Consider the following 54990-nt stretch of genomic DNA (forward strand, 5'->3'; position numbering starts at 1 on the left):
GCCTGCGGACCCCGGGCCCGTTCGCCGGGGATTCTCCGGGTGTTTCCCGGTTCCGGGGAGCACGATTACGACCCAGGGCGCGCGGAAGGTAGGCTAGGCCGTCCGTCAGTCGTATGGACTCCGTCTCTCACGGGCGCGAGTCTCAGTGAGCGAGGGTTGTTCCGTGGGCTCTGTCATCAAGAAGCGTCGCAAGCGTATGGCCAAGAAGAAGCACCGCAAGCTTCTGAAGCGGACCCGCGTGCAGCGTCGCAACAAGAAGTAAGCGCCCCGGCCGCGCCCTGCGCGCCCGGCGCTTCCACCGCCCGTCCAGACCCTTGTGGCCTGGGCGGGCGGTGTCATTTCACGGCCCGACACGGCGGCGCGGTACGGTGCACGCAAGTCGCTCAGGGCGAGGAATGGGGTGCAGCACCGTGGGCATGGTCGTGCTCGTCACCGGCGTGGCACGCCATCTCGGCGCCCGCTTCGCCGCCGAGATCCGCCGCCGGCCCGGGGTGGACCTGGTGGTCGGCGTGGACGTGCAGCCGCCCCGGCACGCCGTCGCGGAACCGGACGGGCCCGCCGCCCCGTACCGCTTCCACCAGCTCGACCTGCGCCGGCCGGCGGTGGCCCGGGTGATCGCGGAGCACCGGGTCGACACCGTCGTCCACCTCAGCGTCAGCGCCACCGGTCTGGGCTCGACCAACCGCTCCTCGGTCAAGGAGTCCAACGTCATCGGCACCATGCAGCTGCTCGGTGCCTGCCAGAAGGCGTCCGGCGTGCGCCGCCTGGTGGTGAAGTCCACCACCGGCGTGTACGGCTCCACCCCGCGCGACCCGGCGGTGTTCACCGAGCGGACGCAGCCCAAGAACCTGCCCGGCGGCGGCTTCGCCAAGGACGCGGCGGAGGTCGAGGGCTACGTCCGCGGCTTCGCCCGGCGCCGCCCGGACGTCGCGGTGACCGTGCTGCGGTTCGCCAACATCGTCGGCCCCGGCGCGGACACCCCGCTCAGCGAGTACTTCGCCCTGCCGGTGCTGCCCATCGTCCTCGGCTACGACCCCCGGCTGCAGTTCGTCCACGAGGACGACGCGGTCGAGGTGCTCTGCCGGGCGGCCGTCGCCGCCGAGCCCGGCACCGTCAACACCGGGACCTTCAACGTGGCGGGGGAGGGCGTGCTGCTGCTCTCCCAGTGCGCCCGCAGGCTCGGCCGGCCGACCCTGCCGCTGCTGCTGCCCGCGATCAGCTGGGTGGCGGCGGTGGCCCGGCAGACCAGGATGGTCGACTTCTCGCCCGAGCAGCTGCGGCTGCTGACCCACGGCCGGGTGGTGGACACCACCCGGTTGCGCGAGACCTTCGGCTACCGGCCCGGCTTCACCACCCCGGAGGCCTTCGCCGACTTCGCCGCCGCGCAGTCCGCCGGCCTGCTGCCGCCCGAACGGCTCACCGCCGTCACCGACCGGCTGGCCGCCCTGCTCGGGTCGGAGCGCCGCCCGGCCGTTCCTCCCCACCGACCCAGGAGCTGAACCCGCGATGAGTGCCGCAGCCGAGAACGCGAGGGACGGGGCCAAGGTCATCCCGATCGAGTCCGCGCCCAGCTGGAGCGACCCCGGCCACCCGGGCCTGGCCGACCAGCTCGCCGACGCCGTCGGCGGGGCGCTGGCCGGGCGGCTCGGCCCGGCCGCCACCCGCCTGTTCGGCAAGGGCTGGGAGGGCCGGGCCGCCGACCGCCTGGCGTTCCTGCGCCGCCGGATCACCGGCGACTACGAGGTGGACGAGTTCGGCTTCGACCGGGAGCTCACCGAGGAGGTGCTGCTCTCGCTGCTGCGCCCGCTCGCCGAGAAGTACTTCCGGGTCGAGGTGCGCGGGATCGAGAACATCCCGGCCGAGGGCGGCGCGCTGATCGTCGCCAACCACTCCGGGACGATCCCGCTGGACGCGCTGATGACCCAGGTGGCCATCCACGACCACCACCCGCACCACCGGCACCTGCGGATGCTCGCCGCGGACCTGGTCTTCGTCCTGCCCGGCGTCAACGAGCTGGCCCGCAAGGCCGGTCACACGCTGGCCTGCAACGAGGACGCCCAGGCGCTGCTGGAGCGCGGCGAGGTGGTCGGAGTCTGGCCGGAGGGCTTCAAGGGCATCGGCAAGCCGTTCTCCGAGCGGTACAAGCTGCAGCGGTTCGGGCGCGGCGGGTTCGTCGCCTCGGCGCTGCGGGCGGGGGTACCGATCGTGCCGTGCGCGATCGTCGGGGCGGAGGAGACCTACCCGATGATCGGCAACCTCAAGACGCTGGCCCGGCTGCTGGGCCTGCCGTACGTGCCGGTCACGCCGACCTTCCCGTGGCTGGGGCCGCTCGGCGCGGTGCCGCTGCCGACCAAGTGGACGATCGAGTTCGGTGAACCGATCGCCACCGACGGGCACCCGGCGGAGGCGGCGGACGACCCGATGCTGGTCTTCGACCTGGCCGACGAGGTACGGGAGACCATCCAGCACACGCTCTACAAGCTGCTGGTGCAGCGGCGGTCGGTCTTCTTCTGAGCCACGGCCGGCCACGGCTTCCGAACCACGGCTTCCGAACCACAGGGCGCCCCGCCGGCCTTCCGGAACGGTGCCCGGGTGAGGGCCCGGCGAACCCGCCGGGCCCTCACCCGTGTCCGTACGGCCGGGTCAGCCGCCGAGGATCCGCAGCCCGGGCAGCAGGCCGGGGACCAGCGGCGGCACCTCGACGCCCTGCGGCGTGGCACCGGCACCGGCGCTGGGCGGGCCGGACGGCCGCGGGGCCTGGTCGGGCACCGGGTCGGCGCTCGGCGAGGGCTTGACGCCGGTGAGCCCGCTGGTGAGGTTGTCGACCAGCCCGCCGACGGCGTCCGCGGCGCTGCTCGGCACGCCGCTCGGCACCGCGCCGCCGTTGCCGATGCCGGGCAGGCCCGACCCGGTGGACGGGGCCCGCTCGGTGCTGCCGGGCCTGCCGCCACCGTTGGCGGCGGCCGCGCCGCCCTGGGCCGGCCCGGCACCGGGTGCGGCGTTGCCGCCGCCCGCCGGGGTGTCGGCGGAGGTGGTGCCGGAGGCCGCGCCGCTCGCGCCGCCCGCTCCGGTGCCCGCCGGGCCGCTGCCGCTCTTGGCGGGCGGCTGGGTCAGACGCAGGGGCGCGACGTCCTCGCTTATGTCGTCGAAGAGCTGGTCCACCAGGTGTGCCTGCGGGGTCAGCTGCACCGGCAGCCTGCTCTGCAGCTCCGCCCAGCGGCCGTCCTCGCCCTGGGCGAACCCGGCCAGGGCGCGCATCGGGTCCAGCGAGCCGTTGCTGCGGTAGACCGAACGCAGCAGCTCGCGGCCCTTGAGGGCGTCGGCGTGCATGTCGTCCAGCGCGCGCCGGACCTGCTCGACCGTGCCCGGGCTGAGCGCGCCCGCCGGGTCGGTGTGGCCGACCAGGCTCTTGGCCTCGCCGAGCCGGGTGGCGGCGTGGTCGAGCAGCAGCTCGCCGCGCTCGCTGTCGGAGCCCGCGAAGTTCAGCCGGAGCCCTTCGAGGCCGCGCTTCATGCCGTACAGCGTGTCGCCGGGGAGGGCGTTGGTACTGGCGGTGGCGGCGCCCGCGAGGCTGCCGACGGCGAGCCCGGCGACCAGTCCGCCGATCGCGAACCGGCGGCTCCAGCGGCCGCGCGGAGCGGTCCGGAGCGACCGGTGCCTGCGCTGCCGGGGCACGGTGGCGCCCGGGCCGCCCGCGAAGGCCTGCTCGAACGCGGCCATCAGCTGGGCGCGTTGGACCGTCCTGACCTGCCGGTCCAGCTCCGGTCCGGGTAGCGCGCCGAGTGCGTCGGTCATGCCGACCAGCTCGGCCATCGCGGCCGTCGTGGCCGTCATGGCCGAACCGGCACCGGTGGAAGCGGTGTTGGCCGATCCGGTACCGGCGGCGCCGCGTTGCTCTGCCCGGTGGGCCTCCAGCGCCTCGGCGAAGGCCTTCGCCCGCCGGTGCTCCAGCACGTTTGCCGTCACGAGCCACACCTCCCTTCGTCGTTGTCGACACTCCGGCCTGCCGGGCGGTTGTCCCGGCGGGCCAAAGCCACTCCATCGGGTGAGAGGTCGCAATTCGACTTGACCGTACGCCTGGTGGAGGCTTGCACGCTGGCCAACGAGCGGTGCGGGCGGTCGGTTACGCGCCGCCGATCACCGGCCGGGGCGTTCACCCGCACGTGTCGGAGCGGCGTCGGCGGTGACGGTGGCGGTCCGGCGGGTATCTCCCCGGTCACCGGCCCGCTCACCGCGCGTCGGGCGGCAGCAGGCGGGCGAGCGTCCGCACCGCGCGGTACTGGAGGGTCTTGATGGCGCCCTCGTTCTTGCCCATGATCCGGGCCGTCTCCGCCACCGAGAGCCCTTGCAGGAACCGGAGCGTGACGCACTCCTGCTGCTGCGGGTTGAGCCGGTGCACCGCGTCCAGCAGGGCCGCGTTGGAGAGCGACTCCAGTACCGAGTCCTCCGGGCTGCGTTCGCACTCGTTGGAGTCGAGCATCTCCCCGGTGGTGACCTCCAGCCGGAACCGGCTGGACTTGAAGTGGTCGGCCACCAGGTTGCGGGCGATGGTCACCAGCCAGGCGCCGAAGTCCCGGCCCTGCCAGGTGAAGGTGCCGATCCGGCGCAGCGCGCGCAGGAAGGTCTCGCTGGTGAGGTCCTCGGCGGTGGCCCGGCTGCCGACCCGGTAGTAGATGTAGCGGTAGACGGTGTCCGCGTAGTGGTCGTAGAGGCGGCCGAAGGCATCGCTCTCGCCGGCCTGGGCCCGTTCGACCAGCTCCATGATCGGGTTGTGCTCGGTCTCGTAGCCGGGGCTCGGGGCGGTCCTGGCCCGGCTGCGGCCGCCGGTGCCGGTGGCGCCGGTCCGTCCGCGTGAGCCGGCGCCGGCGGAACCGGCGGCGGTGGTGCGCAGCGCGAGGCCGCCGGGGTGCGGCCGGCCGGGGTCGAACGAGGCTCCGGCGGTCACGAGTTGGGCCGGGGCGGGGAGCCGGCTGCGGAGCAGGCTGCGCAGCAGCTCCAGGCCGGTGGAGATCTGCCGGGCGGAGGCCGGGCGGCCGCGGAGGCCGGTGCGGGAGCGCAGGGGCGCGGGCGACGGGCGGGAGGGTGCAGGCGCGTCGTTCCGGACGGGTGGGTACACGGGACTCCCAGAGGCAGAACTGTGGACGGATCACCTCCGCCTGCGCGGAGAGCACGCCCGCGCCGCCCGGCAAAAGGGGCGCGTGGGTGACGTGCATCCAGGAGAGAATAACGCTTTGTGCAATGACAGCTACACCGTGTGGTCGAAGTGGTCGTTTGAGATCCGCGCAGTGTGCATATCTGACTGATGTCGACCGAACGTGTCATCGTTCATCCGGCTCAACGTGACCGAACAGATGCGCTGGGTGACAAGTTTGGGGGCCGGGAAGGCGGTTTCCCTGCCTCGGGCCTCGGCAACCCTCGACTTTCCCCGTCTGATGAACGATCGAAAGTGATCGGTGGCGATCAGATGTGCGCAGGAGATCCGGGCGGAGCGGTGGCACGGGGGAGTTCGCCCGTACGAGGGGCCTGGTCAGGGGGCTGGTTGACGTCCGGTCACCCGCCCGGGGACGCCTCGTCCCGGCCGCGCTGCCGGAAGGTTCGGCAGCGGCGCCGGAAGGTCCGGCCGCGGCGCCGGCGGTTCAGACGCGGTGCCGGCGGTGCAGTGCGACCCCGGCGGCGGCCGCGCCCGCGATCACGCCGAGCGCGGCCGCCGCCGGCAGGCCGATCCGGGCGGCCTTGCGCCCGGTCCGGAAGTCCCGCACCCGCCAGCCCTGCGCCCGGGCGTGCCGGCGCAGCGCGCCGTCCGGGTTCACCACGTACGGGTGGCCGACCAGCGAGAGCATCGGGATGTCGTTGGCCGAGTCGCTGTACGCGGCGCAGCGGCCGAGGTCGAGCCGCTCCCGGCGGGCCAGTGCGCGGACGGCGGCCGCCTTGGCGGGCCCGTGCAGCAGATCCCCGACCAGACGTCCGGTGTAGAGGCCGTCCCTGGCCTCGGCGACGGTGCCGAGCGCGCCCGTCATGCCGAGCCGGCGGGCGATGACCCGGGCCACCTCCAGCGGGGCGGCGGTGACCAGCCAGACCCGTTGGCCGGCGTCCAGGTGCATCTGGACCAGGGCGCGGGTGCCCGGCCAGATCTTGTCGGCGATGACCTCCTCGAAGACCTCCTCGCAGATGGCTTCGAGGTCGGCCGTCCGCTTTCCGGCCACCAGGCCGAGTGCGGTGTGCTGGGCGTCGGCCATGTGGTCCGGGTCCTCGGTGCCGTGCAGGCGGAACCAGGCCTGCTGCCAGGCGAACCGGGCGATGTCGCGCCGGGTGAGGAAGCCGCGCCGGTAGAGGCCGACGCCGAGGTAGAAGATCGCCGCGCCGCGCAGGATGGTGTTGTCGCAGTCGAAGAAGGCGGCGGCGCGCGGGTCGTCCCGCTCGGGGGTGTGGTTCTCGGCGGGCGCCTTGGGGGCCCTGGCCGGCCTGTCGGCCGCGGGCGCGGTCCCGGCGGACTCGGTGGACTCGGTGGTCCCGATGTCCTTGACGGCCCCGATGGGCTCGGCGGTCCCGGTGGCACCGGCGGACTCGGCGGCCGGGGCTCCGGCGGTCGGCCCCGGGCCCGGTTCGGCGCGCAGCGCGGCCTCCGCCGCCTCGGCCGCGGCCTCGCCCGCCAGGGCGGTCCGCGCGCTGGTGGGACGCCTTGTCTGGAGGAGCCTTCGGAGCACGGCCATGGCATCGAGCATAGCCAGCCGGGTCGGGAGCGGCCGTGACGGCGGCGTGCCCGCGCGGTGAACGGCGGGCGGCCCCGGCCCGGCCGGACGTCCGGCCCGGCCGGGTGTAAGGCGGGCGCACAATGGCCTGGTGAGCCCACTGCTGCGACGTGACAAGACCCCGAGCCCGAAGCCGGCCGACCGTACCGTGACCCTGGTCGGCAAGCCGGGCTGCCATCTCTGCGACGACGCCCGGGAGGTGATCGTCCGGGTGACGGGCGAGCTGGGCGCGACGTTCGAGGAGAAGGACATCACGCAGGACGAGGAGCTGTACCGCCGCTACTGGGAGCAGATCCCGGTGACCCTGATCGACGGCCGCCAGCACGACTTCTGGCGGGTCGACGAGCGCCGGCTGCGCGCCGCGCTGGGCGCCTGAGCCCCGGGGGTCCCGCCCCGCGCCGCCCCCGCCGACCGGCGGGGGCGGTTCGCCGAATCGTTGTGAAGAAACCCGCGACCGGCCGGGGAACGGCCCCGTTCGTCGGCTTACGATCGAACGCGTCCGCGGCCATGGGGGGCTGAGCACACCAGGAGTGCCGTCATGCTTCCCGGCCCGACCCCAGGGATGCCCGTCCGCCCGGAGGCGGCCGGGGCGGCCGGCGGGTTCGCGGTGGTGGACGTGGAGGCGACCGGCCGCAGCCCGTGGCGGCACCGGGTGGTCGAGGTCGCGGTGGTGCTGCTGGACGCGGCGCTGCGCCCGGAGACCGAGTTCTGCACCCTGCTCGATCCGCTCGGCCCGGTCGGCCCGACCCATGTGCACCGGATAGCCCAGGCCGACGTCGAGGGCGCCCCCCGGTTCCGGGAGATCGCGCCGAGGCTGCTGGAGCTGCTGGCCGGCCGGGTGCTGGTCGGCCATCACGTCACCTGCGACCACGCCTTCCTGGGTCGCGAGTTCGCCCGGATCGGGGTGCCGCTGCCGCCCGTCCCGCTGCTCTGCACCATGCGGCTGGCCCGCGCCCACCTGCCCCAGGCCCGCGGTTTCGGCCTGGCCGCCTGCGCCGAGGCGGCGGGCCTCGGCGGGTTCGCGGCGCACACCGCGCTGGGCGACGCCCGGGCCACCGCCGAACTGCTGCGGCACTGCGCGGGCGTTCCGTCCTGCCCGCCCGAGGAGTGGGCCGCGCCGCTGGGCGAGGCGGCCCGGGTGCCGTGGCCGAGGCTGGGCCGGGCGCGTTCGCGGCAGTCCGGGGCCCCCGTCCCGCTGGTCCGCAGGGAGGCTCCGTACGGCCTGCGGACACCGGGCGCACGGCCCCCGGCGGTGGTGCCGACAGAGAGCGGTGCTATGGGGTCGACGGCGTGATGCGCATCACTGTGCGGGGACAAAACGGACACCATCTTTGTGCACACGTTCACAAACGCATAGCCTGGCTGCCAAAGCCCAGCTTCACCCACAGGAGCACCGTGGCAATCGGCCGATCACCACAGAGCAGTTCGCAGACGCCCGACCAGGGCGCCGCGCGCCGACCCTCGCGTGCCCGGGGCATCCCGGAGGCGACCGTCGCGCGCCTGCCCCTCTATCTGCGGGCGCTCACCGCGCTCTCCGAGCGCTCCGTGCCGACCGTCTCCTCCGAGGAGCTGGCGGCCGCCGCGGGCGTCAACTCCGCGAAGCTGCGCAAGGACTTCTCCTACCTCGGCTCGTACGGGACCCGTGGGGTCGGCTACGACGTCGAGTACCTCGTCTACCAGATCTCCCGCGAGCTGGGCCTGACGCAGGACTGGCCGGTCGTCATCGTCGGCATCGGGAACCTCGGCCACGCGCTCGCCAACTACGGCGGCTTCGCCTCCCGCGGCTTCCGGGTGGCGGCCCTGCTGGACGCCGACCCGGCCGTGGTCGGCAGCAGCGCGGCCGGTCTGCCGGTGCGCCACATGGACGAGCTGGAGGAGATCGTGGAGAGCCAGCACGTCTCCATCGGTGTCATCACCACCCCGCCCGGCGCCGCCCAGCAGGTCTGCGACCGCCTGGTCGAGGCCGGCGTCACCAGCATCCTGAACTTCGCCCCGACCGTGCTGACCGTGCCGGACGGCGTGGACGTGCGCAAGGTGGACCTCTCCATCGAGCTGCAGATCCTGGCCTTCCACGAGCAGCGCAAGGCCGGCGAGGAGCCGGACCGCGCCGAGTCCGTGCTCGACCGCGCCCCCGGACCGGTCCGGGCGGCCGCCGCCAAGCTGCGCCGCGCCGCGGGCGGCAGCGGCAAGGGCCGGGTGGCCGTCGAGCCGGCCAAGGACGGGACCGAGCCGGCCAAGGGCAAGCCCGGCGAGGGCGATCTCTCCGCGGTGATGCCGGCGTGAGCACCGAGAACCATGGCACCAGGGGGCGGGCATGAGTCTTCTTGTCGTAGGACTGAGCCATCGCACCGCCCCGGTCGGCGTGCTGGAGCGCGCCGCCCTGACCGGTGACGTCCCGACCCGGCTGCTGCACGACGCGGCGGCCACCGCGACCGTCGCCGAGGCCGCGCTGCTGAACACCTGCAACCGGATCGAGCTCTACGCCGACGTGGACAAGTTCCACGCCGGTGTCGCCGAGCTGTCGCTGCTGCTCGCCCACCACAGCGGGGTGGACCTGGAGGAGCTGACCTCCCACCTCTACGTCCACTACGAGGACCGCGCCGTCCACCACCTCTTCGCGGTGGCCTGCGGCCTGGACTCGATGGTGGTCGGCGAGGGCCAGATCCTCGGCCAGCTGCGCGACGCCCTGGCCAAGGCCCAGGACGAGCACACCGCCGGGCGCGGCCTGAACGAGCTGTTCCAGCAGGCCCTGCGGGTCGGCAAGCGGGCGCACAGCGAGACCGGCATCGACAAGGCCGGCCAGTCGCTGGTGACCTTCGGCCTGGAGCAGGTCGCGGCCGGCGCGGGCGAGATCGCGGGCAAGCGGGCCCTGGTGGTCGGCGCCGGCTCGATGAGCTCGCTGGCCGCCGCCACCCTGGTCCGCTCCGGCGTCACCGATCTGCTGATCGCCAACCGGACGCCCGAGCGCGCCGAGCGGCTGGTCGAGATCCTCGGCGCCGACGTGGCCCGCACCATCGAGCTGGCCAAGGTGCCCGAGGCGCTGGCCGACGTCGACCTGGTGATCTCCTGCACCGGCGCGGCCGGCGTGGTGATCAGCGCCGAGGACGTCGCCACCGCCGTCGCCGCCCGGGGCGGCGACGCCCCGCTGGCCTTCCTCGACCTCGCCATGCCCCGCGACGTCCACCACGGCGTGCACGAGCTGCCCGGCGCCCTGCTGGTCGACCTGGAGAGCCTCTCGCACGCCCACGCCGCCACCCCCGGCGCCGGGGACGTGGACGCCGTCTCCGGCATCGTGGCCGACGAGGTCACCGCCTTCGGCGCGGCTCAGCGGGCCGCCCGGATCGCGCCGACCGTGGTCGCGCTGCGGGCGATGGCCTCCGAGGTGGTCGCCGCCGAGCTGGGCCGCCTGGACTCCCGGCTGCCCGGTCTCGACGAGCGCTCCCGCGCCGAGATCACCCAGACCGTTCGCCGCGTCGTCGACAAGCTGCTGCACGCCCCGACCGTTCGGGTGAAGCAGCTTGCCGCCGAGCCGGGCGGCGCCTCCTACGCGGACGCGCTGCGCGAGCTGTTCGACCTCGACCCGGCGGCCGTGCACGCCGTGTCGGGCACGCCCGTCGGCGGTCTGCCCCAGCCTTCCGGCGGGGGCACCAGATGAACCGTCAGCCATCCCACGAGTACCACCGGGACGATCACCTCATGAATGGTCAACCGCTCACCGACCAGGCCCGGCCCGCGACCGCAGCGCTGCGGCTCGGCACCCGGCGCAGCGCGCTCGCCATGGCCCAGTCGGGCATGGTCGCCCGCGAGGTGACCCGGGTCACCGGGCGCCCCGTCGAGCTGGTGGAGATCACCACCTACGGCGACACCTCCCGGGAGGCGCTGGCGCAGATCGGCGGCACCGGCGTGTTCGTCTCCGCGCTGCGCGACGCGCTGCTGGAGGGCCGGATCGACTTCGCCGTGCACTCGCTGAAGGACCTGCCCACCGCCGAGCCCACGGGCCTGGTGCTGGCCGCCGTCCCCGAGCGCGAGGACGTCCGTGACGCCCTGGTGTCGCACGAGGGCCTGGCCCTGGACGAACTGGTGGAGAAGCTGGCCGGCGCCGGGCGCACCGCCCGGATCGGCACCGGCTCGCCGCGCCGGATGGCGCAGCTGAACGCCTGGGCGCGAGCCCGTGGCGCCGCGCTGGAGACGGTCGCGATCCGCGGCAACGTCGACACCCGGATCGGCTTCGTCACCTCCGGCGAGCTGGACGCCGTGGTGCTGGCCACGGCCGGCCTCAACCGGCTCGGCCGCAGCGCCGAGATCAGCGGTCACCTCGACCCCGAGCTGATGATCCCGGCCCCCGGCCAGGGCGCGCTCGCCGTCGAGTGCACCACCGCCAACACCGGGCTGACCGCCGCGCTGGCCGCCCTCGACCACACCCCCACCCGGGTCGCGGTGGCCGCCGAGCGCGCCCTGCTGGCCACCCTGGAGGCCGGTTGCTCCGCGCCGGTCGCCGCGCTGGCCACCTGGGGTCACCGATCCGAACTGCGGCTGGAGGGCGTGGTCGGCACCGTCGACGGCACCTCCCTGCTGAAGATGTCCGCCCACGGTCCGATCGTCCTCGACGAGACCGCCGAGCAGCAGGCGGCGGCCCTCGGCCGCGCCCTCGCCGCCCGGCTGCTCGACGCGGGCGCGGCCGCCCTGATGGGGGAGCGAGCCCGATGAGCCCCACCACCGCCACCGACACCCCGTTCCCGGCCGACAGCCCCTTTGCGGGCGGGTCGTCCGCCGCCGGCCGGTGCACCTTCCTGGGCGCGGGCCCCGGGGACCCGGGCCTGCTGACGCTGCGCGCGGTCGAGGTGCTCGCCTCGGCCGACGTCCTGGTCGCCGATCCGCTGACCGCCGCCGCCGTGCGCAGTCACTGTCCGGCCGGTGTGCAGGTGCACACCCCGGGCGCGGAGGGGGCCGGGTTCGACCTGGCCAAGCTGGTCGCCGAGGCCGTCCGCTCCGGCCGGCACGTGGTCCGCACCGTCGACGGCGACCCCGGCCTGGACGGCTGCGCGGCCGAGGAGATGCTCAGCTGCGCGGGCGACGGGATCCCGTTCGAGGTGATCCCGGGCGTCGCCCAGTCGGTCGGCGTGCCGGCCTACGCCGGCGTCCCGCTGCGCGGCGGCAGCGGCACCGACGTCCGGTTCGTGGACGGTCCCGCGCTGCTCGCCGGCAGCCCGGTGGACCTGGGCGCGCCGGAGACCACCCTGGTGGTGCGCACCACCCTGGGGCAGCTGCCGGCCACCGCCAACGCGCTGGTCTCCAACGGCCGCAAGCCGGAGTCCGCGCTCAGCGCGACGCTCTCCGGCACCACCACCCGCCAGCGCACCTTCACCGCGACCCTGGCCACCATCGCGGCCGACCTGAAGGCGGCCCGGGTGCTGCCCTCGCCGGTCTCCGCCCCGGTGGACCCGGCGACCTCGGTGATAGCCGTGGTGGGCGAGCAGGTCGCGCACCGCTCCTCGCACTCCTGGTTCGAGACCAAGCCGCTGTTCGGCTGGAACGTGCTGGTGCCGCGCACCAAGGAGCAGGCCACCGGCCTCTCCGAGCAGCTGCGCTCGTACGGTGCGGTACCGCAGGAGGTGCCGACCATCGCGGTCGAGCCGCCGCGTACCCCGCAGCAGATGGAGCGGGCGATCAAGGGCCTGGTCACCGGCCGCTACGAGTGGATCGCCTTCACCTCGGTGAACGCGGTCCGGGCCGTCCGGGAGAAGTTCGAGGAGTACGGCCTGGACGCCCGGGCGTTCGCCGGGATCAAGGTCGCGGCGGTCGGCGAGACCACCGCGCAGGCCCTGGTGGACTTCGGTGTGAAGCCGGACCTGGTGCCGAGCGGTGAGCAGTCCGCGGCCGGGCTGCTGGAGGACTGGCCGCCGTACGACCCGGTGTTCGACCCGATCGACCGGGTGCTGCTGCCGCGCGCCGACATCGCCACCGAGACCCTGGTGGCCGGCCTGGTCGAGCTGGGCTGGGAGGTCGACGACGTGACGGCGTACCGGACGGTCCGCGCCTCGCCGCCGCCGGCCGAGACCCGTGAGGCGATCAAGGGCGGCGGCTTCGACGCGGTGCTCTTCACCTCGTCCTCGACCGTGCGCAACCTGGTCGGCATCGCCGGCAAGCCGCACAACGTGACGGTCATCGCCTGTATCGGCCCGGCCACCGCCAAGACCGCCGAGGAGCACGGCCTGCGGGTCGACGTGATGGCCCCGGCGCCGTCGGCGGCCGCCCTGGCCCAGGCGCTGGCAGACTTCGGGGCCAGGCGCCGCGACACCGCGACCGCCGCCGGTGAGCCGGTCTACCGGCCCAGCGAGCGCCGCCCCGGTTCGCGCCGCAAGGCCCGCTGAGGCCCTGCTGTTCGACATACTCGTCCCGGGGGCGGCCGACCCGCCGCCCCCGGCGCTGCACAACCGTTCGGAGAGAGAAGCCGTGTCCGCTGAATTCCCGTACGTCCGCCCCCGCCGGCTGCGTTCGACCCCGGCGATGCGCCGGCTGGTCGCCGAGACCCGGCTGCACCCGGCGGAGCTGATCCTGCCGCTGTTCGTCCGTGAGGGCGTCAGCGAGCCGGTCCCGGTGTCGTCGATGCCGGGCGTGGTCCAGCACACCCGCGACACCCTGCGCAAGGCCGCCGTCGAAGCGGCCGAGGCGGGCCTGGGCGGCCTCATGCTGTTCGGCGTGCCCGAGGTGCAGGACGCGGTCGGCAGCGAGGGCACCAACCCGGACGGCATCCTGCAGCAGGCGATCCGGGACGTGGTCGCCGAGGTCGGCGACGCCCTGGTGGTCATGTCCGACCTCTGCCTGGACGAGTACACCGACCACGGCCACTGCGGGGTGCTGGCCGCCGACGGCAGCGTGGACAACGACGCGACGCTGGAGCGCTACGCCGAGATGGCCCGGGTGCAGGCGGACGCGGGCGTCCACCTGGTCGGTCCGTCCGGGATGATGGACGGTCAGATCGCGGTGGTCCGCGAGGCGCTGGACGGCGCGGGGCACCAGGACGTGGGCATCCTCGCCTACACCGCCAAGTACGCCTCGGCGTTCTACGGCCCGTTCCGGGAGGCGGTCGGTTCCTCGCTGAAGGGCGACCGCAAGACCTACCAGCAGGACCCGGCGAACGCCCGGGAGTCGCTGCGGGAGCTGGCGCAGGACGTCGCGGAGGGCGCCGACCTGGTGATGGTCAAGCCCGCGATGGCCTACCTGGACGTCCTGCGGCAGGTCGCCGACGCCTCGCCGGTGCCGGTGGCGGCGTACCAGGTCTCCGGCGAGTACGCGATGGTCGAGGCCGCCGCGGCGAACGGCTGGATCGACCGGGAGCGGATGATCATGGAGACGCTGACCTCGATCCGCCGCGCCGGGGCCGAGCAGATCCTCACCTACTGGGCGGTCGAGGCCGCCGCGCTGCTCAAGTAGCCCACCGCCGTACGAGCCAGTACGACGAAGGCCGGGCCCCTCACCGGGCCCGGCCTTCGTCGTACACCCGTACGTCAGCCGACGTGGGCGAAGCCCTCCACGCCGCCGAGCGCGTCGGTGGAGGTGGCGGCGCCCCAGCCCTGGGCGCCGGTGTGGATGTGGGTGGTGTGCGCGAGGCCCCACCACTCACCGGCGGCGAACACGGGGTGCGCCGAGGCGACGAACTCGCCGCCGCCCGCGAGGCCGACGTGCGCGAACGCCGGGGTGGCGACACCCGCGAGCGCCAGCGCGCCGAAGGCGGTCAGCGCGGCCTTGCCCAGCTTGCTCTTCATGGATCTGCCCTCTCTGTCGGAACGCTCTCCCGGAGCGCCCTGTCACTGACACGTGATCACCCGCTCCCGTCGGCCCGGCGCCCCACGCGCCGGGCCGACGGCCTGTCACCCGCCCGGCCCGCACGCGGGAGCGGCGGCCCGTCCGGGTGACCGGTCCGTACAGCCCGGAGGGCCCGGGGAGACCTCCCCGGGCCCTCCGGCCGCGCCATGCCCCGAATCAGCCGATCAGGTGCGAGACGCCCGAGTCGCCCGAGGACTGGGTGTTCTGGCCGACGTTGCAGATCTGCTTCGGGGTGCTGTTCAGGATCGGCACCTCGACCGGCACCGCGACGCCGATGACGGCGACCGCGATGTTGTGGACCTCCGGCAGGCAGACGTTCGGGTTGTCCAGGGTGTGGAAGTTCGGGCTGTTGTTGCCGGCGGTGCCGGTGTGGTTGGTGCCGCCGTTGCCCTGGACCGAGACGGCCGAGCCGTCCGCGTCCGCGATGGCGGAAGCCGAGCCGGCGGACATCGCGATGGCGGCGGCGGCCAGGCCGGCGGCGGCGAGGGACTTCTTGATCATTTCCGGTTTCCTCTCGAGGGTGAATCGGGGAGCGATTCGAAGGGTGGTTCAGGGGTGGTGCGGGTGGGCGGCAGGTCAGCCGATCAGGTGGGAGATGCCACCGTCACCCTTGCTCTGGGTGCCCTGACCCTGGGTGCAGTACTGCTTGCCGCCGCTGTTGGCGATCGGGACCTCGACCGGGACGGCCACCCCGAGAACGCCGACCGCGATGTTGTGGATCTCGGGGAGGCAGACGTTCGCGTTGTCCAGGAAGTGGAAGTTCGGGCTGTTGTCGCCGACGGTGCCGGTGAAGTTGGTGCCACCGTTGCCCTGGAAGGACCCGGCGGCGCCGTCCGCGTCGCCGATGGCCGAGGCCGGCGCCGCGGTCACGGCCAGCGCGGCCGCGGCGAGCCCGGCGGCGGCGAAGGACTTCTGGATCATGGGGAGATCCCTCTCTGAAATGCTTTTTGGATTCCGTGCGTACAACGCGTACAACGCTCAGGCCCGGTCTGCGGTCACTGACATTCAGATCAAAGAACGACGGCACGGAAGGTTACGGGGATTTTGGAAAAGAGTCCGGGAGGCGCGACGGGCGAGGGTTTCCGGTCTGATTATTAAGCCGAACAGGCTAATCGCCGCAATCCGTACTCCGGTTGTCTCGTTGAGACAGATTGCTTTCGGCTGCGCCCGCGCAGCCGTGCCACAGAGATCTCCAGTACGGACAGGCAGAACGGTGAAAAGCATGAAGTTCTCCAAGCGGGCCGGCGCGATGCTGCTGGCGGTCGGTGCGGGCGTGCTCGCCTCGCAGGGGGCGGCGTCCGCCGCTGCGGTCAACCCCGACCAGGTCGGAGCCCTGGAGGACCAGCTGGCCACCCAGCAGGTCCCGCTCGACCTGCCGCTCACCCCGCTGGGCAGCCGGATCTCCGGCGGTATCCCGGCCTCCCTGGTGATGCCGCCGGTGCCCGGGCACACCACCGGCGACGCGCTGGTCCCGGAGCGGATCCTGCCCGCGCTCGGCACCGGCAAGGTCGGCCCCACCGCCAAGGCCGATCTGCCGCTGCCGCTGGTCGACCGGGGCGCCGCGCTCGGCGAGCTGCTGCTGGAGGCCCCGGCCGCGCCGCTGCACGCCGACACCCCCGGCGTCGGGCTGGGCCGGCCGCTCGCCCTCGTCCAGGACGGCACCGGCCAGCTCGCCGACGGCCGGCTCAAGGTGGGCGAGATCGACCCGCGACTGATCACCGGCACGGTGCAGGCCGTCCCCGGCGCCAAGGCCAGCCTCGGCAACGAGGACGAGCGGATCTCGGTCACCGACTCGGTGGGGAACCTGGCCGAGACCACCACCGCCACCACCACCGGCGTGGTGCAGCAGTCCGGCGTCACCGGCCTCACCCAGCTCTGAGGCCTCACCCGGCCCCGGGCCGACGAGAGCCCGGTGCCCCCTCCGGACGGACGGGGCACCGGGCTCTCGGCTGTGTGCGGGCGGCCGGGAGCCCGGGGCGCGGGATCAGCCCGGCAGCAGCCCGAGCAGCGCGCCGACGGCCGGCAGGTCCCGCGGTCCGCCGCCGGCGCTCAGCGGGCCGGTCAGCGTGGTGGTGCTGACCGGCGCCAGGCCGGAGTTCTCCGGCTGGACGGTCGCGCCGTTGTTCAGCACGTCGGCCGAGGACTGCGCCCACGGGTCCACCCGCAGGTCCTTGAGCGGTGCGACGCCGTAGCCGAGGCCGGTGGTCGCACCGCCGAGCGCCTGGCCGACGTCGGTGCGCTGGAGGTTGGCACCGCCTTCGGGCGCCGCGTGCGCGGTGCCCGCGCCGAGCAGCATGGCGGCGCCCAGGGCGGCGGCGAGGCCGGCCCCGCTCTTCTTCGAGATCGAGATCATGCGGAATCACCCTTCGGGGGATCGGGTTCCCGGGCGGCCGGGGTGCGCCCGGGGATGCCGAACTGCCCCCCGGCCGGCTGGTCGGGGGGCAGGACGGCGGAACGCGTGCCGATCGGAGATCAGCAGTCGTCCTCGTGCACCGGGGGCGCCTCGACGTTGGCGCAGTGGTTGCCGAACGCCGGGTTCAGCAGGCCGATGATGTTGATGGAGTTGCCGCACAGGTTGACCGGCACGTGCACCGGCACCTGGATCTGGTTGCCGGAGACGACGCCGGGGGAGCCGGCGGCGACGCCCTCGGCACCGGAGCTGGCGACGGCGGAGCCCGCCGCGCCCAGCGCCAGGCCGGCAGCGGCGGCGGTCAGGACGGCGGCCTTCTTCACGTTCTGCATGGGGGTAGATCTCCTCGATCACACACGGGTGGAGCGGGCCGCACCCCGCAGGTCGCGGGGTGCGGCCCGGGCTCGGTGAACCGGCGGTCGCCGCTACGGCGACCGCGGGGTTCAGCCGACGTTGGCGCAGTGGTTGCCGAACGCCGGGTTCAGCAGGCCGATGATGTCGATGCTGTTGCCGCACAGGTTGATCGGGACGTGCACCGGGATCTGGATCTGGTTGCCGGAGAGCACACCGGGGGAGCCGGCGGCGACGCCCTCGGCACCGGAGCTGGCGAACGCGCCGCCGGCCGCGCCGACGACCAGGCCGGCGGTGGCGAGGGACAGGACGGCGGCCTTCTTGATGTTGCGCATGTCTTTCCTCCGTTTTCTGCCCGACGGGTTGGGAATGTCGGGATCCGGGCGAAAGTGAAATCATCGCCCGATGGCTTCTGGATTTTCCGTGATTGTCACTCCGGCGGCGCAGAGCGGCGTGTTCCGTCCGTGGCTCGGACGTTCCGCGGCCGCCTCGTTTCCGTGTCTCGCGAACAATTCCCGCACGGCCGGGATTGTTTCGCGCGAAGGCGCGACCAGGAGGAATTCCGGAGCGTCCGCCGCTCCGCGCGGAACGCGGGCGGCGGACGGCCGCGGATCTCCCGGGAGTCGTCGGGCCTCGCGACGGTGGAGCCGGGCGGCGTCCCCCGGACGGGTCAGGCGTTGACGCAGTGGTTGCCGAACGCCGGGTTGAGCAGGCCGATGATGTCGATGCTGTTGCCGCACAGGTTGATCGGGACGTGTACCGGCACCTGGATCTGGTTGCCCGAGATCACCCCGGGCGAGCCGGCCGCGACACCCTCGGCGGAGGCGCCGTGGAGGTGGTGGGCCGAGGCGGCGCCGGCGCCGGCGGCCAGCAGGGCGGCGGTGGCCGCGGTGCCGAGGACGCCGTGGGCGAGCTTGCGCATGTGCGGTATCTCGATTCGTGAGAGGGGCCTGGGTGGAGTGTGTTCCGCCAGGGAGAACGAGGCAGCGCCCGGCGGGAAACGGTCGGCTCCGGTGATCACCCAAATGCCTGGCCGCCCCGGCCCGTTGAGCCGGTCGGGTGACAGTGGGCGCGTCGTAGCAACCGGGCCGGGCGGGTGTCGTTGGAGATGTCGCACTCCCCGTGCATATCTGTCGAATAGTCAGGAGGCTCCTATGAGCATCAAGAAGACGGCCGCCGTCGGTGCCGCCGTGGTAGGCATCGTGGCGGCCGGTGCCGGCTCCGCGGTGGCCAGCTCCGGCGCCGAGGGTGTCGCCGCCGGCTCCCCCGGCGTCATCTCCGGCAACCAGATCCAGGTCCCGGTGCACATCCCGATCAACGCGTGCGGCAACACCATCGACATCGTCGGTCTGCTGAACCCCGCGTTCGGCAACCACTGCGTCAACGCTGGCTGATCCACGCCCGGTTCGGCCGGCGTGAGCCGTCGCCGCGCGCTTCCCTCCTGGGGCGCGGGGCGGCGGCTCTCCGCTTTTCCGGGCCCCGGATGTCGGTCCTCCTGGTCCGCCCGGGCCCGCGGTGGCGTCAACTCCCGGCGCTGTCCGAAGCCTTGTTGCGTTACTTGTCAGTACCTAGAATGTGAGACCTGCTCACCTTCCTTTGCTCCGAACCGTCCGGCGCCCCCGGCCGGGCGGCCCCACCCCGCAAGGAGTCGCGTGTGATCAGGTCACGATCGGCAGGTGCGCGGCGAGGTCGGACGGCCGCGCGCCGCTCCCCGTACGGCGCGCTGCTCGCGGCGGGCGCCCTCATCGCCACCCTCGGCCTGGCCGGAGCCCCCGCCGCCCTCGCCGACCCCGGCCCGGCCGCCCCGGCGGCCGGCCCCGCCCGCCCGGCCGCGATCGTCGCCCTCGGCGACAGCGCCATCTCCGGGGAGGGCGCCGGTACCGACACCGGCGACGGCTACTTCCCGGAGACCGAAACCCCCACCAACTACTGCCACCGGCACCCCAGGTCGGAGATCTTCGTCACCGGCATCCCCGGCGTCACCCCCGTCGACCTCGCCTGTTCCGGCGCCCAGACCGGTGACCTGGTCAGCGACCCCGAGCTGGCGAAGATCACCGGGCCGGGCAGCGGCGACTTCGGCGAGCGCAAGCAGGACGTCCAACTCGCCGAGGTGGCGGGCCGGTACGACGTCAAAATGGTCGTCGTCACGATCGGCGCCAACGACGACTTCGACTTCAGCGGGATCATGATGCACTGCCTCGCGCAGTACTTCCCGATCCCCAAGGACCAGGGCTGCCGCGACACCGTCGGCAGCGACGAGATCGCCCAGCGGGCCGGGAAGGTCCAGCCCAAGGTGGTCGCCGCGCTGCGGAACATCCGGCAGACCATGCGGGCGGCCGGCTACGCCGACTCCTCCTACCAGCTGGTCTACCAGTCGTACTTCAACCCGATCACCCCCGACATCCGCCGCAACGACTACCTCGGCAAGGTCGCCGACGGTTGCCCGGCCTTCCCCGAGGACCTCGCCTGGGGGCACAACTGGGTGGTCCCGGTCTTCAGTGACACCCTGCGCGGCGCGGCCGAACAGGTGCCCGGCGTCCGGTACCTGGACCAGCGGCGGGTCGCCTTCGGCCACGAGGTCTGCGCGGAGTGGACCAGTTCCCCGTACGAGTACACCAACGGGGACGTCATCAACCTGTCCGAGTGGGTCCGCAACGGCTGCGACCAGCAGATCGGCATCCCCGGTCTCTGCATGAACATGGTTCGCCAGTCGTACCACCTGAGGGTGGCCGGTTACCGCGGCGAGGGCGGCTGCCTCGGCCAGTTCTACGCCCGGCCGGGCCAGCAGCAGGCCTACTGCACCCTCAACCAGCAGAACACCACGTCGATCGAACCGCTCACCCCCGGCAGGCCGTTCGGCGACGGGCCCGAGGACGGCGCCTGGTACCAGCTGACCAGCCCCGCCACGGGCCGGGTGCTCGACCTCTCCGGTGGCGGCACCTACGGCGACGCCACCAACGGCCGGAACGCGATCACCTATCCGGCCACCGGCGGCCTCAACCAGTCCTTCGTCCTGGAGGCCGAGCAGGGCGGCGGCTACGAACTCGACTTCAGCGGCAACCGGGACATGTGCCTGGACGCCACCGGTGGTTCCACCGCCCCCGGCACCCGGCTGGAACAGTGGCGCTGCAACGGCGGCGGCAACCAGCACTGGATCTTCGAGCCGGCCGGCGACGGCCTCTACAAGCTGGCCGACTCGCAGGACCGGAGCAAGGTCGTCACCGCGAGCGGCGACCTCGACGCCAAGGGCAACCCGCTGGTCGAGCTCGCCGCCGACACCGGTGCGGCCGGCCGGCTCTGGCAGCTCACCAAGCTCGGCATCGTCTACCTGCACGGCTGACCGGCGCTACCCCGCCGCCGCCCCCAACCGGGCGGCGGCGGAGGCGTCCAGCGGGTACGGAAGCTCCACCGGCAGCAACCCGCTGTCCCCGGTTCGCCGTACCTCTTCGGCCAGCGCCGTGACATCCGTGATCCGGCTGATCCACTCGTCCGCGTACCGCCGCACCGCCTCACCGCGCAGCCCGATCTGGACCGCCCGCCAGGCCAGCGGCCGCAGTCGCACGTCCCGCTCCGGATCCCACTGCACCCGGACCGGACTGCGTCGCAGCTCCCGCTTCCAGTCGTCCTTCGACGCGTGCACCCGGCCGGTGTACGCGCTCAACACCCCCTGTCCGAGCGCCCAGTCGAAGCCGGCCCGGCTGATCTCCAGTGCCAGCACCCGTTCCTGGCCGGCACCGCGGGCCCAGTCGCTGCGGTGCATCAGCCAGAGGAACGACGGCTTGACCCAGGTCATCCGGTCCCGCTTGAACGCGGCCGGGAAGCGCCCGTCCGCGGCGGCCGGGCCGGCGATCTCCGGGCCGAAGGCCTGGTACACGGTGACGGTACCGGCGGTGTGGGCCGCGCGGATCTGACGGACGGGAGGGATTTCGTCGGGCATACCCTGGATCGTCCGCGTACCGCCGCAGCGCGCGCCACCGGTTTTCGCCGTGGACCGGCCGCTCGGGGGCGGCTGCCGCCGGCGTCCCTGGCGTGGTGCCGTAGGCTCGGCCGGCGTCGCTGTGTTCGTAGCAGCGTCGGTCACGAGCGGGGGCGGGGAGTCCAGAGCTGATGAGCACGGCATCGAGCACCGAATCGTCGAGCACCGAGTCCGGCACGTCGTCGCGCCCGCTCGCGGGGGAGAACGAGGCGGTGGAGCCCGGCCGGGGCGGGTTCGCCGCCCTGGTGGACCGCTTCGCGCCCGCGCTCGGCGCGTACGCGGTGGTGAAGGCCACCGGGCTGACCGTCTTCATGCTGCTGCTGTCGCACACCGGGGACTACCTCAAGAAGGACCCGGGCCGCGGCGGCGGTGCCCAGCCCTGGGACGTGCTCGGCACCTGGGACGGCGTCTGGTACCAGCGGATCGCTGAGTTCGGCTACGACCCGCAGCTGATCCGGCTGGAGGGCTATCCGCTCGCCACCTACTACGAGAACTCGGCGGCCTTCTTCCCGCTCTACCCGTGGCTGATGAACCTGGTGGGGGCGGTCACCGGCCTCGGCCCGTACGGCTCCGGCATCGTGGTGTCGGTGCTGGCCTCCTTCTTCGCGGCGGCCGGGATCTTCGCGATCGCCGAGCGGCTGGGCGGCTTCAGGGCGGGCGTGATCGCGGCGGTGGTCTGGGGGCTGTTCCCCGGTTCGGGCGTCGAGTGGGCGGTCTACTCGGACTCGTTGTTCGTCGCGCTCTCCGCCTGGGCCTGCTACTGCGTGATGACGCGGCGCTGGCTGACCGCGGGCCTGCTCGCCCTGGTGGCCGGCCTCAACCGGCCGACCGCCGCCGCCCTGATCGCGGCCGTCTCGATCGCGGCGCTGGTGGCACTCATCCGGCGCACCGACGGCATCGCGCGCCCCCTGACCGCGATGCTGATCACCCCCTGGGGCCTGCTCTGGTACGTGGCCTGGGTCGGCTACCGGATGGACGACTGGGGCGGCTACTTCAAGCTCCAGCGCGGCGCCTGGAACCGCTACTTCGACTGGGGCGCCTCCACTTTCCGGAGCGCGCTGGACGTGATCACCGGGCACTGGACCTTCTGGCAGTCCAATCCGGCCCCCGACCTGATCGCGATCGCCCTGCTGATGGCCCTGCCCGGGCTGCTGGTGCTGCTGCTGCGCACCCGGCCGCCGCTGGTGCTGGTGGTCTACACGGCGCTGACCGTCTTCACCGCGCTGAGCAGCAACCAGATCTTCGGCAACATCTCGCGGTATCTGCTGCCGGCCTTCCCGCTCTTCATCGGCCTGGCGATCGCGCTGCGCCGGCTGCGGCTGTCCACGCTGGTGGGCCTGTTCGCGATGCCGGTGATCGCGGCCGGCTGGTACGCCGGGTACGCGCTGTTCGAGCTCGGCATCCCGTAGGCCCGACAGCCCCGCCCGTGTCGGCGCCCCGCGTTTAGTTGGTCAACGGGATCATCCGCCAGCAGACGGCCTTGCTACGCTCGGACGTATGACGACGATCCCGCCCGTGCGCCAGATCCGCGACATCTCCGGACTGCTGGATCACGCCAGCCACGTCCTGGCGACCCGGATGGCGGCGGCCTTCACCGAGCTCGGGATCACCCCGCGCGCCTACTGCGTGCTCTTCCACGCGCAGGAGGCCGAGCGCACCCAGATCCAGCTGGCCGAACTGGCCGACCTCGACAAGACCACCATGGTCGTCACCGTCGACGAACTGGAGAAGGCGGGCCTGGCCGAGCGCCGTCCGTCCGCCACCGACCGCCGGGCCCGGATCATCTCGGTGACCGAGGCGGGCGGGCACGCCGTCGCACAGGGCACCGCGATCGCCGACCGGGTGCACCGGGAGGTGCTGGAGTCGCTGCCCGAGCCCGAACGGGAGTTCTTCGTCTCGGCCCTGTCGCGGCTGGTGGACGGCCCGCTGGCGGAGCCGGTGGAGAGTGAACGCGTGGTGCGCAGGGCCCGCCGCCCCCGGGGCTGAGGGCGGCGGCCCGGCGGCTCCCACTCGCCCCGGCGGTGCTCTGCACAGGCTTGCTGACGGTCACTCCGGACGCCGCTGTCACCGTGATCGGCCGCAGGAAAGTCTCCGTCGCCGGGCCCCGACCCTGGCCGGCGGTCCCTTCGGGCCCTTGGGGAAACGCTGCTGTCGGTCGATCAGAAAGCAGCCGGCCCCGGGGTCACGGCCAGACCAGGCAGTACAGCTGGTGCCCGGCGTCGTGCAGCCGGTTGGCGAAGTCCTGCCACTCGTGCAGCATGCTGTAGATCACGAAGGCGTCGCGCGGGCCCCGGCGGTCGGGCACGGTGGACCAGATGAAGGCGGCGGCGCCGAGTTCGGTCTCGTCGGCCTTGCGCAGCGGCTCGACGACGTTCTGGGGGAGCTGGACGACCGCGTAGTCGGGGTGCAGCACGACCAGTTCCAGCGGCGGGACCTGGTGCAGCGGCACGCCCTGGATGCCGGTGAGGACCATGGCGCTCATGGTCTCCGGCTTGATCTTGGTGGAGAGGTGGCCGTTGGGGGAGCCGCTGGTCTCCATCAGGTCGCCGAGCCGCCCCAGCGAGCCGAGTTCGCCCGCGTCCAGGCCCAGCCCGCCAGGGCCCAGCGCGGTGGGGACTCTGGCGGCGGTGGCCCGGTCGGGTGCGCCGAAGTACTTGTATGTCACCCCCACGCGTCCCTCACCCCGCCTCTCGCCGCCGCGACCGCCGCGACCCGTACCCGCTCCCGTACCCCCGCGTGCGGCCTCGGCGCGCCTGCGGGAGCCACCCGCCGCCTCGTCGTAGCCGTCCTGCGCCTCGGACACTCGGACCATCCTCACCGGAATTCGCCGGAATCGACAGACCCCCGCACGTCCGGCGTCCCTCCGGACGTGCTCCTTACCCGTCATGCGCCGCCGTACCCAGTCGCGGTACGCGGCAGTCCTGCACTCACCCCTGCACACCCCGGAGTGTCTGCACACTCGGAGTACATAGTCTGACTGGTCCGTGCAGTGGGAGCAGCCAGGGCCCCGTCATACGGATAACCGTACAGACTTCGGCACCCGGATCATCGTTCCAGATGATGAGGTCCGACATGCAGAGGTGAAGGACACGATTTGAGACCATGTCTTCTGTGAGCTACCCCTACGAAGCACCCCAGTCCCAGTCGCTCTTCGACCGCGCCTCGATCGTCACGCCCGGCGGCGTCAACTCGCCGGTGCGCGCCTTCCGCGCGGTCGGCGGTACGCCGCGCTTCATGGTGTCCGGCACCGGCCCCTACCTCACCGACGCCGACGGCCGCGAGTACGTCGACCTGGTGTGCTCGTGGGGCCCGATGATCCTCGGCCACGCGCACCCCGCGGTGATCGACGCCGTCCAGCGGGCCGTCTCGCGCGGCACCTCCTTCGGCACGCCCGGTCAGGGCGAGGTCGAGCTGGCCGAGGAGATCGTCGCCCGGATCGCCCCGGTCGAGCAGGTCCGCCTGGTCTCCTCCGGCACCGAGGCCACCATGTCGGCGATCCGGCTGGCCCGCGGCTTCACCGGCCGGGCCAAGGTCGTGAAGTTCGCCGGCTGCTACCACGGCCATGTGGACGCGCTGCTGGCCGCCGCCGGTTCCGGGGTCGCGACCTTCGGTCTGCCGGACACCCCGGGCGTCACCGGCGCCCAGGCCGGGGACACCATCGTGCTGCCCTACAACGACCTGGCCGCCGTCGAGCAGGCGTTCAAGGCGCACCCGGGCGAGATCGCCTGCGTGATCACCGAGGCCTCGCCCGGCAACATGGGCGTCGTCCCGCCGCTGCCCGGCTTCAACGGCGGTCTGGCCCGGCTCTGCCGGGAGAACGGCGCGCTGTTCATCTCGGACGAGGTGATGACCGGCTTCCGCGTCTCCAGGGCCGGCTGGTACGGCCTGGAGGCGGCGAACGAGGGCTGGGCGCCGGACCTGCTGACCTTCGGCAAGGTGATGGGCGGCGGCTTCCCGGCGGCGGCCTTCGGCGGCCGGGAGGACGTGATGGCGCACCTGGCCCCGGTCGGCCCGGTCTACCAGGCGGGCACCCTCTCCGGGAACCCGGTCGCCACCGCCGCCGGCCTGGCCCAGCTGCGCGGCTGCACCGACGAGGTGTACGCCACGGTGGACCGGGTCGCCGCCGAGGTCTCCGCCCTGGTGTCCGACGCGCTGGCCAAGGAGGGCGTGGCACACCGGCTGCAGACCGCCGGGAACATGTTCTCGGTGTTCTTCACCGAGGCCGCCGTCACCGACTACGACGAGGCGAAGACCCAGCAGGCGTACCGTTTCACCGCCTTCTTCCACGCGATGCTCGCCCAGGGCGTCTACCTGCCGCCGTCCGCCTTCGAATCCTGGTTCGTCTCGGCGGCCCACGACGAGCGGGCGATCGAGCGGATCGCCGCCGCCCTGCCGGCGGCCGCCCGCGCCGCCGCCGAGGCCACGGCCTAGCCCGTACACCCCACGAAGCCCAGGAGAACCCAGAAGTGAGTGCCAAAGAGATCACCGTCGTCCATCTGATGCGGCACGGTGAGGTGCACAACCCGGAGGGCATCCTGTACGGCCGCCTGCCGGGCTACCACCTGTCCGAGCTCGGCCGGCAGATGGCCGACCGGGTCGCCGAGGACCTGGCCGGCCGGGACATCACCCATGTGGTGGCGTCCCCGCTGGAGCGGGCGCAGGAGACCGCCGAGCCGATCGCCAAGTCGCACGGCCTGGACATCGCGGTGGACGAGCGGCTGATCGAGGCGGGCAACATCTTCGAGGGCAAGACCTTCGGGGTGGGTGACGGCTCGCTGCGGAACCCGGCCTACTGGAAGTACCTGACCAACCCGTTCAAGCCGTCCTGGGGCGAGCCCTACCTCGACCAGGTGGTGCGGATGATGGGCGCGCTGGGCGCCGCCCGGGACGCCGCGCGCGGGCACGAGGCGGTCTGCGTCAGCCACCAGCTGCCGGTCTGGATCGTCCGCTCCTTCGTGGAGCGCCGCCGGCTCTGGCACGACCCGCGCCGCCGCCAGTGCTCGCTGGCCTCGCTGACCAGCTTCACCTTCGAGGGCGACAGGATCGTCTCGGTCGGCTATCGCGAGCCGGCCCGCGACCTGCTGCCCGCGCACCTGATCGGCAAGGGCGGCAAGGACAAGCCGGTGGGTAAGAGCTTCGGGGCCTGACCGCCACCGAATGGTCTGGTCCAGGTGCAGGTCAGAGGGGGTTCGACACGGAATGTCGGACCCCCCCGAACCTGCCCGGGCCTCCATGCGAAACTTTTCACATGTCTGGCATGACGCGCCCCCGTCCCCGTCTCGCCGCCGCGGCCTCCGCCACCGCGGCCGCCGCCGCGCTCGTCCTCACCGGCTGTTCCTCGTCGGGTTCGTCGGCCGGCGGTGACGGCCAGGTCGGCTTCGTGACGGCCAAGGGGACCAACATCTCCAAGGCCGCGCTCGGCCACCGCCAGGACGCGCCGGACATCTCCGGCAACACGCTGGAGGGCACCCCGACCAAGCTCTCCGACTACCGCGGCAAGGTCGTCGTCCTCAACGTCTGGGGCTCCTGGTGCGGTCCGTGCCGGAGCGAGGCGGACGACCTGGAGCGGGTCTGGCAGAAGTACAAGGACCAGGACGTCCAGTTCCTCGGCATCAACACCCGGGACAGCGATGTCTCCAACGCCATCCGCTTCGAACAGGAGAAGGGCGTCACCTTCCCGAGCATCTACGACCCCGCCGGGGCCCAGTTGCTCAAGTTCCCCAAGGGCAGCCTCAACTCGCAGTCCATTCCGACCACCATCGTGGTCGACCGCGACGGCGGGCTCGCCGCCCGGGCCGTCGGCGGCCAGACCGACGATGCCCTGGAGTCGATGCTGCAGCCGGTGGTCGCGGAGCCGAAGCGGTGAGCGCGTCGCTGCAGCTCGCCGACAACATCGGGACCATCCAGAGCGGGGCGCTGCTGGTGGCCGCGCCGATCGCGCTGCTGGCGGGCCTGGTCTCGTTCTTCTCGCCCTGCGTGCTGCCGCTCGTCCCCGGCTACCTCTCGTACGTGACCGGATTCTCCGCCGCCGACCTCGCGGACGCGCGCGGGACCAGGCGCGGCCGGATGCTGCTCGGGGCCCTGCTGTTCATCCTGGGCTTCACCGCGGTCTTCGTCTCCGGCGGGGCGCTGTTCGGCCAGTTCGGTGACACGCTGAAGGAGCACCAGCAGGTCATCAACAGGGTGCTCGGCGTGGTGACGATCGTCATGGGGCTGGCCTTCATGGGGCTGGTGCCCGGCCTGAGCATGCGCGAGGTGCGCTCGCACCGCCGTCCGGTGATCGGTCTGCTCGGCGCGCCGCTGCTCGGCGTGGTCTTCGGGGTCGGCTGGACGCCGTGCATGGGGCCGACCCTGGGGGCCGTGACGAACCTGGCGCTCAACCAGGCCGACGCCCAGCGCGGCGCCCTGCTGATGTTCTTCTACTGCATGGGCCTCGGCGTACCGTTCATCGTGGCCGCGGTGGCCTTCCGCCGGGCGCTGGGCGCCTTCGGCTGGGTCAAGCGGCACTACCCGCTCGTCATGCGGATCGGCGGCGGCATGCTCGTCGCGGTCGGTCTGCTGCTCGTCACCGGCGTCTGGGACTCGATGGTGAACGACCTGCAGACCCAGTTCGGCGACTTCCAGATCGGAATCTGACCCGTGAGCAAGACCGCGACCGATACCGAGCAGGTGTCCTCGCCCAGTACGGAGGACGCCGCCGAGCGGCTGACCACCGCCCCGGTCGAGTCGGACGGCCCGACCGGAATCGGGGTACTCGGCTGGCTGCGCTGGATGTGGCGCCAGCTGACCTCGATGCGGGTCGCGCTGATCCTGCTCTTCCTGCTCTCGCTGGCCGCCATCCCGGGTTCGCTGATCCCGCAGAACGGCCAGAACCAGTTCAAGGTCGAGGCCTGGAAGGCTCAGCACACCACGGTCGCACCGGTCTACGAGAAGCTCCAGCTGTTCGACGTCTACAGCTCGGTCTGGTTCTCGGCGATCTACATCCTGCTGTTCGTCTCGCTGGCCGGCTGCATCGTCCCGCGCACCTGGCAGTTCGTCGGCGTGCTGCGGGCCCAGCCGCCCGCCGCCCCCCGCGTCCTGACCCGGATGCCGGTCTACGCGGCCTGGCGCACCGAGGCGGACGCCGAGACGGTGAACGCCGCCGCGCACCGGCTGCTCCGCCAGCGCCGCTTCCGCGCCGGCCTGGCGGGTGGCTCGGTGGCCGCCGAGAAGGGGTACCTGCGCGAGGTCGGCAACCTGGTCTTCCACCTGTCGCTCTTCGCGCTGCTGGGCGGTTTCGCCTGGGCGAGCCTGGCCAGCGGTACCGGTGGCAAGCTGATGGTCGCCGGCGAGGGTTACGCCAACACCATCACCCAGCTGGACGACTTCACCGGCTCCCCGTTCTACACCACCGACGACATCGACCCGTTCTACCTCAAGCTGAACGGCTTCACCGCCCGCTTCCAGACGAGCGGCGACCAGATCGGCAGCGCCCGGCAGTTCACCGCGAACGTCGAGTACTACGAGGGCAGCGACGCGTCGAAGCTGACCCAGGGCAAGATCGAGGTCAACCACCCGCTGGAGATCGGCGACAGCAAGGTCTATCTGATCGGCCACGGCTACGCCCCGGTGATCACCGTGAAGAACGCGGCCGGCGAGGTGGTCTACACCGGCGCCACGCCGTTCCTGCCGCAGGACGCCAACCTGACCTCCACCGGTGTCATCAAGGTCTCCGACTACGGCGAGAAGGACGGCGAGAAGACCCAGCTGGGCTTCTCCGGCTTCTTCCTGCCGACCGCCCCGGTGGCCTTCGACAAGAACACCGGTCCGCGCTCGCTCTTCCCGGGCGACGCGGACCCGGCGCTGGTGCTCAACGCCTTCGCGGGCGACCTCGGCACCGACTCCGGTCTGCCGCAGAACGTCTACCAGCTCAACACCAAGAACCTGAAGCAGCTCCAGCAGGAGGGCGAGCCCGCCAAGGCCCGGCTCAAGCCCGGTCAGGGCTGGACCCTGCCGGACGGCTACGGCACCGTCACCTTCGACGGCTACAAGGAGTGGGCCAGCTTCAGCGTCTCGCACCGTCCGGGCAACTCGGTCGCCCTGGCCGGCGGTGTGCTGGCGATCCTCGGCCTGATCGGCTCGCTGTTCGTGCAGCGCCGCCGGATCTGGGTGCGGGCCGTGGCCCTGCCCGGCGGCGGCACCCTGGTCGAGCTGGCCGGGCTGGCCCGCAGCGAGTCGGCGAAGATCGCCGAGGAGCTGGCCGAACTCGCGGTGGACCTCCAGGACGACGCGCCCGCGTCGGACGACCCGGACGACGATCCCACGGACGACGCGCCGGACGACGCCCCCGCGACCGATGACCCCGAGGCGGAGGGGGAGCCCGCAGCCGCCCCGGACGCGCCCTCGGACCCCGCTGTCCCTGCCGACCAGAACTCCAAGGAGTAGACGGTGCACCTCGCCTCGGCGGTCGACCCAAGCCTGGCCGACCTCTCCAACAAGCTGATCTATTCGGCCATGGCCGTCTACCTGATCGCCATGTTCTGCTACATGTTCGAGTGGACCTTCGGCAGCAAGGGTGCCGTCGCCGTCCGCTCGGTCGAGCAGGCGGGCGGCCTGGCCGAGACCGTGGCCGAGGCCAGGGCCAAGGCCGCCAAGAAGGTCACCGTCACGGTCGCCTCGGCCGGCGGCGGTACCACCACGCTGACCCGTACCGCCCTGGCGGGCGAGGGCGCGACGGTGGTCACCAGCGGTCGCGGCGAGGAGGAGCAGGACGGCCCGGGCGCCGCCGGCAACAGCGAGAAGGCGGACCTCTCCGGCCGCATCGCCGTCTCGCTCACGGTCCTCGGCGCGCTGCTGCACGCGGGTGGCGTGCTCACCCGCGGCCTCTCGGTGTCCCGCTGGCCGTGGGGCAACATGTACGAGTTCTCCTGCGCCTTCGCGCTCTCCATGACGGTCGCCTACCTCGGGCTGCTGGCCGCCAGGAAGAAGGCCCGCTGGCTCGGCCTGCCGGTCACCCTGGCCGTCGTGCTCACCCTCGGTATCGCCGTCTCGGTGCTGTACACCGAATCCGAGCAGCTCGTTCCGGCCCTGCACTCGTACTGGCTGGCGATCCACGTCTCGACCGCGATCGTCTGCGGCGGCGCCATGTACGCGGCCTTCATCGGCACCCTGCTGTACCTGGGCAAGGACTCCTTCGACAAGCGCATGGCCGCCGGTCTCACCACCGGCCCGCTCGGCACCTCGGCGTCCATCTGGCGCCGGCTGCCCGCCGCGTCGTCGCTGGACAAGTTCTCGTACCGGATCAACGCGATGGTCTTCCCGCTCTGGACCTTCACCATCATCGCGGGCGCGATCTGGGCCGAGGCGGCCTGGGGCAAGTACTGGGAGTGGGACCCGAAGGAGACCTGGTCGTTCATCACCTGGGTCGCCTACGCGTGCTACCTGCACGCCCGGGCCACCGCCGGGTGGAAGGGGCGCAAGGCCGCCTACCTGGCGGTCCTGGCCTTCGCCTGCTACCTGTTCAACTACTACGGGGTGAACATCTTCGTCACCGGAAAGCACTCGTACGCCGGGATCTGACCAGGAAAGACCACCCACCGGCCCGGCGCTCCGAAGAACGGAAGCCGGGCCGAGGTGCGACGGGGGTAGTTCGTGCCGGCCACCGGTGCCGGCACGGGGAGGAACGAGGAGGAAATCGCGCAATGGAGTGCGACGAGGTCATGCTGACCGTCCGAATCACCGCCGCCGAGCGAATGCTGCTCCGCCGGCTTGCCCAGGGGCACCGCAGCGATGTCTCGGAGGTCGTGGCCGACGGCCTGCTGGACATCATTCCCACGCTCAGCTCGCACACGGACGCCTACCGGCTGCTGGGGGCCCTCACGGCTCCGGCGCCCTGCGCGCTGACGGTCTGGCTGCCGACGCCGCTCGCCGACCTGCTGGTGCCGGGGGCGGCCCGGATCGCGCAGGTGACCGAGGTGCGGATCGGGTCGGCCAGCGCCATGCTGGGCGCCGCGCTGCGGCTCTGGCTGGCCCAGGACCCGAGCCGGCTGGCCGCCAACCTCAGCGTGATGCACGCGGGGCGGCCGTCCGCGCTGGTCGCGGCCTGACCCCGGCCGCGGTCACCGGGTCAGCCGGCGAGCGGCAGGCCCGGGTCGCGGCCGGGCCCGGCGGGGGCGTCCTCGAAGGCGTCGAAGGCGTCCCGCCGGTCCGGCCCGCTGGCCGGTGCGCCGGGTGCCGGCTCGGTGAGCAGCCGGCACTCGGCCGCTGTCCGGCCGTCCTGCACCAGCAGCACCTGCACCGGCACCCGGCGCCCGCCCTGCCCGTCCTGCCCGCGCTCGCGGACGGCCCGGACCAGGCAGGGCCGGTCCAGCTCGATGAAACGACTGAACGACGAGACCAGCTCGACCGGCACCACCGGCTCGGGGTGCCGCAGCCGCTGGGCGGCCTGCCGGGCGGCCTCCAGCACGAGCATGCCGGGCACGTGGTCCAGCGTGTGGTCGAACAGCACCGGGTGGCCGGCGTCGGTGCGCAGCAGCCAGCTGCCGGGCAGCGGGGACGGGCTGAGCACCACGTCGGCGGCCTGCTCGCGGCCGACCAGCCCGGGCGCGGTGGGCGTGCCAGGCCGGACCGGCGTGGCGGTCCGTCGTCCGGACCCGCGGAGCCGGGTGTACGAGGCGGGGGAGATCACCCGCAGCTGGCCGGAGCCGTGGCCGACCGGGCGGCCGTCCCGCTCGATCTCGGCGTGCACCCGCAGCGAGGCCAGCCGGCCGTGCCGCATCCGGACGTCCTGGCAGGCCACCCGGAGCATCAGCGAGGCGGGCCCGGCAGTGACGGCGAGGCCGTCGAGGCCGGCCGGGCCGAGCGCGTAGCAGAGTTCGTCCATCGCGAAGTGGTGGCCGCGCGGGACGCCGAAGCCGGCGTGGCCGATCAGCAGTCCGGCCTGGCGGACGGTCTCGGCCATCAGTACCGGGTCGTGGTGCCGGTCGCCGGGCAGCCGGTAGAAGCCGTGCAGCCGGGGCCACTGGGCGCCGAGCAGGAAGTCGTACGGGCCGGTGGCCTGCCAGCCGGTGATGAACACCTCGGACACCGAGGACCGGTGCACCAGGTGGCGGGAGACGGTCCGCTCGTGGAAGTCGTAGCCGGGGCCGAAGTGCGGATACGGACCATGGGCGCCCGGTTCTTCGATCAATGGCATGACTGGCCCCACTTCCGGGTGTCGGTCGACCGGCCACGGCGGGCGGCCCAGAGAAAACATACAGACCACCCGGTTTGTACTCCGCGTGCGGGGTCGCCCCTGCCGGACGCCCGGCGTGATCACGGTACCCGGCCGCTGGTCTGCGGGAATGTCCGGGCGGGTGGTGGCGGACCTCGGGCGGGGGTCGGCACCCGCTGGACGGTGGGGGCCGCCGAGGCGGTAGATTAGATACCAACCATGCGGTTTCGGGCCGTGCCGTCCGCATGCGAGGCGTCGCACCACCGACGACGGCGCCCTGACAGCAGCCGCGCGAGCCGGGATCTCGCGCGGGCGGAGGCCGGAGGGGCCCAGTGGTCAAGCAGGAACGTGCGGGGCGGACCAGGCAGGCCGTCCTGCTCGCCGCGGCGGACACCTTCGCGGACGCGGGCTTCGAGGCGGCCAGCCTGGTCGACATCAGCCGCCGGGCCGGCGTCAGCAAGGGCGCGCTCTACTTCCACTTCGTCTCCAAGCAGGCGCTCGCCGACGGCGTCCGCGCGGCGGCCGGGCGCGAGATCGGCTCCGCCGCGCTCCGGGCGCTGCGCTGCGGCGGCCCCGCCCTCCAGGGCCTGATCGACTTCTCGCACGAGCTGGCCCGCCTGCTGCGCGAGGACGTGGTGGTGCGGGCCGGTGTCCAGCTCGGCCAGGGCGGCCAGGAGGCCCGCCGGGGCGGTGGGCCGGCCGGCACCGCGGCCACCTGGCGCAGCCTGACCGCCGTGGTCCGGCGGCTGCTGGACCGGGCCGAGGCGACCGGTGAGCTGCGCCCCGGAGTGGACCGTCGGCAGGCCGCCGAGCTGCTCACCACCCTGGCGGCCGGCCTGGTGCTGCTCTCCGCCGAGGACGCGGACCGGCTGGGACCGGAGGCGGTGCGCGGCCTCTGGGCCGCGGCCCTGCCGGCCCTGGTGCCGGGGGAGCGCTGCGCCGCGTACCGCACCTGACCCGGTCCGCCCGGCCGGTGCGGGGGGGGGGTGTACGGAACCGCCGACGGGCCGTTCAGGAACCGCTCAAGGCCTGCCCGTGGGCGGCTCAGGAACGCCCCGGCACCCGCTCGGCGACGCTCAGCCGGGCGAGCGCGTGCGGCTGGACCAGCCCCGGCAGGATCAGCGTCCACAGGTCGGCCATCCGCTGGACCAGGTCCTGGCGGCCGGTCAGCACCTGCGAGCTGAGCTGGATTCCGGTGACCGCGCCCGTGATCACCCCGGCCGCGGCCGCCACGTCCAGGCCCGGGTGCAGGTCGCCCGCCTCCCGGGCGCGTTCCAGCAGCCCACGGGTCACGTCCGACCAGCCCTGGTAGGTGTCGGCCTGCGGCTGGGTGAAGCTGCCGTGCTCGATGGTCAGCCGGATGCTGCCGCGCACCATGGGATCGTCCAGCAGGGCGTGGGCGAAGGCGTAGCCGAGGTCGATCAGCGTCTGGACGGGGCTCTCGGAGGTCGGCCGCCAGGTGGAGAGCCAGGCGCCCTGCCCCTCGATGACGGCGAGTGCCAGCTCCTCCTTGGAGCGGAAGTGGAAGTACAGCGCGCCCTTGGTGACGCCGGCCCGCTCCAGGATCTCGGACATGGTGGCGGCGGCGTAGCCGCGTTCGTCGAACACCTCGGCCGCCGCGAGGAGTACCGCCTGGCGGGTCGCCAGCGCACGGGCCTGCCTGGCCATCGCAGCCTCCCTGGATAGTTCTGGTCCTCGGCAGCGGCCGATCCTATGGGGGCCGACGGCGCTGCGGGCCGCATACCGTCCAGTAGGTATTCTACCGAGCCGCCCGGGGCCCGATCGTGCGTGCGCGGCGGCGGGAGGCCGGGCCGGCGCGGGCCGGAACGCCGACGGCCGGCCACCCGGGTGGGGTGGCCGGCCGCCGGAACGGGTCCGGGGTCCGCGGCTCAGGCGGCCTGCTGCCAGCTGACCGGGGAGTAGTACGCCGGGCGGCGCTCCAGGCGCTGCCAGCTGGCGATCGGCTCGACCGGCGCGACGGCGGCCGCGGCCTGCTGGGCGGCGGCACGGGCCATCAGCACGGCGGTCAGGGCGGCGAGTTCCTCGGCGTCGAGCGAGCCGCGGACGATACGGACGAGAGGTTCGGCGGAAGCGGTCATGATCTGGTTTCTCCCCCGGTGGCTGCGTGGTGTGGTGTGGGGTGGCGCCTGGTGTCGCGTCAGCGAGGTGCGCGGTGCTACATCGGCGGGTTGCCGTGCTTGCGGCTGGGCAGATCGGCGTGCTTGGTGCGGAGCATGGCCAGTGCCGAGGCGAGGACCTGACGCGTCTCGGCGGGGTCGATGACGTCGTCCACGAGGCCGCGTTCGGCCGCGTAGTACGGGTGCATCAGCTCGCTCTTGTATTCCTTGATCTTCTGGGCGCGGGTCGCGTCCGGGTCCTCGGCACCGTTGATGTCACGGCGGAAGATGACGTTGGCCGCGCCCTCGGCGCCCATGACGGCGATCTCGTTGGTGGGCCAGGCGTAGGACAGGTCCGCGCCGATGGAGCGGGAGTCCATGACGATGTAGGCGCCGCCGTAGGCCTTGCGCAGGATCAGCTGGATGCGCGGCACGGTGGCGTTGCAGTAGGCGTAGAGCAGCTTGGCGCCGTGGCGGATGATGCCGTCGTGCTCCTGGTCGACGCCGGGCAGGAAGCCGGGGACGTCGAGCATGGTGACCAGCGGGATGTTGAAGGCGTCGCACATCTGCACGAAGCGGGCGGCCTTCTCGCTGGCGTTGATGTCGAGCACGCCGGCCAGCGACTGCGGCTGGTTGGCGATGATGCCGGTGACGTGGCCGTCGATCCGGGTGAGGACGCACAGCACGTTGGTGGCCCAGCGCTCGTGGACCTCCAGGTACTCGCCGTGGTCGACGATCTCCTCGATGACCTTGCGCATGTCGTACGGGCGGTTGCCGTCGGCGGGCACGAGGTCGAGCAGGACGTCGTTGCGGCGGTCCACGGGGTCGTCGCCGGCGACCGGCGGGGGCATCTCGCGGTTGTTCTGGGGGAGCAGCGAGAGGAGGTAACGGACCTCCTCGATGCAGGACTGCTCGTCGTCGTAGGCGAAGTGCGAGACGCCGGAGGTGGAGGAGTGGACGTCGGCGCCGCCGAGGCCGTTCTGGGTGATCTTCTCGCCGGTGACGGCCTGCACGACGTCGGGGCCCGTGATGAACATCTGGGAGGTCTCGCGGACCATGAAGACGAAGTCGGTCAGGGCCGGGGAGTAGGCGGCGCCGCCGGCGCAGGGGCCGAGCATCACGGAGATCTGCGGGATGACGCCGGAGGCCTTGGTGTTGCGCTGGAAGATGCCGCCGTAGCCGGCGAGGGCGGTGACGCCCTCCTGGATACGGGCGCCGGCGCCGTCGTTCAGCGAGACCAGGGGTGCGCCGGCCGCGATGGCCATGTCCATGATCTTGTGGATCTTCTGCGCGTGGGCCTCGCCCAGCGCTCCGCCGAAGATCCGGAAGTCGTGCGCGTAGGTGAAGACCGTCCGGCCGTGCACGGTGCCCCAGCCGACGATGACGCCGTCGGTGTGCGGCTTCTTGGCCTCCAGGCCGAAGCCGGTGGCGCGGTGCCGGCGCAGCTGCTCGACCTCGTGGAAGGAGCCCTCGTCGAGCAGCAGGTCGATGCGCTCGCGGGCGGTCAGCTTGCCCTTGGCGTGCTGGGCCGCGGTGGCCTTCTCGCCCGGGCCCTGGCGGACCTGGTTGCGCAGTTCGTGCAGCTCGGCGACCCGCCCGTGGGCGTCGGCCGGGATCTCGGGGACCTCGTCACCGATCGGCGCCTCATGCACAACCGTCATCTCGAACCACTCCAAGGGTGAGGGAACTGTCCGACAGCCAACGTCTGCTGTGCCCCCGGCTGCGAATCACTTCTTCACTTATGACTGTACGAGGGGCCGCACGCTGGTTTCGGCGTCGATTCCGTACAAGGTCGCGTCCGTTTAGATGTCAGGGCTGGACAGAAACCGAGCCGCTCCGTCCTGTGCGCTCGGTGTCTGTTCGAATACCGGGGGTTGTCGCCAAGATGGTCATCGGATGATCTGAGCATGAAGAAACGTGCAGGTCAGGGCTGTCAATCACTACGGTAGCGGACCGTTTTGGAGGATTGCTCAAGGCCTGATAAAGCCGATCGGGGCATGGTGGCGGGAAGCGATCTGCCGCCCGGCAGTCGTAGGGATGCGCCAAAAACACCGCAGCCCACCCGCATGTTCCCGGGTGGGCTGTTTGAGGGAGTCGCCTCAGCTCTTGCGGCCGTCTTCCGGCTCGTCCCTGCCCCGCAGCTCCTCCTCGCGGCGGCGCAGATCCGCCTCCCACTGCTTGAGCATGTCCTCGTGCTGCTTGTTGTCCTTCTTCAACGACGCCAGGAACTCCGGGTCGTCGTCCGGCGCGAGCGGGCGGCCGCCGCGCGGGCGGTCGTACTCTGGGTAGCCGGCGGTGGACCCGGCCGTCGCCGTCCGTAGTCCGTCGCGCCGCTTTCCGGCCACCAGCCAGGCGATGGAGCCGACCAGCGGGAAGAGCAGCACGATGATGACCCAGACCACCTTGGGCAGGTGTTTCACCTCGTCCTCGGGGGTGGTCAGGCAGTCGATGAAGGCCCACACCCAGAGGGCGAGCGGGAGCACGAAGGTCAGAATCCTCAGCACGGCGGCGATCTCCCCCGGCGACGGCGGTTGGGCGGGACTTCTCAGGGGCCCTTGACCGGGCCAGGCTATCGGGTGGCGGATACTGGCTGGCATGGCATACGACGATCTCCGCTCGTTTCTGCGGGCCCTCGACCGCGAAGGCGACCTCAAGCGCATCAAGGCCGAGGTGGACCCCCACCTGGAGATCGGCGAGATCGTCGACCGGGTGCAGAAGGCCAAGGGCCCCGCGCTGCTGTTCGAAAACGTCAAGGGCTCCTCGATGCCGCTGGCGATGAACGTCTTCGGCACCGAGCGCCGGCTCGCCAAGGCGCTCGGCCTCAAGGGCCCGGAGGACATCTCCGAGAAGATCGCCGGTCTGCTGAAGCCCGAGCTGCCGCACGGCTTCACCGGGTTCCGGGACGCCTTCGGCAAGCTCGCCTCGATGGCCCATGTGCCGCCGCGGAAGGTCAAGCCGGGCGAGGCCGCGGTCCAGGAGGTCGTGCTCACCGGCGACGACGTCAACCTGGACGAGCTGCCCGCGCTGTTCACCTGGCCGCTGGACGGCGGCTCCTTCTTCAACCTGGGCCTGACCCACACCAAGGACCCGGACACCGGCATCCGCAACCTCGGCCTCTACCGGCTCCAGCGGCACGACCGGCGCACCATCGGCATGCACTGGCAGATCCACAAGGACAGCCGCAACCACTACGCGGTGGCCGCCAGGCGCGGTGAGCGGCTGCCGGTCGCGATCGCCTTCGGCTGCCCGCCGGCCGTCACCTACGCGGCCACCGCGCCGCTGCCGGGCGACATCGACGAGTACCTGTTCGCGGGCTTCGTCGCGGGCGAGCGGGTGAAGATGGTCGACTGCAAGACCGTTCCGCTGCAGGTCCCGGCCGACGCCGAGGTGGTGCTGGAGGGCTGGCTGGAGCCCGGCGAGATGCTGCCCGAGGGCCCGTTCGGCGACCACACCGGCTTCTACACCCCGCAGGAGCCGTTCCCGGCCCTGACGATCGACTGTGTGACGATGCGCCGCCGGCCGATCCTGCAGTCCATCGTGGTCGGCCGCCCGCCGACCGAGGACGGGCCGCTGGGCAAGTTCACCGAGCGCTTCTTCCTGCCGCTGCTGAAGATCATCATCCCGGACATCGTCGACTACGACCTGCCCGAGGCAGGCGGCTTCCACAACTGCGTGATCGTCTCGATCGACAAGAAGTACCCCAAGCACGCCCAGAAGACGATGCACGCGATCTGGGGCGCCCACATGATGTCGCTGACCAAGCTGATCATCGTGGTGGACTCCGACTGTGATGTGCACGACTACCAGGAAGTGGCCTGGCGGGCCTTCGGCAACGTCGACTACAGCCGGGACCTCACCGTGGTCGAAGGCCCGGTCGACCACCTCGACCACGCCTCCTACCAGCAGTTCTGGGGCGGCAAGGCGGGCATCGACGCGACCCGCAAGCTGCCGGAGGAGGGCTACACCCGGGACGGCGGCTGGCCGGAGATGGTCAGCTCCGACCCGGCCACCGCCGCCCTGGTCGACCGCCGCTGGAAGGAGTACGGGCTGTGAGCACGGCTGCCGCCCTCCCCGAGGTCCCGCCGGGCAAGGTCAAGGCGTTCCTGCGCCTGGTGATGATCGAGCACTCGGTCTTCGCGCTGCCCTTCGCCTACATCGCCGCGCTGACCGCGATGTTCCTCGCCGACCGGCGGGTGCACTGGGGCGAGCTGTTCGTCGTCACCGTCTGCATGGTCGGCCTGCGGACCTTCGCGATGGCCGCCAACCGGATCATCGACCGCGAGATAGACGCCCGGAACCCGCGCACGGCCGGCCGCGAACTGGTCACCGGCGCGGTGTCGCTGAAGACCGCGTACGTCGGCTCGGCGGTCGCGCTGGTCGTCTTCCTCGGCGCGGCCGCCCTGCTCAACCCGCTCTGCCTGGCGCTCGCCCCGGTCGCGGTCGTCCCGATGGTCGTCTACCCCTACGGCAAGCGGTTCACCGACTTCCCGCAGGCCATCCTCGGCCTCGCCCAGGCGATGGGGCCGGTCGGCGCCTGGCTCGCGGTGACCGGCAGCTGGTCCTGGGACGCGGTGGTGCTCGGCCTCGCCGTCGGCATCTGGATCGGCGGCTTCGACCTGATCTACGCCTGCCAGGACGTCGCCTCCGACCGGGCCGGCAACGTCCGTTCCGTCCCGGCCCGCTTCGGCGTCCCGGCGGCGATCCGCGGCGCGCGGGTCTGCCACGTGATCACGACGGCGCTGCTCGTCTGGTTCGCGGTGCTGACCCACGCGGGCCCGGCGTTCTGGCTCGGCCTGGTGGTCGTCGCGGGAGCGTTCGTCTACGAGCACACCATCGTGAAGCCGAACGACCTGTCGCGGCTGAACCGGGCGTTCTTCCAGACGAACGGCTTCGTCGGCATCTCGCTGTTCTTCTTCGCCCTGGTGGACCTGGTCATCCGCGGCCTGGGCGGGTGACCACGCCCTGGCCGCCGCTCCCCTCGGCGAGGGTGTGCGCGACCAGGGCGTTGGCATGGCCGTGGCCCAGGCCGTGCACGGCCTTGAGCCAGGAGACCAGCTCCATGTGCCTGGTCAGGGGCGAGGAGTGGATCAGGTCCTTCCACTCCGCGATCGGACGGCCGTACTTCTTCTCGATCGAGGGGAAGTAGCTGGCGGGGCCCTTCACGGCTTCGGTCATGTCGATCGGTGTCCCATCGGTTCGTACGGCTGTTGTCAGTTGGACCGGCGGCCGGGCGGGAACTCATCGGTCCGGTGAGGGTGATTCAGGTCACAGGGCGATCCCGGAGTGGGGGGAACGCGCGAATGGACGGATCCGAGGTGGCCGCCGACTGGCGGGCCGACCGGATCGGCAGCGCGCTGCGGGGCGACGACCCCACCGTCCTGCGGCCGGCCGCCGTCAGTCGAGTGACAGGGCGTCGCCCACGCTGAGGCGGCCGGGGGAGGCGACCTCGGCGAGGGCGTCGAGGCGGTTGTCGTGGGCCTGGGCGATGGCCTTGAGGATCTCCGGGGCGTGCGGGAGGCCGGGCTGGGCGGCGGTGGTCATGACGCAGCGCTCGCTGCTGCGGACGAAGCCGAGCCGGACGCCCGAGCCGCCGCGGCCCTCGCGGCCGAACCAGGCGTCCTCGACGAACGGCGGGGTGCCGGGCGGGGTGCGCAGCAGGATGTTGGGGCGGAAGCGCCGTTCGTCGACCACGGCGTACGGGACGGCCTCCCGCACCCAGTCCAGGGTGGCGGTGGTGAGCACGCTGACCGGGAGCTGGTCGAAGTGGGAGACGGCGTCCTCGCGGGCGAGCTCGACGTCCGGGCGTTGCAGGTAGGCGCGGAGGAAGGCGGTGGTGTCGGCGACCGGCCGGCCGAGCGGGTCGAACAGCTCGGGGCCGTCGAGCCGGTGCCCGAGCCGGGAGGAGAGGCGGAGCAGGCCGTCCATCCGGCGGAAGCGCCGGGTGTTCTTGCCGGAGCCGAGTTTGCCGGCGCTGTCGCGCACGGCGTAGAGACGGTCGCCGGCCAGGCCGCGCTCGTCCACCTCGACGGAGTCGAGCCGCTCGCCGCCGGTGGACTTCACGGGGTAGCGCCAGAGCCGCTCGATCACTCCGATGATCTCTGCCATGGCCGGAAAGCGTAGCGGCGCCCGACGGGGATGGTCTAGACCAAGGTGCCCGTTCCGGCCGCGCCCGCTCACCCGAGCCGGGCCACCGCCCGCACCGGCGCGCCGTCGGCGGCCACCAGCCGGAGCGGGAACAGCGAGATCTCCACCGGCCGGCCGGCCTCCTGGGCGTCCAGCAGCGCCCGCAGATCGGTCAGGTTCTCGGCGATCACACCGCCGCCGGGTGCCCCGAGCAGTACCCGGTGGGCGGCCAGGGTCGGCTCCTCGGCGCCCGCCGTCCGGTCGTGCTCGTCGGTGAGGTCGGCGAGCAGGGCGGCCACCGCCGGGTCGCCCGGGCCCGGATCGGGGGTGGGGTCCACGCTGAGCGCGTCCAGGCCGACCGTCCGCACCCCGGCGGCGACGATCGCCTCGGCGGCCGCCGCGGTCAGGTGCGGATGGGCGAGGTAGGCGTCGGTGCCCCAGTGCCGGGCCCAGCCGGTGGCCAGCAGCAGCACGACACCCTCCCCGGCGGACGCGGCCCGCTCCAGCGCGGGGCCGAGCAGCTCGGGCGTCACCGGTGTCCGGGGCGGCAGGCCGCGCAGGTCGGCGACCACCGCCGGGCCGGTGAACAGCTCCAGCGGCAGGCCGTCCAGGGTGGGCCAGGTGACGTCCACGTGGTACGGCGCGTCCACATGGGTACCGGACTGCGAGCCGAGGTGCAGGGCCAGCACGTTCACCCCGGCGGTGGCGGTGGTGAGGGCGGGCTCCAGGGCGACCGCCGGATCGCCGGGGTAGACCGGCATCGCGGTGGTCACCTGATGGGTGAGGTCGACGAGGGTCGCTGCCATGGCGCCCATCCTCGCAGGGCCGTGTCCGGATGGAGCCGCTCCGGGTGGGGCCGTATAGAAATGGGCCATGGGAACAGCGAAACAGCCGGTACGTCAGCCATGGGTGGTCGGGGTCTCGGGCGCGTCCGGGACGCCGTACGCCGCCTCCGTGATCCGGGCGCTGCTCGCCGCCGGGGAGGCGGTGGACCTGGTGGTCAGCCGCGCGGCCCGGCTCACCATCCTGGACGAGACCGGCATCTCCTTCCGCGACGCGCACTGGCGCGAGGACCTCGCGCGGTGGCTGGGCACGGACGACCTCGACGACGTCCGCTACTGGCCGGCCGGGGACTTCGCGGCCGGCCCGTCCAGCGGCTCGTACCCGGCCAAGGGCATGCTGGTCGTCCCCGCGACCACCGGGGCGGTGGCCGGGATCGCGCTCGGGCTGAGCAAGGACCTGCTGCAGCGGGTCGCCAGTGTCACCCTGAAGGAGCGCCGTCCGCTGGTGGTGTGCGTCCGGGAGGCGCCGCTCAACGGGGTGACGCTGAAGCATCTGGTGGAACTGGACGCGCAGGGCGCCGTCGTGCTCCCCGCCTCGCCGGGCTTCTACGCCGGCGGCTCCACCGTCCGTGAGCTGGTCGACTTCGTCGCCGGCCGGGTGCTGGACGCCGTCGGCGTGCCGCACTCGCTGTACCTCCGCTGGGAGGGCGAGTTGGGCGCGGCGGCCCGCCGGGACGGCCGCGACGCGTGAGGGGGAGTGGGGAGCCCGGTGACGGGAGAGTATGTTCTCTGCGATATCCGGGTTGGTCCGCGCATAGCGCCTTGGAATCCGGATAATGATCTGTGGGTCTGGCGAGGTTCGGAAGGACGCGGACGGTATATGGACACGGTGGACAGACAGCTCATTCAGGCGCTCCGGGAGAACGGCCGTGCGTCCTACGCCGAGCTGGGCCGACTGGTGGGCCTCTCCGGCCCGAGCGTGACGGACCGGATCAACCGGCTGGAACAGGCCGGTGTCATCACCGGCTACCGCGCGACGGTCAACCCGGCCTCGCTCGGTTTCGGCGTCACGGCCCTGATCGGCCTTCAACTCACCGACGCGGCCGACCACGAGGACGTCGCGCACCGGCTGAAGGACCTCGGCGAGGTCGAGGACTGCTGGTTCATCGCCGGGGACGACTCGTACATGCTCAAGGTCCGGGTCCCCGACGTGGAGGGCCTGGAGTCGGTGGTGAAGCGGATCTCCGGGACGAAGGGCGTGGCCCGTACCCGCACCACCGTCGTACTCTCCACCAAGTGGGAGAACCGGGTGAGCGAACTCCCCCTGGTCGAAGGAGAGTAACGACGATGGCACTGGTCGGCCTGGAGGAGCTGCGCGCGGCCCAGCGGCGGATCGCGGGGGTGGCGGTGCGCACCCCGCTGGTCCCCGCCCCCTGGGCGGGCGACGGCGAGCGCCGGCTCTGGCTCAAGCCGGAGAACCTCCAGCCGACCGGCGCCTTCAAGGCCCGGGGCGCCTACAACCGCCTCGCCGCGCTCACCGGGGACGAACGGGCCCGCGGCGTGGTCGCCCAGTCCAGCGGCAACCACGCGCAGGCGGTGGCGTACGCGGCGGGGCTGCTCGGGATCAAGGCCGTGATCGTCATGCCGGACACCTCGCCCGCCGTCAAGGTCGACGGCACCCGCTCGTTCGGCGCCGAGGCGGTCCTGGTGTCGCCCGAGGAGCGCGACACGGTGCCCGCCGAACTGGCCGAGCGGCACGGCTACGTCTGGGTGCCGCCGTACGACGACCCGTTCATCATCGCGGGCCAGGGCACGGTCGGCCTGGAGATCGCCGAGGACGCCCCGGCCGAGCTGGACACCGTGCTGGTGCCGGTCAGCGGCGGCGGCCTGATCTCCGGGACGGCGGCCGCGCTCAAGCTCACCCGCCCGGGCGTCCGGATCGTCGGGGTCGAGCCGGAGCTGGCCGCCGACGCCCAGGCCAGCTTCCGGGCCGGCCGGCGGCTCAGCTGGCCGGTCGCCGACACCTACCGGACCATCGCGGACGGCCTGCGCACCCCCTCGGTCGGGGAGCTGCCGTTCGAACACCTCACCGCGTACGTGGACGACATCGTCACCGTCACCGAGGACGAGATCCGCGCCACCGTCGCCCTGCTGGCCCGGCGCGGCCGGCTGGTCGCCGAGCCGTCCGGTGCCGTCGCCCCGGCCGCGTACTTCCACCGCGCCGACGCCGTCGGCGGACGAATGGTGGCGGCCGTGGTCAGCGGTGGCAACATCGAACCGGTACTGCTCGCCGAGCTGCTGTCGGCATAGGCGTACGCTCGTTCCGGCAAGGAATCGAAGTCGGAGGAGGCGGGGCACCGCATGGACGCAGGGCTCAAGCGCGAGCTGGAGGCGAAGGTCTACGCGGGTGAGCGGCTGACCCGCGAGGACGGGATCGCGCTCTACGAGAGCGACGACCTGGCCTGGCTGGGCGGGCTGGCCCACCACGTGCGGACGCGGAAGAACGGCGACGTCGTCCACTTCAACGTCAACCGCCACCTCAACATGACCAACGTGTGCAACGCGTCCTGCGCGTACTGCTCGTTCCAGCGCAAGCCGGGCGAGAAGGACGCGTACACGATGCGCATCGAGGAGGCCGTCCGGCTGGCCAAGGCGATGGAGGTCGACTCCCTCACCGAGCTGCACATCGTGAACGGCCTGCACCCGACCCTGCCGTGGCGCTACTACCCGCGCTCGCTGCGGGAGCTGAAGGCGGCCCTGCCGAACGTCTCGCTGAAGGCCTTCACCGCCACCGAGATCCACTGGTTCGAGAAGATCAGCGGCCTGCCCGCCGACGAGATCATGGACGAGCTGATCGACGCCGGTCTGGAGTCGCTGACCGGCGGCGGCGCGGAGATCTTCGACTGGGAGGTCCGCCAGCACATCGTCGACCACGACACCCACTGGGAGGACTGGTCGCGGATCCACCGCCTCGCCCACAGCAAGGGCCTCAAGACGCCCGCCACCATGCTGTACGGGCACATCGAGGAGCCCCGCCACCGGGTGGACCACGTGCTGCGGCTGCGCGAGCTCCAGGACGAGACCGGCGGCTTCCAGGTCTTCATCCCGCTCCGCTACCAGCACGACTTCCACGACTCCAAGGACGGCGTCGTGCGCAACAAGCTGATGGCCCGGACCGAGATGGCGACCGGCGCCGAGGCGCTCAAGACCTTCGCGGTCTCCCGGCTGCTCTTCGACAACGTCCCGCACGTCAAGGTCTTCTGGGTGATGCACGGCGTCACCACCGCCCAGCTGGCGCTCAGCCACGGCGCGGACGACATGGACGGCTCGGTGGTCGAGTACAAGATCACCCACGACGCGGACAACTTCGGCACCCCGAACAAGCTCGGCCGCGACGACCTGCTCGACCTGATCCGGGACGCCGGCTTCCGCCCGGTGGAGCGCAACACCCGCTACGAGATCATCCGCGAGTACGACGGCCCCGACCTGACGCGTCGCGAGACCCCGCAGGCGATGCGCCTCTGACGATCCGCCTCTGACCAGCGGTTCTCCGCCTCCCGAGCCCCGCACCGGGCTCGGGAGGCGTTTTCTTCACCGGGCTCGTACAGCGCCCCGGGTTTCCTATCGGCCCCCTCGTTTGGCAGGATCGGCCGCATGTCCGGTTCTCATCGCGCCACCGCGTACCCCCCGTACGAGCCGATGCCCGAGCCGGCGTACGGGGCGCCGCAGCAGTTCTCCGGGGTGTACCGGCAGCCGGTCCATCCGGACCACGGCACGCCCCGGCCGGCCGGTGAGTACGGTGTCCACACGGCCGGGGCCTACGACGCGTACCCGGCCCACGAGGACTACGAGGCGTACGACCAGCCGTTCGAGCCCGTCCACACCGAGCCCGTCCACACCGAGGCCGGCACGGTACCCGGACAGGCCGGACCGGTCGCGGACACCGCGCCCGCCGCCGTGCCGGTGGAGCCCAGGGCGGCCCGCGGCCACCGGCGCAAGCCCAAGAAGAAGCGCCACGGCCGGGCCGTGACCGCCGGTACCGCGCTGCTGCTCGCGGCCGCCGCCGGCTGGTACACCGTCGGCCAGGACTCCGCCCAGCCCGGCGTGACCAGCGCCGACGGCCCCGGCCCCGACGGCGTCGCCGCCCCCGACCAGCCCTCCCCGGCCGCCGTCCCCGGCGCCCAGCCCGCCGCCGACCGGCACACCGGGGCACCGGCCGTCACCCGCAGCGAGGCCCGGGCGGACGGCTCGGTCGCCGCGATACCCGGCGTCGGTGCCACCTTCACGGCCCGGATACCCGCCGAGACCACCCAGGTCGTGCTCGCCTCCGGCCAGGGCCGGGACGCCAACAAGACCACCGTGACGCTCTGGACCCGCACCCCCGAGGGCCGCTGGCTGGCCGGCGAGAGCTGGCAGGGCCACAACGCCAACAAGGGCTGGACCACCGACCACAACGAGGGCGACCTGCGCAGCCCGATCGGCGTCTTCTCGCTCACCGACGCGGGCGGTCGCAACGCCGACCCGGGCAGCAGGCTCCCGTACGACAAGGACCCCAACTTCGTGGTCTCCGGGCGGGGCTTCGCCGGCGAGCCGCTGGCCGGCTCCTTCGACTACGTCGTCGCGATCAACTACAACCGGGTGCCCGGCAACTCGCCGCTCGACCCGCGCCGTCCCAGCGGCTCCACCAAGGGCGGCGGGATCTGGATCCACGTCGACCACGGCGGCCCCACCCACGGCTGCGTCTCCGTCCCCGAGGACAAGATGGCCGAGCTGCTGCGCACCCTCGATCCGGCGGCCCATCCGGTGATCGTGATGGGTGACGCGGCCTCGCTGGCCGTCTGACCCGCTCCCGGCCGGGGGACGTGGCCCCAGTCCCCCCAACGGTCCTTGTTGGCCTCCTACAGGTTCCGGGGGCGGATCCTGTAGCCGGTCGCGCCCCGCGGACCAGCGGGTAACCCGGTTGAGTGGCAGCATGAGCGGTTCGCGCATTGTGGCACTCGGCCACTACCAGCCCCCGAAGGTCCTCAGCAACGACGACCTGGCGGTGCTGGTCGACACCGATGACGAGTGGATCCGCAGCCGGGTGGGGATCCGGACCCGGCACATCGCCGAGGGCGAGACCCTGGTCGACCTCGCCACCGAGGCGGCCCAGAAGGCGCTGGCCAAGAGCGGCCGGTCGGCCTCCGACGTCGACCTGATCGTGGTCGCCACCTGTACCGCGGTCGAGCGCAGCCCCAACACCGCTGCCGCCGTCGCCGCCCGCCTCGGTGTGCGCGCCCCGGCCGCCTACGACATCAACACGGTCTGCTCGGGCTTCTCGTACGCGCTGGCCACCGCCGACCACGCGATCCGGGCCGGCGCGGCGCGGCTCGCGCTGGTGATCGGTGCCGAGCGGATGTCGGACACCATCGACTGGACCGACCGGACCACCTGTGTGATCTTCGGTGACGGCGCCGGCGCCGCGGTCGTGGAGGCCCAGGAGGAGGGCGCCGAGCCCGGTATCGGCCCGGTGGTGTGGGGTTCGGAGCCGGAGAAGAGCGATGCCGTGGTGATCACCGGCTGGGACCCGGTGATCAGCCAGCAGGGCCAGTCGGTGTTCCGCTGGGCCACCACCCAGATCGCCCCGCTGGCCCGCCGCACCTGCGAGCAGGCCGGTATCGACCCGTCCGAGCTCAAGGGCTTCGTGCCGCACCAGGCCAATCTCCGGATCATCGACGCGATCGCCGCCAAGCTCGGCGCCCCCGACGCGGTGGTCGCCCGGGACGTGGTGGAGTCCGGCAACACCTCGGCCGCGTCCATCCCGCTGGCCTTCTCCAAGCTGGTCGAGCGCGGCGAGCTGTCGCCCGGCGACCCGGTGCTGCTCTTCGGCTTCGGCGGCGGCCTGGCGTACGCCGGGCAGGTCGTGCGCTGCCCCTAGAGGGCCCTGGAGGGCCCTCTACGGCCACGGACGCACACATGCCGGTGGGCGGGCACCCCTTGTGAGGGGCGCCCGCCCACCGGCATGTCTGGCGCGCTGCGGTACGTCGGCGGACCTCCCCCGAGGACACGGCCGCCGTCCGCCGTTCCCCGGACAGGAGGCCGGGGCTGCGCGCGGAGCGGATGGGTGGGTAGGCGGATCGGTCTACTTGGGCGGCTTCTTGCCGGTGACACCCAGGTACACCAGGGGAGCGAGGCTGGGCTTGAGGTCCTTGACCTTGACGCCCCAGGAGGTGAAGGCCTTCTGGTGCTCGGCCGCCGAGGCGAGCAGCGAGACCAGGGATCCGGCGACGGCGGCCGCGTCGAGCGACTTGTCCGCCTGGTTCTTCGCCTGGAGTTCCTTGATGGCCTCCGTGAGCGGCTTGGCGACCGCGTTGAGGACCGTCATGCGGATCTTGAAGAACCGCTTGTCCCCTTCGGCGGCACCGAGCGTGACCACTCGGAGAATGGCGTCGTTCTTGCGCCAGAAGGCGAGGAATCCGTCGACCAGTTCTTCCGAAGTGGCCGAGCCGGACTTCCCTGCCCAGGACTTTCCGGCCACCAGCTCTTTGAGGGTGTCGGCGTCCTTGGCCATTTCCTCGGCGATTTCGAGGACAGCGCCCTCGACATCCGGGAAGTACTGGTAGAAGGTCGCGGGGGAGGTACCCGCCATACGGGCGACGTCGATGACCTTGACGTCCCGATAGGGCGACGTGCTGAGCATCTCGCGGAGGCAGTCGAGCAGCTTCTGCCGCGTCTCCTGTCCGCGTCGCCCGGCGACGCGACCGTCGACGGTGCGAACTTGTCCTGTCATGCCGTCAGCTTACCGTGGCACGATCTTGGCGCGATTCGGTGATGCGACTATTACTCCGCCCGGGGGTTGGTATAGGGGGCGTGAAGCGCTTTGGACGGATATTCATCACCCCCCGGAGGCCCTGTTGAAGCCCCCCCGTGTGCTTATGACCCCACAGCGTGACGGCGAGTCCGCTGAGGGGTGATCGAGTGACAGAGCGTGACGATCGCGGGCCGGGTGTGACGTGGCCCGCGAAAAAGTTCCGGGCGTGTCGCGCGCAAGCCGCAGCCGGAGCGGGCGTCAGAATCCGGCCGTTCCGGAGGCGCTGACCGGACGGTGAGCGGCCGCCGGCCGACGGCCGCTCCCGGGCCGGATCAGAGCGGGGGAGGTTGGAGATGACCCGGGCGGCATTGGAGAATCGGGTCCGGCACCCCGCGGCGGGTGCGGAAGACGGGGAGGTGGCAGCGAGTGGACCAGCTGACGGCGCACGATCCGAGGCGGATCGGGCCCTTCGAGGTGCTGGGGCGGCTCGGCGCGGGCGGGATGGGGCTGGTCTACCTGGCGCGCTCCGCGTCCGGCCGGCGGGTGGCCATCAAGACCGTCCGGGGCGAGCTGGCCGAGGACGAGCTGTTCCGGGTCCGCTTCGCCCGGGAGATCGCGGCCGCCAAGACCGTCGGCGGCTTCTACACCGCGGCCGTGGTGGACGCCGACGCCGACGCCCGGGTGCCCTGGCTGGCCACCGCGTACGTCCCGGCGCCGTCCCTGGAGGACCTGGTCGGCGAGTGCGGGCCGCTGCCGGTGGGCGCGGTGCGCTGGCTGATCGCGGGCATCGCCGAGGCACTGCAGTCCATCCACGCCGTCGGGCTGATCCACCGCGACCTCAAGCCCTCCAACGTACTGGTGGTCGAGGACGGTCCGCGGGTGATCGACTTCGGCATCGCCGCCGGTGTCTCGCACACCCGGCTCACCATGACCAACGTCGCCGTCGGCACCCCGGCGTACATGTCGCCCGAGCAGGCCCGCGACAGCCGCAGCGTCAGGGGTGCCAGCGACGTCTTCTCGCTCGGTTCGCTGCTGGTGTTCTGCGCCACCGGACACCCGCCCTACCGGGGCGGCAACCCGGTCGAGACGGTCTTCCAGCTGCTGCGCGACCAGCCCGACCTCTCCGGCCTGCCGGCCGAGCTGGTGGACCTGGTGCGCGCCTGCATGCGGCCGTCGCCCGAGCACCGGCCGACCCCGGCGCAGATCCAGGCCGAACTGGCCCCGCACCTGTTCTCCCGGGACGACGCCTCCGGCGAGGCGGGCGACTGGCTGCCTCCCAACGCGCTGGAGCTGATCGAGCGCAAGCGCAGCCGCCGTCAGGTGCCGTCGGCGTCCGCTTCCGCGCCGGCCGTCCCGCCGCAGGGTGTCCCGCCGCAGGGCGCCGTACCGCAGGGCGCCGTACCGCCGGGCACCGCGCCGCTGCGCCCGGCCGAGCCGCCGCAGGCCGTCCCGACGTACGGGTACCCGCCGCAGCGGCCGGTGTCGCTGGAGCGCCCCGGCCAGGACGGCCCGGGCACCCGGCACCCCGGCGGGCCGCACGCCCCGCTCGCGGCCGGGCCGGTGCACGCCGCGCCGGTCCACCGGGGGGCGGACGCCGAGGCCGCCACCGAGAAGATCTCCGCCCGCCGCCGCCACCGCGCCCCCGGTGCCGCGGAGGACGTCGCCGAGGTGCGGCTGTCCGGCGCCTCGGTACGGATAGGCCCGGGGCCGCGCGCCGAGCAGGCCGGGCCGGGCGACGCGCCCGCCGAGACCGACTGGGTCCGCCGGATCACCCCGCCGCCGGTGCCGGCCGCCCGCTGGCGGCCCTGGCGGTTCCGGATGTCCAGCGACGTCTGGGGCACCCCGGTGGTCGCCGGCGGCACCCTCTTCGTCTCCAGCCTCGAGGTGCACGCCCTCGACATCGCGTCCGGTCAGCGCCGCTACAAGACCCTGGACGTGGCCTGGGCGCTCGCGGTGGACGCCGGCCGGGTGCACGCGGCCGACGGCCCGCACCTGTACACGGTGGACGTGGCGGACGGCACCGAGCGCTGGCGCAGCTCGCTGGACGGCTGGGTGTACTCGCTGGACGCCGCCGACGGCGTGCTCTGCTGCGGCATCCGGGGCGGCGGGGTGCGGCTGCGCTCGGCGGCCGGCGGCGCCGAGCTGTGGCGTGCCGACGACGCCCAGCAGAACTACGAGAACCCGCAGTCGGGGCCGGCCCTGGTGGCGGGTGCCGCGTACTACTACGGCGGCGGGCGGCTGCGCTGCGTGGACCCGCGCGGCGCGGGCCTGCGCTGGTCCTTCCCGGTCGGCGAGGACGTGCCCTCCCGCCCGGCCGAGCGGGCCGGGGTGCTGTACGTGACGGCCGGTACCCGGGTGTACGCGCTGGACGCGGCGACCGGCGCCGAGCGCTGGCGCTTCGAGGCCCCGGTGGTGCTGTTCACCCCGCCGGCGCTGGACGCGGACGCGGTGTACGTCGCCGACTACCTCGGCACGGTGTACGCGCTGGACGCGGCCACCGGCCGGGACCGCTGGCGCGGGGTCACCGGCAACCGGCAGGGCGCCGAGCCGGTGGTGGTCGGCGACGGCCTGGCACTGCTGGCCAGCGGCGAGGTGCTGTACGCCTTCGAGGCGGCCACCGGCCGGGAGCGCTGGCGCTACACCGCGCGGGGCGAGATCGTCGGTTCCCCGGCGGTCGCCGACGGCCTGGTCCACCTCGGCAGCCGGGACCACTCGCTGCACACCCTGGACCTGGCGAGCGGTCAGCTGCGCTGGGAGCTGGGGACCAAGGGCGAGCTGACCGGCTCACCGGTGGCGGTCGGCGGGCGGGTGTTCGTCGGCAGCAAGGACCGCTGCGTCTACGCGCTGGACGCCTTCTACGGCACGGCGGTGCCACCGCACTGACGGGCGGGCGGGCCTGCGGGCGGGGCTACCGCCGGCGGGCCCGCGGGTGGCGGGCGCACCAGCCCTCCCAGGCCGAGGCGACCATCTCCTCGACGCCGTACCTGGCGCTCCAGCCCAGCTCGCGGCGGATCAGCTCGGCGGAGGCCACCACCCGGGCCGGGTCGCCCGGCCGGCGCGGGGCGATCTCGCCGGTGGTGTCGTAGCCGGTGACCCGGCCGATCACGTCCAGCATCTCCTTGACGCTGACGCCCTCGCCGCGGCCGATGTTGAGGACCAGCGAGGTCTCGCCGGGCGGGTCGGCGGCGAGCCGCCGGGCGGCCGCCACATGGGCCGAGGCGATGTCGGAGACGTGGATGAAGTCCCGTACGCAGGTGCCGTCGGGGGTCGGGTAGTCGGCACCGAAGATCTGCGGGGCCCGGCCGGCCGTGAGCCGTTCGAAGACCATCGGGATCAGGTTGAACACGCCCTCGTCGGACAGCTCGGGCGAGGCCGCGCCCGCCACGTTGAAGTAGCGCAGGGAGGCGGTGGAGATGCCGTGGGCCCGGCCGGCGGCCGCGGCCAGCCACTCGCCGGCCAGCTTGGTCTCGCCGTACGGGTTCATCGGCGCGCAGGGCGCGGACTCGGTGACCAGCTCGGTGTCCGGCATGCCGTAGACGGCGGCGGAGGAGGAGAAGAGGAAGCGCCGTACGCCCGCCTCGGCGACCGCCTCCAGCAGGTTCTGCAGGCCGGTCAGGTTCTCCCGGTAGTAGAAGAACGGCCGCTCGACCGACTCGCCGACCCTCTTCTTCGCGGCGAAGTGCAGGACGCCCCGCACGTCGTGCGCGCGGATCGCCGCGTCCAGGGCGGCCCGGTCCAGTGTGGAGCCCTCGACCAGGGCGACGCCCGGCGGCAGCCGGGTGGGGTCACCGGTACTGAGGTCGTCCAGCACGGCCACCCGCTCGCCGGCCGCCACGAGCTGGTGCACCACGTGCCTGCCGATGTATCCGGCGCCACCGGTGATCAACCAAGTCATGGCCCCGATCCTAAGGCGCCCGGGTGCCGGGCGAGTCGGGCCTCAGATTCGGGCATATCGGTGAAATGCTGACAAAGATCTCTGTAGTGGGAAACCTGCGATCCGGGTGACCCCCGTGTGGCGATGGAATCGGAGGCAGCCAAGGTGAACCGCAAGAAGGAAGCCACCCGCCCGTTCCCGGTCCGGCCGCGCCCGGCCGGGCGCGTGCCGCTCACCGCCCGCCTGGTCGTCCCCGGGGTGGCCGCCGCGCTGGCGGCACTGGTGGTGGCCGGATGCAGCAGCGGCTCGTCCTCCTCCTCGTCGGCCGCCCCGGCGACCGGTTCGGCCCCGGCGTCCGCCTCGGCGTCGTCCGTGGCGAACGGCAACCAGCTCCAGAACGCGTACCAGAAGGTGATCGCCGACGTCCTGCCCTCGGTGGTGCAGATCACCACCGCCAACGGCCTCGGCTCCGGCATCGTCTACGACGACAAGGGCGACATCGTCACCAACGCCCATGTGGTCGGCACCGCCGGCACCTTCGCCGTCACCCTGGCCAACAGCACCAAGGCCCTCGACGCCAGCCTGGTCGCCAGCTACCCCGACTCCGACCTCGCGGTGATCAAGCTGTCCAGCCCGCCGAAGGATCTCAAACCGGCCACCTTCGGGGACTCCACCAAGGTCGAGCTGGGCCAGATCACCCTCGCCATGGGCAGCCCGCTCGGGCTCTCCAGCAGCGTCACCCAGGGCATCGTCTCGGCCACCGGCCGGACCGTCTCCGAGCCCAACGAGGGGGCCTCTCCGGGCGCCACCATCGGCAACATGGTGCAGACCTCGGCCGCGATCAACCCGGGCAACAGCGGCGGTGCGCTGGTCAACCTGGACAGCCAGGTGATCGGCATCAACACGCTCGCCGCCACCGAGCCCGAGGCCAACGGCGCCGCCGCGCCCGGTATCGGCTTCGCCATCCCGGCGTCCACCATCACCAGCATCGCGGACCAGCTGATCAAGGACGGCAAGGTCACCAACTCCGGCCGGGCCGCGCTGGGCATCACCGCGCGGACCTTCTTCGACCAGAAGTTCCGCCCGGCGGGTGCCGCGATCGTGGCGGTCACCTCCGGCGGCCCGGCCGCCGCGGCGGGCCTCCAGGTCGGGGATGTGATCACCAAGATCGACGACACCCCGGTCGACTCGCTGAACTCGCTCACCACCGCGCTGGCCTCACTCACCCCGGGCAGCAAGGTCACCGTCACCTACGTCCGGGACGGCCAGAGCAGGACCGCCGACGTCACCCTGGGCACCCTGGCCACCCCGTAGGCCCCGTACGGCGGCCGGCCCGCAGCCGCGCAAGGGCCGCGCGGGCCGGCCGCCGTACGGGCGGAAGGAGCCGGGACCTCGTCACTGCCTCGACGAGGTCCCGGCTCTCGGCGTACCGGCGGGCTCGCGCCGCCCGGAGTCAGCGGCGGGCGGTGCGGGTCCGCCAGGGGAGCTCGATGGTCACCGTGGTCGGGCCGCCGTCCGGGCTCTCCACCAGGAACACCCCGTCGACCGCGCGGACCCGCTCGGCCAGACCGGCCAGGCCGCTGCCCGGGTAGGCGGCGGCCCCGCCCTTGCCGTCGTCCTGGACCAGCAGCATCAACTGGTCACCGGCCCGCCAGGCGTCGACCGTGGCGGTGCGGGCACCGGAGTGCTTGGAGACATTGGTCAGCAGCTCGCTGACGGTGAAGTAGGCGATGCCCTCGACCGCCGAGTCCGGGCGCTCCACGGCGCCGTCGTCGCCCTTCAGCTCGACCTGCACCCGCACCCCGCCCGGCACGGTGCAGCGGGCGGCCACCGCGGAGAGCGCCGCGTCCAGGCCGCGGTCGGTGAGCACCGCCGGGTGGATGCCCCGGGCCAGGTCGCGCAGTTCCTGCAGGGCGAGCTTCACCTCGCCGTGCGCGTTGTCGACCATTCTGGCGGCGGCGGCCACGTCGTCGGGCGTCTCGGTCTCCTTCAGCCGCTCCTTCGCCAGGCCCAGATCCATCGCCAGCGCCACCAGCCGGGCCTGGGCGCCGTCGTGCAGATCGCGCTCGATCCGGCGCAGGTCGGCGGCGGCGGTGTCGACCACCGTGCCGCGGTCGTCCTCCAGCTCGCGCACCCGCTCGGACAGCGCGCCGGGGTAGAGCAGGAGCTCCACCAGCATCCGGTCCACCGCGGCCTGGAAGCGGACCACCCACGGCAGGACCGGCCAGCCGACGATCACACAGATCAGTGTCACCGTGAAGCTCAGCACGCCCCAGGGCAGCAGCAGGATGTTGTACAGGGCCGAGCGCCAGCTCAGCGCGTCGGTCAGGTGGGCGACCGCGTAGCCCATGGCACCCGGCCTGGTCCGGCGCACCGGCTCCGGCTCGGTCACGCCGGAGTCGTACGCGGACCGGGCCCGGCGCCGGGCGAACGCGCCCAGGCCCCGGCAGCCGGCCAGCCCGGCGGCCAGCAGCGGCAGGCCGACCACCGTGATCGACAGCGCCAGCCCGATGCTCAGCATCGCGAAGGTGAAGACGAACCCCATGATGCCGAGCGGCAGGTTGAACATCAGCTGCCCGGCCTGCTTCCACATCCGCGCGCCGTACAGCGGGGCACGTCCGATGCGCGCGTCCTGCTCTCTGATGGCATCCGCGGCGCGGCGGTGCAGAGGCTTCATCTGGATCTACCGTCCCTCTTGATCGAGCTGGTGGTTCAAGCTTCCCCGGAGGGGGCGGGGCGTGGCCATGGGGGTGATACGTCTCCCCGGGCGGGGGTTAACCCCACCTTCGGGGGAGACCGC

At 72.7% G+C, this 54990-nt stretch carries 56 protein-coding genes; 33 read left to right on the forward strand and 23 right to left on the reverse strand.

From position 1 onward, the window contains the following. Window positions 1-163 precede the first annotated feature (163 nt). From ACIP82_RS18350 to ACIP82_RS18360, 3 genes are all read left to right on the forward strand, one after another. The gene (locus tag ACIP82_RS18350) at window positions 164-262 is read left to right on the forward strand and encodes a 30S ribosomal protein bS22 (protein WP_003948845.1); all 99 of its coding nucleotides are present in this window, start codon (window positions 164-166) and stop codon (window positions 260-262) included. 148 nt (window positions 263-410) lie between these two features. Continuing rightward, window positions 411-1499: an NAD-dependent epimerase/dehydratase family protein gene (locus ACIP82_RS18355; protein WP_363606062.1), complete on the forward strand. Its 1089-nt coding sequence runs from the start codon at window positions 411-413 to the stop codon at window positions 1497-1499. 7 nt (window positions 1500-1506) lie between these two features. Then, entirely contained in the window at window positions 1507-2514 is a 1008-nt protein-coding gene (locus tag ACIP82_RS18360; protein WP_363605995.1) for a lysophospholipid acyltransferase family protein, read from the forward strand. 129 nt (window positions 2515-2643) lie between these two features. Here ACIP82_RS18360 and ACIP82_RS18365 read toward each other — a convergent pair whose 3' ends face one another. From ACIP82_RS18365 to ACIP82_RS18375, 3 genes are all read right to left on the reverse strand, one after another. Continuing rightward, a complete protein-coding gene (locus ACIP82_RS18365; protein WP_400654392.1) occupies window positions 2644-3966 on the reverse strand; it encodes a DUF5667 domain-containing protein in 1323 nt (440 codons plus the stop codon). Between the two features lie 262 nt (window positions 3967-4228). After that, window positions 4229-5011: an ECF subfamily RNA polymerase sigma factor, BldN family gene (locus tag ACIP82_RS18370; protein ID WP_400654551.1), complete on the reverse strand. Its 783-nt coding sequence runs from the start codon at window positions 5009-5011 to the stop codon at window positions 4229-4231. Window positions 5012-5636: 625 nt separating this feature from the next. Beyond that, a complete protein-coding gene (locus ACIP82_RS18375) occupies window positions 5637-6710 on the reverse strand; it encodes an HAD family hydrolase (protein WP_400654393.1) in 1074 nt (357 codons plus the stop codon). A 130-nt stretch (window positions 6711-6840) separates the two neighbouring features. Here ACIP82_RS18375 and ACIP82_RS18380 point away from each other — a divergent pair, with 130 nt between their 5' ends. From ACIP82_RS18380 to hemB, 7 genes are all read left to right on the forward strand, one after another. Beyond that, window positions 6841-7125: a glutaredoxin family protein gene (locus tag ACIP82_RS18380; RefSeq protein ID WP_363605990.1), complete on the forward strand. Its 285-nt coding sequence runs from the start codon at window positions 6841-6843 to the stop codon at window positions 7123-7125. A 162-nt stretch (window positions 7126-7287) separates the two neighbouring features. Then, window positions 7288-8043, forward strand: coding sequence for a 3'-5' exonuclease (locus ACIP82_RS18385; RefSeq protein ID WP_363605988.1), 756 nt, complete (start codon window positions 7288-7290; stop codon window positions 8041-8043). A 101-nt stretch (window positions 8044-8144) separates the two neighbouring features. Continuing rightward, window positions 8145-9032 carry a redox-sensing transcriptional repressor Rex gene (locus tag ACIP82_RS18390; RefSeq protein WP_363605987.1) on the forward strand — a complete coding sequence of 296 codons (888 nt, stop codon included), beginning with the start codon at window positions 8145-8147 and terminating at the stop codon, window positions 9030-9032. Window positions 9033-9063: 31 nt separating this feature from the next. After that, entirely contained in the window at window positions 9064-10404 is a 1341-nt protein-coding gene (locus tag ACIP82_RS18395) for a glutamyl-tRNA reductase (protein ID WP_363605985.1), read from the forward strand. A gap of 41 nt (window positions 10405-10445) precedes the next feature. Beyond that, a complete protein-coding gene (gene hemC / locus ACIP82_RS18400; protein ID WP_363605983.1) occupies window positions 10446-11456 on the forward strand; it encodes a hydroxymethylbilane synthase in 1011 nt (336 codons plus the stop codon). After that, window positions 11453-13120, forward strand: a complete 1668-nt coding sequence (locus ACIP82_RS18405; protein WP_363605982.1) for a uroporphyrinogen-III synthase — start codon at window positions 11453-11455, stop codon at window positions 13118-13120. Before hemC ends, ACIP82_RS18405 begins: the two co-directional genes overlap by 4 nt. An 82-nt stretch (window positions 13121-13202) precedes the next feature. After that, window positions 13203-14183 carry a porphobilinogen synthase gene (gene hemB / locus ACIP82_RS18410; RefSeq protein WP_363605980.1) on the forward strand — a complete coding sequence of 327 codons (981 nt, stop codon included), beginning with the start codon at window positions 13203-13205 and terminating at the stop codon, window positions 14181-14183. Between the two features lie 74 nt (window positions 14184-14257). On the opposite strand, the gene ACIP82_RS18415 is transcribed toward hemB, so the two are convergent. The 3 genes from ACIP82_RS18415 to ACIP82_RS18425 all read right to left on the reverse strand — a co-directional run bounded on the left by ACIP82_RS18415 (window position 14258) and on the right by ACIP82_RS18425 (window position 15497). Then, complete coding sequence (locus tag ACIP82_RS18415; protein ID WP_363605979.1) at window positions 14258-14515, reverse strand: hypothetical protein; 258 nt, start codon at window positions 14513-14515, stop codon at window positions 14258-14260. Window positions 14516-14732: 217 nt separating this feature from the next. Next, the gene (locus ACIP82_RS18420; RefSeq protein WP_363605977.1) at window positions 14733-15077 is read right to left on the reverse strand and encodes a rodlet layer protein; all 345 of its coding nucleotides are present in this window, start codon (window positions 15075-15077) and stop codon (window positions 14733-14735) included. A gap of 75 nt (window positions 15078-15152) precedes the next feature. Then, window positions 15153-15497: a rodlet layer protein gene (locus ACIP82_RS18425; RefSeq protein ID WP_363605976.1), complete on the reverse strand. Its 345-nt coding sequence runs from the start codon at window positions 15495-15497 to the stop codon at window positions 15153-15155. A gap of 301 nt (window positions 15498-15798) precedes the next feature. Between ACIP82_RS18425 and ACIP82_RS18430 the strand changes: the two genes are divergently transcribed. Further along, the gene (locus ACIP82_RS18430) at window positions 15799-16455 is read left to right on the forward strand and encodes a hypothetical protein (RefSeq protein WP_363605975.1); all 657 of its coding nucleotides are present in this window, start codon (window positions 15799-15801) and stop codon (window positions 16453-16455) included. A 105-nt stretch (window positions 16456-16560) separates the two neighbouring features. Here ACIP82_RS18430 and ACIP82_RS18435 read toward each other — a convergent pair whose 3' ends face one another. The 4 genes from ACIP82_RS18435 to ACIP82_RS18450 form a co-directional block, all read right to left on the reverse strand. Next, window positions 16561-16929 carry a hypothetical protein gene (locus ACIP82_RS18435; protein WP_400654399.1) on the reverse strand — a complete coding sequence of 123 codons (369 nt, stop codon included), beginning with the start codon at window positions 16927-16929 and terminating at the stop codon, window positions 16561-16563. A 119-nt stretch (window positions 16930-17048) separates the two neighbouring features. After that, complete coding sequence (locus tag ACIP82_RS18440; protein WP_363605972.1) at window positions 17049-17318, reverse strand: chaplin; 270 nt, start codon at window positions 17316-17318, stop codon at window positions 17049-17051. Window positions 17319-17429: 111 nt separating this feature from the next. After that, a complete protein-coding gene (locus ACIP82_RS18445; protein WP_363605971.1) occupies window positions 17430-17672 on the reverse strand; it encodes a chaplin in 243 nt (80 codons plus the stop codon). 335 nt (window positions 17673-18007) lie between these two features. Beyond that, window positions 18008-18259, reverse strand: a complete 252-nt coding sequence (locus ACIP82_RS18450) for a chaplin (protein ID WP_400654402.1) — start codon at window positions 18257-18259, stop codon at window positions 18008-18010. A gap of 232 nt (window positions 18260-18491) precedes the next feature. Between ACIP82_RS18450 and ACIP82_RS18455 the strand changes: the two genes are divergently transcribed. Next, on the forward strand, window positions 18492-18731 hold the full coding sequence (locus tag ACIP82_RS18455; RefSeq protein ID WP_363605969.1) for a chaplin: 240 nt from the start codon (window positions 18492-18494) through the stop codon (window positions 18729-18731). A 260-nt stretch (window positions 18732-18991) separates the two neighbouring features. Next, window positions 18992-20677: an RICIN domain-containing protein gene (locus ACIP82_RS18460; RefSeq protein WP_400654404.1), complete on the forward strand. Its 1686-nt coding sequence runs from the start codon at window positions 18992-18994 to the stop codon at window positions 20675-20677. Window positions 20678-20683: 6 nt separating this feature from the next. On the opposite strand, the gene ACIP82_RS18465 is transcribed toward ACIP82_RS18460, so the two are convergent. Further along, window positions 20684-21274 (reverse strand): DUF4291 domain-containing protein, encoded by a 591-nt coding sequence (locus tag ACIP82_RS18465; protein WP_400654406.1) that lies wholly within the window; start codon window positions 21272-21274, stop codon window positions 20684-20686. Window positions 21275-21444: 170 nt separating this feature from the next. Between ACIP82_RS18465 and ACIP82_RS18470 the strand changes: the two genes are divergently transcribed. After that, a complete protein-coding gene (locus ACIP82_RS18470) occupies window positions 21445-22722 on the forward strand; it encodes a hypothetical protein (protein WP_363605966.1) in 1278 nt (425 codons plus the stop codon). 88 nt (window positions 22723-22810) lie between these two features. Beyond that, on the forward strand, window positions 22811-23299 hold the full coding sequence (locus ACIP82_RS18475) for a MarR family transcriptional regulator (RefSeq protein WP_363605964.1): 489 nt from the start codon (window positions 22811-22813) through the stop codon (window positions 23297-23299). Between the two features lie 196 nt (window positions 23300-23495). On the opposite strand, the gene ACIP82_RS18480 is transcribed toward ACIP82_RS18475, so the two are convergent. After that, on the reverse strand, window positions 23496-24125 hold the full coding sequence (locus tag ACIP82_RS18480) for a hypothetical protein (protein WP_363605963.1): 630 nt from the start codon (window positions 24123-24125) through the stop codon (window positions 23496-23498). 290 nt (window positions 24126-24415) lie between these two features. On the opposite strand from ACIP82_RS18480, the gene hemL reads away from it, so the two are divergent. The 7 genes from hemL to ACIP82_RS18515 all read left to right on the forward strand — a co-directional run bounded on the left by hemL (window position 24416) and on the right by ACIP82_RS18515 (window position 31398). Then, entirely contained in the window at window positions 24416-25744 is a 1329-nt protein-coding gene (gene hemL / locus ACIP82_RS18485; RefSeq protein WP_363605961.1) for a glutamate-1-semialdehyde 2,1-aminomutase, read from the forward strand. A gap of 68 nt (window positions 25745-25812) precedes the next feature. After that, on the forward strand, window positions 25813-26460 hold the full coding sequence (locus ACIP82_RS18490; RefSeq protein WP_363606060.1) for a histidine phosphatase family protein: 648 nt from the start codon (window positions 25813-25815) through the stop codon (window positions 26458-26460). 110 nt (window positions 26461-26570) lie between these two features. Next, complete coding sequence (locus ACIP82_RS18495; RefSeq protein ID WP_363605960.1) at window positions 26571-27179, forward strand: TlpA disulfide reductase family protein; 609 nt, start codon at window positions 26571-26573, stop codon at window positions 27177-27179. After that, window positions 27176-27949 (forward strand): cytochrome c biogenesis protein CcdA, encoded by a 774-nt coding sequence (locus tag ACIP82_RS18500; protein WP_363605959.1) that lies wholly within the window; start codon window positions 27176-27178, stop codon window positions 27947-27949. Before ACIP82_RS18495 ends, ACIP82_RS18500 begins: the two co-directional genes overlap by 4 nt. A 3-nt stretch (window positions 27950-27952) precedes the next feature. Beyond that, on the forward strand, window positions 27953-29737 hold the full coding sequence (locus tag ACIP82_RS18505; RefSeq protein WP_400654411.1) for a cytochrome c biogenesis protein ResB: 1785 nt from the start codon (window positions 27953-27955) through the stop codon (window positions 29735-29737). Between the two features lie 3 nt (window positions 29738-29740). Then, entirely contained in the window at window positions 29741-30871 is a 1131-nt protein-coding gene (gene ccsB / locus ACIP82_RS18510) for a c-type cytochrome biogenesis protein CcsB (protein WP_363605956.1), read from the forward strand. A gap of 122 nt (window positions 30872-30993) precedes the next feature. Next, complete coding sequence (locus ACIP82_RS18515) at window positions 30994-31398, forward strand: hypothetical protein (RefSeq protein ID WP_363605955.1); 405 nt, start codon at window positions 30994-30996, stop codon at window positions 31396-31398. Window positions 31399-31418: 20 nt separating this feature from the next. Here the strand turns inward: ACIP82_RS18515 and ACIP82_RS18520 are convergent, their stop codons facing one another. Further along, window positions 31419-32486, reverse strand: a complete 1068-nt coding sequence (locus ACIP82_RS18520; RefSeq protein WP_400654414.1) for a ScbA/BarX family gamma-butyrolactone biosynthesis protein — start codon at window positions 32484-32486, stop codon at window positions 31419-31421. Between the two features lie 350 nt (window positions 32487-32836). Between ACIP82_RS18520 and ACIP82_RS18525 the strand changes: the two genes are divergently transcribed. After that, the gene (locus tag ACIP82_RS18525; RefSeq protein ID WP_400654417.1) at window positions 32837-33460 is read left to right on the forward strand and encodes a ScbR family autoregulator-binding transcription factor; all 624 of its coding nucleotides are present in this window, start codon (window positions 32837-32839) and stop codon (window positions 33458-33460) included. 88 nt (window positions 33461-33548) lie between these two features. Here ACIP82_RS18525 and ACIP82_RS18530 read toward each other — a convergent pair whose 3' ends face one another. The 4 genes from ACIP82_RS18530 to ACIP82_RS18545 form a co-directional block, all read right to left on the reverse strand. Further along, entirely contained in the window at window positions 33549-34172 is a 624-nt protein-coding gene (locus ACIP82_RS18530) for a ScbR family autoregulator-binding transcription factor (protein WP_400654419.1), read from the reverse strand. A 221-nt stretch (window positions 34173-34393) separates the two neighbouring features. Continuing rightward, window positions 34394-34603, reverse strand: coding sequence for an acyl-CoA carboxylase subunit epsilon (locus ACIP82_RS18535; protein ID WP_363605950.1), 210 nt, complete (start codon window positions 34601-34603; stop codon window positions 34394-34396). A 77-nt stretch (window positions 34604-34680) separates the two neighbouring features. After that, window positions 34681-36282 (reverse strand): acyl-CoA carboxylase subunit beta, encoded by a 1602-nt coding sequence (locus ACIP82_RS18540; RefSeq protein ID WP_363605948.1) that lies wholly within the window; start codon window positions 36280-36282, stop codon window positions 34681-34683. Window positions 36283-36720: 438 nt separating this feature from the next. After that, window positions 36721-37125, reverse strand: coding sequence for a PLD nuclease N-terminal domain-containing protein (locus ACIP82_RS18545; RefSeq protein WP_363605947.1), 405 nt, complete (start codon window positions 37123-37125; stop codon window positions 36721-36723). Window positions 37126-37216: 91 nt separating this feature from the next. On the opposite strand from ACIP82_RS18545, the gene ACIP82_RS18550 reads away from it, so the two are divergent. Together ACIP82_RS18550 and mqnP are read left to right on the forward strand one after the other, a co-directional pair. Then, window positions 37217-38674, forward strand: a complete 1458-nt coding sequence (locus ACIP82_RS18550; protein WP_363605945.1) for a menaquinone biosynthesis decarboxylase — start codon at window positions 37217-37219, stop codon at window positions 38672-38674. Continuing rightward, the gene (mqnP, locus tag ACIP82_RS18555; protein WP_363605944.1) at window positions 38671-39576 is read left to right on the forward strand and encodes a menaquinone biosynthesis prenyltransferase MqnP; all 906 of its coding nucleotides are present in this window, start codon (window positions 38671-38673) and stop codon (window positions 39574-39576) included. Before ACIP82_RS18550 ends, mqnP begins: the two co-directional genes overlap by 4 nt. Here the strand turns inward: mqnP and ACIP82_RS18560 are convergent. From ACIP82_RS18560 to ACIP82_RS18570, 3 genes are all read right to left on the reverse strand, one after another. After that, window positions 39554-39796: a DUF4287 domain-containing protein gene (locus ACIP82_RS18560; RefSeq protein ID WP_400654423.1), complete on the reverse strand. Its 243-nt coding sequence runs from the start codon at window positions 39794-39796 to the stop codon at window positions 39554-39556. The genes mqnP and ACIP82_RS18560 overlap by 23 nt on opposite strands. 219 nt (window positions 39797-40015) lie before the next feature. After that, entirely contained in the window at window positions 40016-40726 is a 711-nt protein-coding gene (locus ACIP82_RS18565) for an MOSC domain-containing protein (RefSeq protein ID WP_363605942.1), read from the reverse strand. 68 nt (window positions 40727-40794) lie between these two features. After that, complete coding sequence (locus ACIP82_RS18570) at window positions 40795-41550, reverse strand: cyclase family protein (RefSeq protein ID WP_400654425.1); 756 nt, start codon at window positions 41548-41550, stop codon at window positions 40795-40797. Window positions 41551-41617: 67 nt separating this feature from the next. Between ACIP82_RS18570 and ACIP82_RS18575 the strand changes: the two genes are divergently transcribed. From ACIP82_RS18575 to ACIP82_RS18600, 6 genes are all read left to right on the forward strand, one after another. After that, a complete protein-coding gene (locus ACIP82_RS18575) occupies window positions 41618-42277 on the forward strand; it encodes a UbiX family flavin prenyltransferase (RefSeq protein WP_363605939.1) in 660 nt (219 codons plus the stop codon). A 129-nt stretch (window positions 42278-42406) separates the two neighbouring features. Continuing rightward, window positions 42407-42868: an Lrp/AsnC family transcriptional regulator gene (locus ACIP82_RS18580; protein WP_363605937.1), complete on the forward strand. Its 462-nt coding sequence runs from the start codon at window positions 42407-42409 to the stop codon at window positions 42866-42868. 5 nt (window positions 42869-42873) lie between these two features. Beyond that, window positions 42874-43836 carry a threonine/serine dehydratase gene (locus ACIP82_RS18585; RefSeq protein WP_400654428.1) on the forward strand — a complete coding sequence of 321 codons (963 nt, stop codon included), beginning with the start codon at window positions 42874-42876 and terminating at the stop codon, window positions 43834-43836. Window positions 43837-43887: 51 nt separating this feature from the next. Next, window positions 43888-45051 (forward strand): aminofutalosine synthase MqnE, encoded by a 1164-nt coding sequence (mqnE, locus tag ACIP82_RS18590; RefSeq protein WP_363605933.1) that lies wholly within the window; start codon window positions 43888-43890, stop codon window positions 45049-45051. Between the two features lie 129 nt (window positions 45052-45180). Then, on the forward strand, window positions 45181-46368 hold the full coding sequence (locus ACIP82_RS18595; protein ID WP_400654431.1) for a L,D-transpeptidase family protein: 1188 nt from the start codon (window positions 45181-45183) through the stop codon (window positions 46366-46368). 130 nt (window positions 46369-46498) lie between these two features. Then, complete coding sequence (locus tag ACIP82_RS18600; RefSeq protein WP_363605932.1) at window positions 46499-47443, forward strand: beta-ketoacyl-ACP synthase III; 945 nt, start codon at window positions 46499-46501, stop codon at window positions 47441-47443. A gap of 204 nt (window positions 47444-47647) precedes the next feature. On the opposite strand, the gene ACIP82_RS18605 is transcribed toward ACIP82_RS18600, so the two are convergent. After that, complete coding sequence (locus ACIP82_RS18605; RefSeq protein WP_363605931.1) at window positions 47648-48295, reverse strand: TetR family transcriptional regulator; 648 nt, start codon at window positions 48293-48295, stop codon at window positions 47648-47650. Window positions 48296-48742: 447 nt separating this feature from the next. Between ACIP82_RS18605 and ACIP82_RS18610 the strand changes: the two genes are divergently transcribed. After that, window positions 48743-51199, forward strand: coding sequence for a PQQ-binding-like beta-propeller repeat protein (locus tag ACIP82_RS18610; RefSeq protein WP_400654434.1), 2457 nt, complete (start codon window positions 48743-48745; stop codon window positions 51197-51199). Window positions 51200-51224: 25 nt separating this feature from the next. Here the strand turns inward: ACIP82_RS18610 and galE are convergent, their stop codons facing one another. Next, a complete protein-coding gene (gene galE, locus ACIP82_RS18615; protein ID WP_400654436.1) occupies window positions 51225-52211 on the reverse strand; it encodes a UDP-glucose 4-epimerase GalE in 987 nt (328 codons plus the stop codon). 123 nt (window positions 52212-52334) lie between these two features. Here galE and ACIP82_RS18620 point away from each other — a divergent pair, with 123 nt between their 5' ends. Continuing rightward, entirely contained in the window at window positions 52335-53504 is a 1170-nt protein-coding gene (locus ACIP82_RS18620; RefSeq protein ID WP_363605927.1) for a trypsin-like peptidase domain-containing protein, read from the forward strand. A 139-nt stretch (window positions 53505-53643) separates the two neighbouring features. On the opposite strand, the gene ACIP82_RS18625 is transcribed toward ACIP82_RS18620, so the two are convergent. Further along, complete coding sequence (locus tag ACIP82_RS18625) at window positions 53644-54783, reverse strand: sensor domain-containing protein (RefSeq protein ID WP_363606057.1); 1140 nt, start codon at window positions 54781-54783, stop codon at window positions 53644-53646. Window positions 54784-54990: the final 207 nt, after the last annotated feature.

This window comes from Kitasatospora sp. NPDC088548, from assembly GCF_044753005.1.
Taxonomy (GTDB): Bacteria; Actinomycetota; Actinomycetes; order Streptomycetales; family Streptomycetaceae; genus Kitasatospora.

Bases quoted from the DNA above. Each gene is read 5' to 3' on its own strand.
- ACIP82_RS18560 (WP_400654423.1), bottom strand. From the start codon at position 39,796: ATGACCGAAGCCGTGAAGGGCCCCGCCAGCTACTTCCCCTCGATCGAG.
- ACIP82_RS18455 (WP_363605969.1), top strand. From the start codon at position 18,492: ATGAGCATCAAGAAGACGGCCGCCGTCGGTGCCGCCGTGGTAGGCATC.
- ACIP82_RS18535 (WP_363605950.1), bottom strand. From the start codon at position 34,603: ATGACCGCTTCCGCCGAACCTCTCGTCCGTATCGTCCGCGGCTCGCTC.
- galE (WP_400654436.1), bottom strand. From the start codon at position 52,211: ATGACTTGGTTGATCACCGGTGGCGCCGGATACATCGGCAGGCACGTG.
- ACIP82_RS18565 (WP_363605942.1), bottom strand. From the start codon at position 40,726: ATGGCAGAGATCATCGGAGTGATCGAGCGGCTCTGGCGCTACCCCGTG.
- ACIP82_RS18585 (WP_400654428.1), top strand. From the start codon at position 42,874: ATGGCACTGGTCGGCCTGGAGGAGCTGCGCGCGGCCCAGCGGCGGATC.
- ACIP82_RS18595 (WP_400654431.1), top strand. From the start codon at position 45,181: ATGTCCGGTTCTCATCGCGCCACCGCGTACCCCCCGTACGAGCCGATG.
- ACIP82_RS18465 (WP_400654406.1), bottom strand. From the start codon at position 21,274: ATGCCCGACGAAATCCCTCCCGTCCGTCAGATCCGCGCGGCCCACACC.
- ACIP82_RS18470 (WP_363605966.1), top strand. From the start codon at position 21,445: ATGAGCACGGCATCGAGCACCGAATCGTCGAGCACCGAGTCCGGCACG.
- ACIP82_RS18445 (WP_363605971.1), bottom strand. From the start codon at position 17,672: ATGCGCAACATCAAGAAGGCCGCCGTCCTGTCCCTCGCCACCGCCGGC.
- ACIP82_RS18475 (WP_363605964.1), top strand. From the start codon at position 22,811: ATGACGACGATCCCGCCCGTGCGCCAGATCCGCGACATCTCCGGACTG.
- hemC (WP_363605983.1), top strand. From the start codon at position 10,446: ATGAATGGTCAACCGCTCACCGACCAGGCCCGGCCCGCGACCGCAGCG.
- ACIP82_RS18480 (WP_363605963.1), bottom strand. From the start codon at position 24,125: ATGGTCCGAGTGTCCGAGGCGCAGGACGGCTACGACGAGGCGGCGGGT.
- ACIP82_RS18375 (WP_400654393.1), bottom strand. From the start codon at position 6,710: ATGGCCGTGCTCCGAAGGCTCCTCCAGACAAGGCGTCCCACCAGCGCG.
- mqnE (WP_363605933.1), top strand. From the start codon at position 43,888: ATGGACGCAGGGCTCAAGCGCGAGCTGGAGGCGAAGGTCTACGCGGGT.
- ACIP82_RS18570 (WP_400654425.1), bottom strand. From the start codon at position 41,550: ATGGCAGCGACCCTCGTCGACCTCACCCATCAGGTGACCACCGCGATG.
- ACIP82_RS18540 (WP_363605948.1), bottom strand. From the start codon at position 36,282: ATGACGGTTGTGCATGAGGCGCCGATCGGTGACGAGGTCCCCGAGATC.
- ACIP82_RS18430 (WP_363605975.1), top strand. From the start codon at position 15,799: ATGAAGTTCTCCAAGCGGGCCGGCGCGATGCTGCTGGCGGTCGGTGCG.
- ACIP82_RS18550 (WP_363605945.1), top strand. From the start codon at position 37,217: ATGGCATACGACGATCTCCGCTCGTTTCTGCGGGCCCTCGACCGCGAA.
- ACIP82_RS18520 (WP_400654414.1), bottom strand. From the start codon at position 32,486: ATGCCATTGATCGAAGAACCGGGCGCCCATGGTCCGTATCCGCACTTC.
- hemL (WP_363605961.1), top strand. From the start codon at position 24,416: ATGTCTTCTGTGAGCTACCCCTACGAAGCACCCCAGTCCCAGTCGCTC.
- ACIP82_RS18620 (WP_363605927.1), top strand. From the start codon at position 52,335: ATGGAATCGGAGGCAGCCAAGGTGAACCGCAAGAAGGAAGCCACCCGC.
- ACIP82_RS18405 (WP_363605982.1), top strand. From the start codon at position 11,453: ATGAGCCCCACCACCGCCACCGACACCCCGTTCCCGGCCGACAGCCCC.
- ACIP82_RS18575 (WP_363605939.1), top strand. From the start codon at position 41,618: ATGGGAACAGCGAAACAGCCGGTACGTCAGCCATGGGTGGTCGGGGTC.
- ACIP82_RS18530 (WP_400654419.1), bottom strand. From the start codon at position 34,172: ATGGCCAGGCAGGCCCGTGCGCTGGCGACCCGCCAGGCGGTACTCCTC.
- ACIP82_RS18450 (WP_400654402.1), bottom strand. From the start codon at position 18,259: ATGCGCAAGCTCGCCCACGGCGTCCTCGGCACCGCGGCCACCGCCGCC.
- ACIP82_RS18605 (WP_363605931.1), bottom strand. From the start codon at position 48,295: ATGACAGGACAAGTTCGCACCGTCGACGGTCGCGTCGCCGGGCGACGC.
- ACIP82_RS18420 (WP_363605977.1), bottom strand. From the start codon at position 15,077: ATGATCAAGAAGTCCCTCGCCGCCGCCGGCCTGGCCGCCGCCGCCATC.
- ACIP82_RS18360 (WP_363605995.1), top strand. From the start codon at position 1,507: ATGAGTGCCGCAGCCGAGAACGCGAGGGACGGGGCCAAGGTCATCCCG.
- ACIP82_RS18580 (WP_363605937.1), top strand. From the start codon at position 42,407: ATGGACACGGTGGACAGACAGCTCATTCAGGCGCTCCGGGAGAACGGC.
- ACIP82_RS18395 (WP_363605985.1), top strand. From the start codon at position 9,064: ATGAGTCTTCTTGTCGTAGGACTGAGCCATCGCACCGCCCCGGTCGGC.
- ACIP82_RS18415 (WP_363605979.1), bottom strand. From the start codon at position 14,515: ATGAAGAGCAAGCTGGGCAAGGCCGCGCTGACCGCCTTCGGCGCGCTG.
- ACIP82_RS18435 (WP_400654399.1), bottom strand. From the start codon at position 16,929: ATGATCTCGATCTCGAAGAAGAGCGGGGCCGGCCTCGCCGCCGCCCTG.
- ACIP82_RS18440 (WP_363605972.1), bottom strand. From the start codon at position 17,318: ATGCAGAACGTGAAGAAGGCCGCCGTCCTGACCGCCGCCGCTGCCGGC.
- ACIP82_RS18490 (WP_363606060.1), top strand. From the start codon at position 25,813: ATGCGGCACGGTGAGGTGCACAACCCGGAGGGCATCCTGTACGGCCGC.
- ACIP82_RS18385 (WP_363605988.1), top strand. From the start codon at position 7,288: ATGCTTCCCGGCCCGACCCCAGGGATGCCCGTCCGCCCGGAGGCGGCC.
- ACIP82_RS18600 (WP_363605932.1), top strand. From the start codon at position 46,499: ATGAGCGGTTCGCGCATTGTGGCACTCGGCCACTACCAGCCCCCGAAG.
- ACIP82_RS18625 (WP_363606057.1), bottom strand. From the start codon at position 54,783: ATGTGGAAGCAGGCCGGGCAGCTGATGTTCAACCTGCCGCTCGGCATC.
- ACIP82_RS18425 (WP_363605976.1), bottom strand. From the start codon at position 15,497: ATGATCCAGAAGTCCTTCGCCGCCGCCGGGCTCGCCGCGGCCGCGCTG.
- ACIP82_RS18495 (WP_363605960.1), top strand. From the start codon at position 26,571: ATGACGCGCCCCCGTCCCCGTCTCGCCGCCGCGGCCTCCGCCACCGCG.
- ACIP82_RS18515 (WP_363605955.1), top strand. From the start codon at position 30,994: ATGGAGTGCGACGAGGTCATGCTGACCGTCCGAATCACCGCCGCCGAG.